General features: G+C 61.7%; 45 protein-coding genes and 2 pseudogenes (2 of these 47 cut by a window edge). 35 read left to right on the plus strand and 12 right to left on the minus strand.

Annotated elements, in window-relative coordinates; all coding sequences use genetic code 11:
• The 5 genes from aceE to msrA all read left to right on the plus strand — a co-directional run.
• Positions 1-2088, plus strand: partial view of a pyruvate dehydrogenase (acetyl-transferring), homodimeric type gene (gene aceE, locus CAF79_RS26620; protein ID WP_085701068.1) — the 3' portion only. 558 nt of this gene lie to the left of the window's left edge; 2088 of the gene's 2646 nt are visible here — the last part of the coding sequence; its start codon lies off the left edge, out of view; its stop codon occupies positions 2086-2088.
• 11 nt (positions 2089-2099) lie between these two features.
• Positions 2100-4064 (plus strand): dihydrolipoyllysine-residue acetyltransferase, encoded by a 1965-nt coding sequence (gene aceF / locus CAF79_RS26625; protein WP_085701069.1) that lies wholly within the window; start codon positions 2100-2102, stop codon positions 4062-4064.
• 278 nt (positions 4065-4342) lie between these two features.
• Entirely contained in the window at positions 4343-5740 is a 1398-nt protein-coding gene (locus CAF79_RS26630) for an alkaline phosphatase D family protein (RefSeq protein WP_085701070.1), read from the plus strand.
• A gap of 239 nt (positions 5741-5979) precedes the next feature.
• Positions 5980-8676 carry a bifunctional diguanylate cyclase/phosphodiesterase gene (locus CAF79_RS26635; RefSeq protein ID WP_085701071.1) on the plus strand — a complete coding sequence of 899 codons (2697 nt, stop codon included), beginning with the start codon at positions 5980-5982 and terminating at the stop codon, positions 8674-8676.
• 193 nt (positions 8677-8869) lie between these two features.
• Positions 8870-9535 carry a peptide-methionine (S)-S-oxide reductase MsrA gene (gene msrA / locus CAF79_RS26640; RefSeq protein ID WP_085701072.1) on the plus strand — a complete coding sequence of 222 codons (666 nt, stop codon included), beginning with the start codon at positions 8870-8872 and terminating at the stop codon, positions 9533-9535.
• 146 nt (positions 9536-9681) lie between these two features.
• Here the strand turns inward: msrA and CAF79_RS26645 are convergent, their stop codons facing one another.
• The 6 genes and pseudogenes from CAF79_RS26645 to putP form a co-directional block, all read right to left on the minus strand.
• On the minus strand, positions 9682-10521 hold the full coding sequence (locus tag CAF79_RS26645; RefSeq protein WP_085701073.1) for a 23S rRNA (adenine(2030)-N(6))-methyltransferase RlmJ: 840 nt from the start codon (positions 10519-10521) through the stop codon (positions 9682-9684).
• 240 nt (positions 10522-10761) lie between these two features.
• Positions 10762-11082 (minus strand): hypothetical protein, encoded by a 321-nt coding sequence (locus CAF79_RS26650; protein ID WP_085701074.1) that lies wholly within the window; start codon positions 11080-11082, stop codon positions 10762-10764.
• A gap of 333 nt (positions 11083-11415) precedes the next feature.
• On the minus strand, positions 11416-12138 hold the full coding sequence (locus tag CAF79_RS26655) for a DUF4123 domain-containing protein (protein ID WP_085701109.1): 723 nt from the start codon (positions 12136-12138) through the stop codon (positions 11416-11418).
• 27 nt (positions 12139-12165) lie between these two features.
• Entirely contained in the window at positions 12166-12555 is a 390-nt protein-coding gene (locus tag CAF79_RS26660) for a hypothetical protein (protein ID WP_085701075.1), read from the minus strand.
• Between the two features lie 1052 nt (positions 12556-13607).
• Positions 13608-15614, minus strand: a pseudogene (locus CAF79_RS26665) (type VI secretion system tip protein VgrG); the annotation flags it as partial.
• A gap of 351 nt (positions 15615-15965) precedes the next feature.
• Complete coding sequence (gene putP, locus CAF79_RS26670) at positions 15966-17450, minus strand: sodium/proline symporter PutP (RefSeq protein WP_085701076.1); 1485 nt, start codon at positions 17448-17450, stop codon at positions 15966-15968.
• 456 nt (positions 17451-17906) lie between these two features.
• Here putP and putA point away from each other — a divergent pair, with 456 nt between their 5' ends.
• Both putA and CAF79_RS26680 read left to right on the plus strand, forming a co-directional pair.
• Positions 17907-21860, plus strand: coding sequence for a trifunctional transcriptional regulator/proline dehydrogenase/L-glutamate gamma-semialdehyde dehydrogenase (gene putA, locus CAF79_RS26675; protein WP_085701077.1), 3954 nt, complete (start codon positions 17907-17909; stop codon positions 21858-21860).
• Positions 21861-22137: 277 nt separating this feature from the next.
• The gene (locus tag CAF79_RS26680; protein ID WP_085701078.1) at positions 22138-23940 is read left to right on the plus strand and encodes an acyl-CoA dehydrogenase; all 1803 of its coding nucleotides are present in this window, start codon (positions 22138-22140) and stop codon (positions 23938-23940) included.
• A gap of 161 nt (positions 23941-24101) precedes the next feature.
• On the opposite strand, the gene CAF79_RS26685 is transcribed toward CAF79_RS26680, so the two are convergent.
• The 3 genes from CAF79_RS26685 to CAF79_RS26695 form a co-directional block, all read right to left on the minus strand.
• Positions 24102-26039, minus strand: a complete 1938-nt coding sequence (locus tag CAF79_RS26685) for a methyl-accepting chemotaxis protein (RefSeq protein ID WP_085701079.1) — start codon at positions 26037-26039, stop codon at positions 24102-24104.
• A gap of 100 nt (positions 26040-26139) precedes the next feature.
• A complete protein-coding gene (locus CAF79_RS26690) occupies positions 26140-26442 on the minus strand; it encodes a cell division protein ZapA (RefSeq protein WP_007952314.1) in 303 nt (100 codons plus the stop codon).
• Positions 26439-26669: a hypothetical protein gene (locus CAF79_RS26695; protein WP_085685455.1), complete on the minus strand. Its 231-nt coding sequence runs from the start codon at positions 26667-26669 to the stop codon at positions 26439-26441. Before CAF79_RS26695 ends, CAF79_RS26690 begins: the two co-directional genes overlap by 4 nt.
• 295 nt (positions 26670-26964) lie before the next feature.
• Here CAF79_RS26695 and CAF79_RS29835 point away from each other — a divergent pair.
• The 6 genes and pseudogenes from CAF79_RS29835 to trxC form a co-directional block, all read left to right on the plus strand.
• Positions 26965-27720 (plus strand): annotated as a pseudogene (locus CAF79_RS29835) (MCP four helix bundle domain-containing protein); the annotation flags it as partial.
• Complete coding sequence (locus CAF79_RS29840; protein ID WP_371857704.1) at positions 27712-28575, plus strand: methyl-accepting chemotaxis protein; 864 nt, start codon at positions 27712-27714, stop codon at positions 28573-28575. The pseudogene CAF79_RS29835 and the gene CAF79_RS29840, both read left to right, overlap by 9 nt.
• A gap of 301 nt (positions 28576-28876) precedes the next feature.
• Entirely contained in the window at positions 28877-30619 is a 1743-nt protein-coding gene (locus CAF79_RS26705; RefSeq protein ID WP_085701081.1) for a potassium/proton antiporter, read from the plus strand.
• Between the two features lie 34 nt (positions 30620-30653).
• Positions 30654-34007 (plus strand): mechanosensitive channel MscK, encoded by a 3354-nt coding sequence (gene mscK / locus CAF79_RS26710; protein ID WP_085701082.1) that lies wholly within the window; start codon positions 30654-30656, stop codon positions 34005-34007.
• Between the two features lie 48 nt (positions 34008-34055).
• Entirely contained in the window at positions 34056-35519 is a 1464-nt protein-coding gene (selO, locus tag CAF79_RS26715) for a protein adenylyltransferase SelO (RefSeq protein WP_085701083.1), read from the plus strand.
• Positions 35520-35600: 81 nt separating this feature from the next.
• Positions 35601-36035 carry a thioredoxin TrxC gene (gene trxC, locus CAF79_RS26720; RefSeq protein ID WP_085701084.1) on the plus strand — a complete coding sequence of 145 codons (435 nt, stop codon included), beginning with the start codon at positions 35601-35603 and terminating at the stop codon, positions 36033-36035.
• 7 nt (positions 36036-36042) lie between these two features.
• Here trxC and CAF79_RS26725 read toward each other — a convergent pair whose 3' ends face one another.
• On the minus strand, positions 36043-36813 hold the full coding sequence (locus tag CAF79_RS26725) for a ParA family protein (protein ID WP_064382864.1): 771 nt from the start codon (positions 36811-36813) through the stop codon (positions 36043-36045).
• Positions 36814-37183: 370 nt separating this feature from the next.
• On the opposite strand from CAF79_RS26725, the gene CAF79_RS26730 reads away from it, so the two are divergent.
• The 21 genes from CAF79_RS26730 to CAF79_RS26830 are packed head-to-tail and all read left to right on the plus strand — an operon-like array spanning position 37184 to position 55748.
• The gene (locus CAF79_RS26730; protein WP_085701085.1) at positions 37184-37909 is read left to right on the plus strand and encodes a beta-ketoacyl synthase chain length factor; all 726 of its coding nucleotides are present in this window, start codon (positions 37184-37186) and stop codon (positions 37907-37909) included.
• Entirely contained in the window at positions 37885-38694 is an 810-nt protein-coding gene (locus CAF79_RS26735) for a 1-acyl-sn-glycerol-3-phosphate acyltransferase (RefSeq protein WP_085701086.1), read from the plus strand. The genes CAF79_RS26730 and CAF79_RS26735 overlap by 25 nt, the downstream gene beginning before the upstream one ends.
• Complete coding sequence (locus tag CAF79_RS26740) at positions 38675-38935, plus strand: phosphopantetheine-binding protein (protein ID WP_085701087.1); 261 nt, start codon at positions 38675-38677, stop codon at positions 38933-38935. Before CAF79_RS26735 ends, CAF79_RS26740 begins: the two co-directional genes overlap by 20 nt.
• A gap of 9 nt (positions 38936-38944) precedes the next feature.
• Positions 38945-39199: an acyl carrier protein gene (locus tag CAF79_RS26745; RefSeq protein ID WP_085701088.1), complete on the plus strand. Its 255-nt coding sequence runs from the start codon at positions 38945-38947 to the stop codon at positions 39197-39199.
• Positions 39196-39741 (plus strand): hypothetical protein, encoded by a 546-nt coding sequence (locus CAF79_RS26750; RefSeq protein WP_085701089.1) that lies wholly within the window; start codon positions 39196-39198, stop codon positions 39739-39741. Before CAF79_RS26745 ends, CAF79_RS26750 begins: the two co-directional genes overlap by 4 nt.
• On the plus strand, positions 39738-41417 hold the full coding sequence (locus tag CAF79_RS26755) for an acyl-CoA synthetase family protein (protein WP_085701090.1): 1680 nt from the start codon (positions 39738-39740) through the stop codon (positions 41415-41417). The genes CAF79_RS26750 and CAF79_RS26755 overlap by 4 nt, the downstream gene beginning before the upstream one ends.
• Positions 41410-42144 carry a glycosyltransferase family 2 protein gene (locus tag CAF79_RS26760; protein WP_011332103.1) on the plus strand — a complete coding sequence of 245 codons (735 nt, stop codon included), beginning with the start codon at positions 41410-41412 and terminating at the stop codon, positions 42142-42144. Before CAF79_RS26755 ends, CAF79_RS26760 begins: the two co-directional genes overlap by 8 nt.
• Positions 42141-43088, plus strand: a complete 948-nt coding sequence (locus CAF79_RS26765; protein WP_085701091.1) for a glycosyl transferase — start codon at positions 42141-42143, stop codon at positions 43086-43088. The genes CAF79_RS26760 and CAF79_RS26765 overlap by 4 nt, the downstream gene beginning before the upstream one ends.
• The gene (hutH, locus tag CAF79_RS26770) at positions 43069-44613 is read left to right on the plus strand and encodes a histidine ammonia-lyase (RefSeq protein ID WP_085701092.1); all 1545 of its coding nucleotides are present in this window, start codon (positions 43069-43071) and stop codon (positions 44611-44613) included. Before CAF79_RS26765 ends, hutH begins: the two co-directional genes overlap by 20 nt.
• The gene (locus tag CAF79_RS26775) at positions 44606-45031 is read left to right on the plus strand and encodes a thioesterase family protein (protein ID WP_085685400.1); all 426 of its coding nucleotides are present in this window, start codon (positions 44606-44608) and stop codon (positions 45029-45031) included. The genes hutH and CAF79_RS26775 overlap by 8 nt, the downstream gene beginning before the upstream one ends.
• Entirely contained in the window at positions 45028-45630 is a 603-nt protein-coding gene (locus CAF79_RS26780; protein ID WP_085701093.1) for an outer membrane lipoprotein carrier protein LolA, read from the plus strand. The genes CAF79_RS26775 and CAF79_RS26780 overlap by 4 nt, the downstream gene beginning before the upstream one ends.
• Positions 45614-47953, plus strand: a complete 2340-nt coding sequence (locus CAF79_RS26785; RefSeq protein ID WP_085701094.1) for an MMPL family transporter — start codon at positions 45614-45616, stop codon at positions 47951-47953. Before CAF79_RS26780 ends, CAF79_RS26785 begins: the two co-directional genes overlap by 17 nt.
• Complete coding sequence (locus CAF79_RS26790; RefSeq protein WP_085701095.1) at positions 47950-49110, plus strand: sodium:proton antiporter; 1161 nt, start codon at positions 47950-47952, stop codon at positions 49108-49110. The genes CAF79_RS26785 and CAF79_RS26790 overlap by 4 nt, the downstream gene beginning before the upstream one ends.
• Positions 49097-50344: an NAD(P)/FAD-dependent oxidoreductase gene (locus tag CAF79_RS26795; protein ID WP_085701096.1), complete on the plus strand. Its 1248-nt coding sequence runs from the start codon at positions 49097-49099 to the stop codon at positions 50342-50344. Before CAF79_RS26790 ends, CAF79_RS26795 begins: the two co-directional genes overlap by 14 nt.
• Positions 50341-51066, plus strand: coding sequence for a class I SAM-dependent methyltransferase (locus CAF79_RS26800; RefSeq protein WP_085701097.1), 726 nt, complete (start codon positions 50341-50343; stop codon positions 51064-51066). The genes CAF79_RS26795 and CAF79_RS26800 overlap by 4 nt, the downstream gene beginning before the upstream one ends.
• Positions 51066-51662: a hypothetical protein gene (locus CAF79_RS26805; protein ID WP_170929800.1), complete on the plus strand. Its 597-nt coding sequence runs from the start codon at positions 51066-51068 to the stop codon at positions 51660-51662. The genes CAF79_RS26800 and CAF79_RS26805 overlap by 1 nt, the downstream gene beginning before the upstream one ends.
• Entirely contained in the window at positions 51659-52855 is a 1197-nt protein-coding gene (locus CAF79_RS26810; protein ID WP_085701098.1) for a beta-ketoacyl-[acyl-carrier-protein] synthase family protein, read from the plus strand. Before CAF79_RS26805 ends, CAF79_RS26810 begins: the two co-directional genes overlap by 4 nt.
• Positions 52852-53331, plus strand: a complete 480-nt coding sequence (locus CAF79_RS26815; protein WP_085701099.1) for a hotdog family protein — start codon at positions 52852-52854, stop codon at positions 53329-53331. The genes CAF79_RS26810 and CAF79_RS26815 overlap by 4 nt, the downstream gene beginning before the upstream one ends.
• Positions 53324-54052 carry a 3-ketoacyl-ACP reductase FabG2 gene (locus CAF79_RS26820; RefSeq protein ID WP_085701100.1) on the plus strand — a complete coding sequence of 243 codons (729 nt, stop codon included), beginning with the start codon at positions 53324-53326 and terminating at the stop codon, positions 54050-54052. Before CAF79_RS26815 ends, CAF79_RS26820 begins: the two co-directional genes overlap by 8 nt.
• Positions 54052-55287, plus strand: a complete 1236-nt coding sequence (locus CAF79_RS26825) for a beta-ketoacyl-ACP synthase (protein WP_085701101.1) — start codon at positions 54052-54054, stop codon at positions 55285-55287. Before CAF79_RS26820 ends, CAF79_RS26825 begins: the two co-directional genes overlap by 1 nt.
• A 20-nt stretch (positions 55288-55307) precedes the next feature.
• Positions 55308-55748, plus strand: a complete 441-nt coding sequence (locus tag CAF79_RS26830; protein WP_007952363.1) for a hypothetical protein — start codon at positions 55308-55310, stop codon at positions 55746-55748.
• A 209-nt stretch (positions 55749-55957) separates the two neighbouring features.
• Here CAF79_RS26830 and CAF79_RS26835 read toward each other — a convergent pair whose 3' ends face one another.
• Positions 55958-56389 (minus strand): type II toxin-antitoxin system PemK/MazF family toxin, encoded by a 432-nt coding sequence (locus tag CAF79_RS26835; RefSeq protein ID WP_371917946.1) that lies wholly within the window; start codon positions 56387-56389, stop codon positions 55958-55960.
• A 165-nt stretch (positions 56390-56554) separates the two neighbouring features.
• Between CAF79_RS26835 and CAF79_RS26840 the strand changes: the two genes are divergently transcribed.
• Complete coding sequence (locus tag CAF79_RS26840) at positions 56555-56992, plus strand: excinuclease (protein ID WP_085701103.1); 438 nt, start codon at positions 56555-56557, stop codon at positions 56990-56992.
• On the opposite strand, the gene CAF79_RS26845 is transcribed toward CAF79_RS26840, so the two are convergent.
• On the minus strand, positions 56993-57671 hold the 3' portion of the coding sequence (locus CAF79_RS26845; protein WP_085701104.1) for a LysR family transcriptional regulator. 218 nt of this gene lie beyond the right edge of the window; the window shows 679 of its 897 coding nt (coding positions 219-897); the start codon falls outside the window, past its right edge; the stop codon is at positions 56993-56995. It abuts the gene before it with no gap.

Genomic DNA, 57671 nt, shown 5'->3' on the forward strand with positions numbered 1-57671 from the left:
GTTTCGATGGGTCTGGGCCCGATCCAGGCGATCTACCAGGCTCGCTTCATGAAGTACCTGGAACACCGCGGTTTCATCCAGCCGGGCAAACAGAAAGTCTGGTGCTTCCTGGGCGACGGCGAGTGCGACGAGCCGGAATCCCTGGGCGCCATCTCCCTGGCCGGCCGCGAGAAGCTGGACAACCTGATCTTCGTCATCAACTGCAACCTGCAGCGCCTCGACGGCCCGGTTCGCGGCAACGGCAAGATCATCCAGGAACTCGAAGGCGTGTTCCGCGGTGCTCAGTGGAACGTCAACAAAGTCATCTGGGGCCGTTTCTGGGACCCACTGCTGGCCAAGGACGTCGACGGCATCCTGCAACGTCGCATGGACGAAGTCATCGACGGCGAGTACCAGAACTACAAGGCCAAAGACGGCGCGTTCGTTCGCGAGCACTTCTTCAACACGCCTGAACTCAAGGCGATGGTTGCCGACCTGTCCGACGACGAGATCTGGAAACTCAACCGTGGCGGCCACGACCCGTACAAGGTCTACGCGGCGTACCACCAGGCGGTCAACCACAAGGACCAGCCTACCGTCATTCTGGCCAAGACCATCAAGGGTTATGGCACCGGTGCCGGCGAAGCGAAAAACACCGCGCACAACACCAAGAAAGTCGACGTCGAAAGCCTGAAACACTTCCGTGACCGTTTCGACATCCCGGTCAAGGATGCCGACCTGGAACACCTGCCGTTCTTCAAGCCGGAAGAAGGCAGCGCCGAAGCCCGTTATCTGGCCGAGCGTCGTGCCGCACTGGGCGGTTTCGTTCCGCAGCGTCGTGCGCAGAGCTTCAGCGTGCCGACTCCGGACCTGGACACCCTCAAGGCAATCCTCGACGGTTCCGGCGACCGCGAAATTTCCACCACCATGGCCTTCGTGCGGATCCTCGCGCAGCTGGTCAAGGACAAGGAAATCGGCCCGCGCATCGTTCCGATCATCCCGGACGAAGCCCGTACCTTCGGCATGGAAGGCATGTTCCGTCAGCTGGGCATCTACTCGTCCGTCGGCCAGCTCTACGAGCCAGTCGATAAAGACCAGGTGATGTTCTACAAGGAAGACCAGAAAGGTCAGATCCTTGAAGAAGGCATCAACGAAGCGGGCGCCATGAGCTCCTTCATCGCTGCCGGTACTTCGTACTCCAGCCACAACCAGCCAATGCTGCCGTTCTACATCTTCTACTCGATGTTCGGTTTCCAGCGTATCGGCGACCTGGCCTGGGCTGCCGGCGACAGCCGCACCCGTGGCTTCCTGATCGGCGGCACCGCCGGCCGCACCACCCTGAACGGTGAAGGCTTGCAGCACGAAGACGGTCACAGCCACCTGCTGGCTGCCACCATCCCGAACTGCCGCACCTACGATCCGACCTACGGCTACGAGCTGGCGGTGATCATTCAGGACGGCATGAAGAAGATGACCGAAGAGCAACAGGACATCTTCTATTACATCACCGTGATGAACGAGTCGTACCAGCAGCCAGCCATGCCGGCCGGTGCCGAAGAAGGCATCAAGAAAGGCATGTACCTGCTCGAAGAAGACACCCGCGACGCGGCGCACCACGTACAGCTGATGGGCTCCGGTACCATCCTGCGTGAAGTCCGTGAAGCGGCGAAGATCCTGCGTGAAGAGTTCAACATCGGTGCCGACGTGTGGAGCGTTACCAGCTTCAACGAACTGCGTCGCGACGGCCTGGCCGTAGAGCGCAGCAACCGTCTGAAACCAGGCCAGAAGCCTAAGCGCAGCTACGTCGAAGAGTGCCTGAGCGGCCGTAAAGGTCCGGTCATCGCCTCTACCGACTACATGAAACTGTTCGCCGAGCAGATCCGCCAGTGGGTACCGTCCAAGGAATTCAAAGTCCTGGGCACCGACGGTTTCGGCCGCAGCGACAGCCGCAAGAAACTGCGTCATTTCTTCGAAGTCGACCGTCATTTCGTGGTGTTGGCAGCCCTGGAAGCACTGGCTGACCGTGGTGATATCGAACCTAAAGTCGTGGCCGAGGCCATTACCAAGTTCGGTATCGACCCGGAAAAACGCAACCCACTGGACTGCTGAGGAGAAACTCTGTGAGCGAACTCATTCGCGTACCTGACATCGGCAGCGGTGAAGGTGAAGTAATCGAACTGTTTGTGAAGGTCGGCGACCGTATCGAAGCCGACCAGAGCATCCTGACTCTGGAATCGGACAAGGCCAGCATGGAAGTGCCGGCCCCGAAGGCCGGTGTCATCAAGAGCCTGAAAGTGAAGCTGGGGGATCGCCTGAAAGAAGGCGACGAACTGCTGGAACTGGAAGTCGAGGGCGCCGCGCAAGCGGCCCCTGCTCCGGCTGCCGCGCCTGCTGCCAAGGCTGAAGCTGCACCGGCTGCCGCGCCTGCTGCTGCCGCGCCAGCCGCTGCCCCCGCTGCCGCTTCGGTTCAACAAGTGCACGTGCCGGACATCGGCTCGTCGGGCAAGGCCCAGATCATCGAGATCCAGGTCAAGGTCGGCGACAAGGTCGAGGCTGATCAGTCGCTGATCACCCTGGAATCCGACAAGGCCAGCATGGAAATCCCGTCGCCTGCCGCTGGCGTGGTCAAGGCCATCAGCGTCAAGTTGAACGACGAAGTCGGCACTGGCGACCTGATTCTGGATCTGGAAGTGGCGGGTGCTGCGGCCCCTGCTGCCGCCGCTCCGGCCCAGGCTGCTGCTCCAGCCGCTGCCGCAGCGCCGGCGCCTGCCGCCGCGCCAGCCGCACCGGTTGCCGACAGCGTTCAGGACATCCACGTTCCGGACATCGGTTCGGCCGGCAAGGCCAAGATCATCGAAGTATTGGTCAAGGCTGGCGACAGCGTTGAAGCCGATCAGTCGCTGATCACCCTGGAATCCGACAAGGCGAGCATGGAAATCCCGTCGCCTGCCGCTGGCGTGGTGGAAAGCGTTTCCATCAAGCTGGACGACGAAGTCGGCACCGGCGATCTGATCCTCAAGCTGAAAGTCAAAGGCGCCGCTCCGGCTGCTGCCCCGGCTCCAGCTGCCGCCGCTGCTCCGAGCGCTCCGGCGCCAGCCGCTGCTGCTCCGGCTGCCGCTGCACCTGCTGCCGCCGCTCCGGTTGCTGCTCCAGCCAAGCCGGGTGCGAAAGTTCACGCCGGCCCTGCCGTGCGTCAACTGGCTCGCGAATTCGGCGTCGAGCTGAGCGCTGTCGGCGCCAGCGGTCCGCACGGTCGCATCCTGAAAGAAGACGTTCAGACATACGTCAAAGCCATGATGCAGAAGGCCAAGGAAGCACCGGCCGCTGCCGCTGGCGCAACCGGTGGCGCGGGCATCCCGCCGATTCCGGCCGTCGACTTCAGCCGTTTCGGCGAAATCGAAGAAGTGCCGATGACCCGCCTGATGCAGGTCGGCGCTGCCAACCTGCACCGCAGCTGGCTGAACGTGCCGCACGTGACGCAATTCGACTCGGCGGATATCACCGAGCTGGAAGCGTTCCGCACCGCACAGAAAGCTGTCGCAGAGAAGGCCGGCGTCAAGCTGACCATCCTGCCGCTGCTGCTCAAGTCCTGCGCCCACCTGCTCAAGGAACTGCCGGACTTCAACAGCTCGCTGGCCCCAAGCGGCAAGGCGATCATCCGCAAGAAATACGTGAACATCGGCTTCGCCGTCGACACCCCGGATGGCCTGCTGGTACCGGTCATCAAGAACGTCGACCAGAAGAGCCTGCTGCAACTGGCCGCCGAGGCCGCTTCCCTGGCTGAGAAAGCCCGGACCAAGAAGCTCTCCTCGGACGAGATGCAAGGCGCCTGCTTCACCATTTCCAGCCTCGGCCACATTGGCGGCACCGGCTTCACGCCGATCGTCAACGCGCCGGAAGTGGCGATCCTCGGTGTTTCCAAGGCAACCATCCAGCCAGTCTGGGACGGCAAAGCCTTCCAGCCGAAACTGATGCTGCCACTGTCGCTGTCCTACGATCACCGTGTGATCAACGGCGCCGCTGCTGCACGCTTCACCAAGCGTCTGAGCGACCTGCTGGCGGACATCCGCACCATCCTGCTGTAAAGCGCTCGGCCCTCCGGCAACGGAGGGCCGACCGTGTCCCACGTTTTCGAGCGCCACACGCTCGTACCTCAACCCCGTCAGTTTGGCGGGGCTTTTTTTGCCTGAAATAACTTCCGCCCGAACTTTTCCCACAACTCGTGCTGATATAAGCCACACCTCAAGTCCACTTCCTGTTGATATTTTTCAGCAACAGGCAACTAACCTTGGCGTATTAAAGTTGCACCAATAAAACGGGGCAACTTTGTTCATCACCAACTTCTATTCGAATGGATTCGAACATGCTGAAACCTACTGTCGGCCCGATCATTGGCCACACAACAACTCATCAGGCGCGAATCTTTATTCGCGGCGGACTGCAACATAACACGGCCGTATTTGCCGGCATTCGTTACCGGCCATTGGATTCCAAACAATGGCAAACGGGCCGGTTTGTAAAGCTTGATTCAACTCGCGACATGACTGAGGTGCTGGTACTCGATCATTTGCAAGCCGACACCGAATATGAATACCAGACCGGCTGGTTCAGCCCGATGAGCCCCGTCCACACCGTCCACAGTGTGGCGGAGCTGCCGCTGCAATGGCCACGGGAAACGTATCGCCTGCGCACCCGCAGCCATCAGCCGTTACAGCCGCGTGCCTACATCCTTGGTTCCTGTCGCTACCTGCGCATGACCTCCGGCATCCCTGTCCTCCCGCATCTGGGCGACCGGATCTTCGCGTCCATCAGCCAATTGATCGAGGGAGCACAACCGGCAGTCAGCGCAATCATGATGTGTGGCGATCAGATCTACGCCGATGATTTGAACCTGCTCGCTCCTGACCGCGACTATGACGAGATCATTGCAAAGTATCGTGCGGCGTTTTCCCTGCCCAATATTCGACGACTGATGTCGGAGACTTCGACTTACATGATTCTTGATGATCATGAAATAGAAGATAACTGGCCCATGAACGCCAACACGTCCGACGAAACTCTCTATCGCAATGCAATGGCGGCTTACGATATTTATCAAGCCAGCCATAGCCCGATCTGTTCAACAACAACTAACGGCACTATCGATCGAACTTCTCTGACGCACTACTGGTATCAATTCAGTGACGGCGATATCGAATGGTTTGTAACGGACAGCCGAACTCGCCGCAACTTGTCGAACGACAACCGCCGCATCCTCGATGAAGAACAGGAACAGGCCTTGTGCAAGTGGCTGGTCGACAGCCCGGCGCGGGTCAAGTTCGTGGTCACCAGCGTCATGTTCTACCCCGACCGCAAACTGAACGGCAAAGATGCCTGGGCGGGCTTCCCCGAACAGCGCCTGCGCCTGCTGGAGACCATCCGCAAGCATCGGCTCAAAAACGTTGTGTTCATTTCCGGCGATGTGCATGGTTCGCTGACCAGTCGCCTGAGCCACAGCGAAGACCCGGACTTTGAAGTACACACCGTCGTTTCCTCGCCGCTGAGCAACAGCAAACTGCTGCCCTACGCCACCGCCGCGACCTTCAGGCTCGACTCGCCACTGGCACAGACCGAGTCAGGCGAATACCGGCACGCGCTGACCAGTCAGGTCATCAGCCAGGACAACTTCGCGCACATGGTGGTCGAGGCCGGGCGGATCCAGGTCAACTACCACGACCGCGATGGCAGGCCTCTGCAATCGATCGATATTCCGTTGCGGTGAATCCAGCGGCAACGACCGTTCCGGATGCCAGAAGGCTCTGGAACGGGCATCACCACGCTTGAAAGCATTAGTTTCCGGCAAGCGCTGGAGAAATGTTCACTGCAGCCGACATATTCTTATAGCACTTGGCCTTCATGTCTCTTGTCAGTCAGTGCCGCAATGATGCAACCTTGCCGCAGGCAACAGTAAAGAGGGCGAGAGCCCGGCGCGTTCAGCAAATTTCCAAGCGAGTTCCCTTCATGAAGAGCCAACCCGATGCCGCCAGCCGTATGGTGGCCGAGGTAGTGACGCAGTTGCCTGTGCCCTCGCGGCTCGGCATGCTGCGTTTCGAGCGCTTGAATGAAGCCAGCTGGGCGATGCTGTTTCTCGATCCCAACTGCGAACGTCAGTTCGGCCAGCCCGCCGTCGAACTCTGCGCCCTGGTCGGCTCGCCCTACGCCAGCCTGATGGAGCCCGAAGCGCGCTATCAGCTGCATGACACGATCCAGCAGCAACTCGGCCAAAGTCCGCATTATCTGGTGCGCTACACCCTGCACACCGCCGCCGGCGCCCTGAGCATTCTTGAACTCGGTGAGGCCTACAAACAGCACAACCGTCACTTGCTGCGCGGTTACCTGCTGGCGGTCGACAACGTGTTCGACGAAGCACCAGCGCTGCCGTCCGTCGACCTGGAAACCCAGAACTCGCGCCTGCAAATCGCCCTTGAGCTCAACCAGCGTGCCCAGCAGGAGCAACTGCAGCATCTGGAGCGGGTGCGCGCCCAGCAGGATCTGATCCTGTTGCTGGCCCGCCAGCGCTACAGCAGCCAGAATTCCCTGCAAGAAGCCGCCGAACTGATCACACGCTGCGCCTGCGACATCTATGAAATCGACTGCGCCAGCCTGTGGAATCTGGAAGGCCAGAAACTGGTGCCGATCTCGGCCTACCACCGCGCCACTCAGGAATACATTCTGCCGGAGGCCATCGACGTCAGCGGCTTCCCCGATTACATGGAAGCGCTGCACAGCAGTCGCGCCATCGACGCGAACAACGCGATGCGCGACCCGCGCACCCGGGAGATGGCCGAGGCCCTGCGCCCCCGTGACGTCAACGCCATGCTCGACGCCAGCATCCGCGTCGACGGCCAGGTGGTCGGCGTGCTGTGCCTGGAGCAGACCGGCGTCACCCGCGCCTGGCAGTCCGACGAAATCGCCTTCGCCGGTGAACTGGCCGACCAGTTCGCCCAGGTCATCAACAATCACAACCGCCGCACCGCCACCAGCGCCCTGCACTTGTTCCAGCGCGCGGTCGAGCAAAGCGCCAACGCCTTTTTGCTGGTCAATTGCGACGGCGTGGTCGAGTACGTCAACCCGAGCTTCACCGCGATCACCCAGTACACCACCGAGGAAGTCCACGGCCAGCGCCTGGCGGAGCTGCCGGCCCTGGAAAACCTCAGCGAACTGTTGTTCGACGCGCCCTCGGCGCTGGCCAAGAGCAACAGCTGGCAGGGCGAATTCAAGAGCCGCCGGAAAAACCTCGAACCCTACTGGGGCCAGTTATCGATCTCCAAGGTGTACGGCGACAACCGTGAGCTGACGCATTACATCGGCATCTACGAAGACATCACCCAGTCTAAACTGGCGCAACAGCGCATCGAACGTCTGGCGTATACCGATAACCTGACCAACCTCGGTAACCGGCCTGCATTTATCCGCAACCTGGATGAACGCTTCGCCCGGGACAGCGATACCCCGATCAGCCTGCTGCTGGTGGACATCGACAACTTCAAGCGGATCAACGATAGCCTCGGTCACCAGACCGGCGACAAACTGTTGATCAGCCTGGCCCGGCGCCTGCGCAACAGCCTGAGTTCCAGCGGCAGCCTGGCGCGGTTCGCCAGTAATGAATTCGCGGTGTTGCTCGACGACACGGACCTGGAGACCGGCCAACAGATCGCCAGCCAGCTGCTGATGACCCTCGACAAACCGATGTTCGTCGACAACCAGCTCATCAGCGTCACCGGCTCCGTTGGCCTGGCCTGCGCGCCGCTGCACGGCCGCGACCCGCAGACCCTGATGCGCAACGCCGGCCTCGCCCTGCACAAGGCCAAGGCCAACGGCAAACATCAGGTGCAGGTGTTCACCGAAGCGCTGAACGCCGAAGCCAGTTACAAACTGTTCGTCGAGAACAACCTGCGCCGCGCCCTGACCCAGAACGAGCTGGACGTGTTCTATCAACCCAAGCTGTGCCTGCGCAGCGGTCGGTTGCTGGGCATGGAAGCGCTGCTGCGCTGGAATCACCCGGAACGCGGCATGATCCGCCCGGACCAGTTCATCAGCGTCGCCGAGGAAACCGGCCTGATCATTCCGATCGGCAAATGGATCGCCCGCCAGGCCTGCCGCATGAGCAAAGCGCTGACCGCCGCCGGCATGGGCAAACTGCAAGTGGCGATCAACCTGTCGCCCAAGCAGTTCTCCGACCCGGATCTGGTGGCCTCGATCGCCAACATCCTCAAGGAAGAAGCCCTGCCGGCCAATCTGCTGGAGCTGGAACTGACCGAAGGCCTGCTGCTGGAGGCCACCGAAGACACTCACCTGCAGCTCGATCAGCTCAAGCGCCTGGGCCTGACCCTGGCGATGGATGACTTCGGCACCGGCTACTCGTCGCTCAGCTACCTGAAAAAATTCCCGATCGACATCATCAAGATCGATCGCAGCTTCATCCATGAAATCCCGGACAACCAGGACGACATGGAAATCACCTCCGCCGTGATCGCCATGGCCCACAACCTGAAGCTCAAGGTCGTGGCCGAAGGCATCGAGACCGCCGAACAACTGGCGTTCCTGCGTCGCCACCGCTGCGACGTCGGCCAGGGCTACCTGTTCGACCGGCCGATTCCGGGCGGCGAGCTGATCCAGGCGCTCAAGCGCTATCCGCGCGGCCCGCTCTGCCTCTAAATCCCATAATCCCCCCAACCCTGTGGGAGCGAGCTTGCTCGCGAAAGCGGTGGGTCAGTCACTGCAAATGTTGAATGGATCGCCGCCTTCGCGAGCAAGCTCGCTCCCACATTTGAATAGTGCGAAATCGGGCATCATTGGGCACACTGGTGGTCTGCTTATTTACATCCCATCCTGACTGAGAGGAACGATCATGGTTCTGCGCTCGGAAATTCTGGTGAACAAAAACGTGCTACCGACTAAAGAACAAGCTCTGCCTGGCCGCGAAACCCCGATGGCCCTGCCTGAAAAACACTTTGTGTTCGAAGACACGCCGCTGCTGGGCCCGTTTTTCGAAGACGTCGACTTCGCGATTTTCGGTCTGGGTTGCTTCTGGGGTGCCGAGCGTCGCTTCTGGCAGCGCGAAGGTGTGGTCAGCACCGTGGTCGGCTACGCCGGCGGCTACACGCCGAACCCGACCTACGAAGAAGTCTGCTCGGGCCTGACCGGTCACGCTGAAGTCGTTCTGGTGGTGTTTGACAAGGCCAAGGTCAGCTACGAAGAGCTGCTGGCGATGTTCTGGGAATTGCACAACCCGACGCAGGGCATGCGCCAGGGCAATGACATCGGCACTCAGTACCGCTCGGTGATCTATGCCACCACGCCGGAGCAACTGGAAACAGCGCTGAAGAGCAAGGCCGTGTATCAGGCCGAGCTGTCGAAGGCGGGTCTGGGTGAAATCAGCACCGAGATTGAACAGGCCCCGACCGTTTACTTCGCCGAGGCCTATCACCAGCAGTATCTGGCGAAAAATCCGGAAGGCTATTGCGGGATTGGCGGCACCGGCGTTTGCATGCCACCGAGCCTGGCGGGTAACTAAGCCCGCCCTGATCGCTCCCGCGCTACGCCTGATCGTTCCCACGCTCCGCGTGGGAATGCCTCAATGGACGCTCTGCGTCCGCTGTTGGGACGCGGAGCGTCCCGGGCTGCATTCCCACGCAGAGCGTGGGAACAATCGGTCAGCGATCAGCTCTCGGCGATCAACCAATCCATCTGCCACCCACCCTGGGTTTGTCCAAGTTTCTTGGACAGCCACGGCAGCAGCTCACGCAATTCTTCCTCCAGCCCCCACGGCGGATTGGCAATCGCCAGCCCGGAGCCGTTCAGGCTGTTCGGCGTATCCAGCGGATGCACCAGCAACTCGACCCGCAGCAACTTCGGCGCACCGGTGCCGGCCAGATCCTGATAGAAACGACGTAATGCGCGCTGGTCCTTCACCGGATACCAGATGGCCGCCACGGTCTGGCGCATGCGCGAGATCGCTTCTTTCAAGGAGGCCGCGCAACGCTGCATCTCGTCGAGTTTCTCGAACGGCGGATCGATCAGCATCACCGCGCGTTTCTCGGCCACCGGCAACAACGCCCGCGCCACATGCCAGCCCTCACCCAGATGCACGGCCACACGACGGTCGCCCTTCATGTTGTCCTTGAGCAGCACGCCGTCTTCCGGGTGCTTCTCATTGAGCAACACCCGATCCTGAGAACGGGTCAGACGTCGCGCCAGCTCCGGCGAACCCGGGTAGTAGCGCAACTGGCCATCCGGGTTCATCTCGCGCAGCACATTCATGTAGTCGGCGGTCAGCGCCGGCAGATCCGGTTGATCCCACAACCGCGCGATGCCTTCCAGGTACTCGCCGGTACGGTTGGCCTGATCGCCCTGCAGGTCATACAGACCGATGCCGGCGTGGCTGTCGAGATAGGCAAACGGCTGCTCCTTGCGCGACATCAAGGCGATGAGACGGGTCAAGGTCAGGTGTTTGAACACATCGGCGTGATTGCCGGCATGGAAGGCGTGACGATAATTCATGGCTGCTCCTGCGAGGGCCGTGAAGTTTACCTTTTACCAGGCGGCAAGTCAGGGGCTCACAGCTGAGTGGCGTCCCGCTGTGCTGATGATCGTTCCCACGCTCTGCGTGGTAATGCAGCCCGTGACGCTCCGCGTCGCATGGGGTATCAGCCCCAACTGCGGTGGACGCCTGGAACGCGGAGCGTCCCTGGAAGCATTCCCACGCGGACCGTTCGACGCCTCGACGTGGGAACGATCGAGTCAGGACGGCATGGCGCGTAGTCGCTTGCCAATCACATCCAAGACATCGCAGCCGTCACGCAGCGGAATCACACAGAGTTGGGCGAAGTCGCTGAGGATGACCGAGTCGCATTCGACCGAGCCGCGCATGCACATGTTTTCGAGGACCTGGATGACCGCGCGGATCCGGTAGTTGGCGGCGTCCATCAGGACATCGAGCGGGGCGTGGGTGTCGATGAACAGGGTGGGCATGTCGTTGCAGTTGCTGGTCAGCGCCATGAGGCGGTTGTTGGGGTGGGGGATGAAGGGCTCGTACGGTGGATCGGGTTTTAACGTCGACATTTATTGCACCTCGGCAGGTTAAGTGAAGCTGCCAACGACCTTCCTACAGGTTTGGGTGGCAGCTGTACGCGAGAGTAGGAAACTGAGGAACCCACCAAACTCAGCTACGCCGAAGCGTTCCCGCGCACAGCCGCCGCGAACAATGTCATGGGCACGTTCAAGTGCCGCAATCAAAGAGCAGAGCGAATGCACGGCGAGTTTTCCAAGGGTTCCTACACCCTGTCACCACTCTCGCAGTGACAGCCAAAAGACTATCCCCGCACCACCGCGCCCACCAGTTCACGCAAACCGCCGCAACTCGCAGGAAACGTCCGAAGCCTTTGCCCGGAAATTTCACTCTGACTCGTCCCGCAAGTAGTCCAGCAATGCCGAAGCCGACGATTCGTCCGACGCCGTAACCGCAAAAAATCTGACAACCTTGCAGCGTAAGACATCGGCGGGGAAAGCCTCGAACAACGCCGGCTGCTCCTCGCTCAACCACTGCAAGGCGTTGTTGATCCGGGCTTCATCGCCGAATTGCGCCAGCAGCTTTTCCGGCACCGACCACCAAGGAAACTCCCGCCCCGAGACCCGCGCCCTGCCCCCGATCTCGACAGCCTGACCGTTGATCAAGCCTCGCGTGAGAACCGGCAGCAATTGGCCGGCCTCCACTTCGGACGACTCAAGGATCGGCAACAAAAACCGCCCATCCCAAAACCGGAAGAACACCGCTTTGCCGTCCGGCATCAGCACTTGGGTCAAACTGCGAAAGTGCTCGACCACCGCCTCAAGCCCCGCCGAAGAGACCGCCAGCCAGCCCCAGTCGCGAGACTCCGTGGTCGCCACCCAATCCAGAAACTCACTGCCCGCGTCGACGATTCCCACATAGGGCATCACCGCATCCCACTCGGCATAGTTCGTTTCCGCCCAAACAGGGCTGGGTGCCGACGCAAACTTCGAGCGTTGCCAAACTTTGAACGGCTCGGCACTGCTCGCATTGCAGAAGATGGCGAAGAGTTGTTCAGCACTGTCAACGGGGTGGGCTTGAAGCCAATTTCTAACGGAATCGTCTCTCATAAACCTATAACTGCCTGCCATTCAATTTCATTCAAGCCACCCCATAAAGTTCGCAACCAATAAAAAAACAACCATCACTACGAAGCTTCCAATTGCTGATAAATACACATAGCGAATCAAACGCAACAAACCCTTCGGAAAACTCAGAAAGTCACTCTCATCCAACGCCCCCCCCTTGATTGCCCGAGATGGCATGAGCAGGTACGAGCCGATGCACGCCAACATGAAATAAGCACCTGTAACCCCACCACTCAAAGGCTTACGAACTAACACGCCTTGCGAATTACTGAGAAAACGAAAAATCGCCTCCATTCTGAATAGAACGAGATAGATCTGACCGACAACAGATATGAAAGCAAGACCAAAGAACACTCCGCCAAAAGTCAAAACGAACCAGATTTCATCAGCCCTAGTCATGTGCCGACTCCTTCATAAATGACCTCACCAACCTTTTCACCCAAAATCTCGCCGCCCACTCCCCCTCCAAAAGTTCCAGCCCCGACCAGAACCAATGAGCAAAGCACCCCACCTGTTCCTGCCGTACCCAAGCCAATGCCAACGCATACAAGAGAGCCCGCGATACCACCACCGAGACTTCCCCCAAATGCACCGGCAAATTTCGCCGTCTCGGTGAACTTCACTTTCCTGCAAGCTTCCTCCGTACCTAACCGGCAAGTCTCCCTGACCTTTAACCCCGAAGCCGTCGCCCCCAGACCAACTCCAACCCAACCACCTAACTTGATCACCTTGCTGGCCTTACTTACGCCTTGAATATGCGTTGCGTATCCAGGAATCTCACCCGCAATACCAGCCTTGCTCCAATGGTGAACGAGACTCCGGCTGGAAATACCCAACGTTTTTTTTAAGTTTGGATGATCGGGTAAACCAGCCGCTTTACGCACTAGCGGGCTAAGACTGCCATCGAGTTGCGCCATCAACTGTTTGCGCCTGGAAAAGAAATCAGCGCCCTGAAGTTTTCCGTGTTTTTCGAAGGTTTGCTTATGCAGTATCTCCAGCTCTTTCAGCGTCTTGCCAAGATTGTCCAGATGATTACTGAACATCGCCGAGCCGATCCCCACGGCCGTCGAACCCTGAGATAAAAACGACTGAATCTCACCGTGATGCCGCGCCATAAACTCAGCCTCCGCATCACTCATTGGCGCCAGCGCCGCATCAACCTTCTGCGCCGCCTCCATCAATAAGGCTTCTTCGCGCGTGCACTGCGTATTACGTGGATCACTCAGGACAATAAGTTGACCGGGTTTTGCGTATTGAGTGAGTTGTGGATTAAGACTGCGGAATTTATCCAGCACGGCAGAATCCGGCTGCGGGAACAACATTGATTCAAGCGCTGCCCGAGACATTCCCTGTTCAACAATATGAAAGCCCGGCTCAACGCTGGAAGGCGTTGGCCGGGCCGAAGGCTTTGGGGAGTGAGTCAAGCTGTTCGAGGGCAGAGTCGGAGTTGGGCACACACCCTCCTTACAGCGCTCGCATTCTTCGCAGAACGGCGCGTCTCCCTTAAGGCTCATGATTTGCGCGGCAGTCAGAATCGCAGCCGGCGCTGCCACCAGTTTTTCCGGCAACCCCGGCACGGTCGGCGCGGCGCTCATAGCCGCCATCGGCGCACCACCCACCACAATCGGCACGCTACTGAAAATCCCGCCGGGGCCAATGTTGATCCACTGCCCGCCCGCCTGAATCGTCGCGCTCGCCCCACCGTCGATCACCACTTGCTGGCCGGCGCTGACGTGGAATTGAGCGCTGGCGTGGATCGCCTGATTACTCACGCGGATGTGCCGATCGCCGGCCACCGTGAGGTGGTCGTCCTGCTTCACTTCGGTCTGGCGCTGACCGTGGGTGATGCGTTGCTCATCGGCTTTATGTTCATGCTTGGCGAGACCGGTGACGACGACACTGCGCTGGTTATCCACCTGCACCTGCTGATCGTTCAGCACATGCTGGGTCCAGTTTCGCTGGGCGCGCAGGTAGATTTCCTCGGCGCCTTTGCGATCTTCGATGCGCAATTCGTTGTAACCGCCACCACCCGGACTGCTCTGACTGCGGAAAATGCTGCGGGTCTTGTCGGCCGGCAGGTCCAGCGGCACGGGTGTTTCGGCGTTCGGCAGGCAACCCATGACCAACGGTTTGTCGGCATCGGAATCAATAAACCCCACCAGTACTTCCATGCCGACCCGCGGAATCAGCACGCTGCCATAACGGTCATGCGCCCAACCGCTGGCGACCCGCAGCCAGCAACTGGAATGCTCGTTCAGTTCGCCGTCGCGATCCCAGGCCAGTTGCACCTTGACCCGACCGTACTCGTCGCAATGGATTTCACTGTCTTTCGGGCCGGTTACCACGGCCGGTTGATAGCCGAGCATCCGAGGCTTTTCCGGGCCCATCGGCGGGCGAAAGAACACGTCCCATGGCGTGGCGAGAAAGGTATTACGGTAACCCTGGAATTCGTCGCCATCGCTGGTGACCGATTCCTCCAGCACTTGCGGCTGTCGTCCATGGTGTTCGATAGCGGTCAGCAGCCAGAGGTCATTCAAATCCTGGCGCGGATGCTCGGTCAGTTGCAGGAAATGTCCGCTGACCAAGGAGGATTGATCGCTGCGACCCTCGGCCTGACGGTAGTCGGCGATATGTCGCTCAAGCGTGCGCTGGGCCTGCTGCCTGCCGGTTTCGCGCTCGGTGAACTGGCCAGGAAAGTGGTAATCCTCGAGTACCGGGCGCTGTTCGCTCTCGGCGCGACTTTGCAGCGCCAGCCGGGGCTTGGTGAAGTCGTAATCACGTCGGGTGACCACGCTGGTGCGGGTTTCCACGCGGACGGTGAAGCGTTTGATCGCCGGTGCCGCCGCAGCCATGCCGCTGCCCGGCAGGTACAGGGTCGGCTCGGCCAGACGCGGAAACACCGTTTGATCGTCGCCGAACACCATCAGCTGCCCGTCCGGGCTGTGCTGAAAATGGAAATGAATGCCCACTTCGGCACACAGGCGCTGAATGAAGGCGAGATCACTCTCGGCGTACTGCACGCAATATTCACGGGGCGGATAATCGCTGCCGAGGCGAAATTCGAAGGCATCGCGCAGGATCGCGTGATCCTTGAGGATCTGCGTCACGATCTGCGGCACGCTTTGGTGCTGGAAAATCCGCTGATTGATCCGGTGCCCCAGATAGGCCAGACGTGGAACGAGGCTGACGTGGTAGCGGGTCAGACGCTTGCCGGAATCCCCCTGCCCGACCCGATAGATCTGACCGTGGATACCGGAACCGCCTTCATCAAAACTCAGAAACGCCTGACAGTGCAGCAGGCTTTCCAGATCCAGATCCGGCCGTTCACTGACCAGTTCCAGGTCAAAGCGAAAGGGTTGGCTGATGGCTTCCTTGCCCGTGAACTCAAGGACTTTGAGGTCAAATTGGGCGCCTTCGACGGTCAACGTGAAACGCGGTTGATTGGCAGGCGCGAACATCCGATGTCTCTCTGCAGATTGAGGGCGGGCGATTCTGCATGAGGGGCAAGGAGTGCAGGTTGGGTGACCGGAAAATCAGATTTTCCCTACTTGAAACTTCACTTTCCCCTTCAAAAATTGGCGCTTTCAACTACAGACATTTCCCTCAACAACATCACCAATCCCTGTGGGAGCGAGCTTGCTCGCGAATGCGGTGTGTCAGAAAAACAGATTTGAATGACAGGACGCCTTCGCGAGCAAGCTCGCTCCCACAGGGTTCTCGGTGTTTTCAAAGAACTTGCAGACAATAAAAAACGGCCCGTTTCCTGGCAGGAAACGGGCCGTTCTTTTGTGAGCTTCAGCTCATTCCCATCACTTGTTCAGATGGAAATCCTTCTCGGCCGCTTCAAAGCGCTGAACCATGCCAACACTCGGCTGGCCCATCAGGCTGACCAGGTAGATTGCCAGGCTGGCGAAGATGAAGCCCGGGATGATTTCGTACAGACCCAACAGTTCGAAATGCTTCCACACGATTACGGTGATCGCGCCGACCAGAATGCCGGCCAGTGCGCCGTTTCGGGTCATTTTTTTCCAGATCACCGAGATCAGCACTACCGGGCCGAAGGCTGCACCGAAACCGGCCCAGGCGTAGGACACCAGACCCAGCACGCGGTTTTCCGGATTGGCGGCCAGAGCGATGGCGACCAGGGCGACCAGCAGCACCATTGCACGACCGACCCACACCAGTTCAACCTGGGAAGCGCTCTTGCGCAGGAAAGCCTTGTAGAAGTCTTCGGTCAAGGCGCTGGAACACACCAGCAACTGGCAGCTCAGGGTGCTCATCACTGCCGCGAGAATCGCCGACAACAGCACGCCCGCAACCCACGGGTTGAACAGGATTTTCGCCAGTTCGATGAATACGCGCTCGTGGTTTTCGGTCACTGGACCCGCCACTTCCGGGTGCGCCGAGAAGTAAGCGATACCGAAGAAGCCCACGGCCACGGTGCCGCCCAGGCACAGGATCATCCAGGTCATGGAGATGCGACGGGCGTTGGCGATGGATTTCACCGAATCAGCGGCCATGAAGCGCGCCAGGATGTGCGGCTGGCCGAAGTAGCCCAGACCCCAACCCATCAGCGAGATGATGCCGATGAAAGTGGTGCCCTTGAGCATGTCGAAGTTGCTCGGGTCCTGCGCCTCGATGGCCAGGAACGTGGTATCCACGCCACCGGTAGCCAGCAGCACGATGATCGGGGTCAGCAGCAGCGCGAAGATCATCAGGGTGGCTTGCACGGTGTCGGTCCAGCTGACCGCGAGGAAACCGCCGACGAAGGTGTAGGCAATTGTCGCCGCAGCACCGGCCCACAGCGCCGTCTCGTAGGACATGCCGAAGGTGCTTTCGAACAGGCGGGCGCCGGCCACGATGCCGGAAGCGCAGTAGATGGTGAAGAACACCAGAATCACGACTGCGGAAATGATCCGCAGCAGACCGCTCTTGTCTTCGAAACGGCTGGAGAAATAGTCCGGCAGGGTCAGCGCATCGCCGTTGTGTTCGGTTTGAACACGCAGACGACCGGCGACGAACAGCCAGTTCAGGTAGGCACCGACGATCAGGCCGATGGCGATCCAGCTTTCGGACAGGCCGGACATGTAGATGGCGCCCGGCAGGCCCATCAGCAACCAGCCGCTCATGTCGGAAGCGCCGGCGGACAATGCCGTCACCACGCTGCCCAGGCTGCGGCCGCCCAGAATGTAATCGGAAAGGTTGTTGGTGGAGCGATAGGCCATGAAGCCGATCAGCACCATTGCTGCGATGTAGATCACGAACGTGATCAGGGTTGGGTTGCTTGCGCTCATTACGTACGTGCCCTGGCTTTGTTTTTATGTAGCGGCGGCGGTTGCACCGTTTGCAGACTGACGTCTGACAGACGATTCGCACGGCCACGCATTTATGACCAATGTTTCCCCAGGAAAGCCATTGGCCGGTGCGCAGGGTTTCCCCGGTTGCACCTTGGGCGCGAATCCTATGCAACAAAGTAAAATAGGTGCAACCAGTTTCTGGAGAATAAGTTGCACCCAGTCGGATTTATCCTGCGAAAGTCGCTTTTTGCTCCCTTTTAACGCAGTCACAGCGCTTTTCTAGAAGCAAAAGCACCAAGCAGGAGCAGCACTTTCGTACCAGAAATTATTTCCTGACGAGTTGCAGAATATTCCGACAAAAAAGGGTTGCACCCGGTTGCACCTCTTTCGGCTCGCGGCTAATCTTGCCGCCAGCTGTTGTCGCGCAACTGCGGCACCTATGAGGATAAAAATATGGCTACCACCACCCTTGGGGTCAAACTTGACGACCCGACCCGCGAGCGCCTGAAGGCTGCCGCAACCTCGATTGATCGCACACCGCACTGGCTGATCAAGCAGGCAATTTTCAATTACCTGGAAAAACTCGAGGGTGGTGCAACCCTGACCGAGCTGAACGGTTTGACCGCCAAGGACGCCGACGACGCGGGCGAAGTCCACACCGATCACGCTCACCAATGCTTCCTCGAATTCGCCGAAAGCATCCTGCCGCAATCGGTGCTGCGCGCCTCGATCACCGCCGCTTACCGTCGCCCCGAGCCGGAAGTGGTGCCGATGCTGATCGAGCAGGCTCGCCTGCCGGCACCGATGGCCGAAGCCACCAACAAACTCGCTGCAACCATTGCGGAAAAACTGCGTAACCAGAAGAGTGCCGGTGGTCGTGCAGGCATTGTTCAGGGCCTGCTGCAGGAATTTTCCCTGTCGTCCCAGGAAGGCGTGGCGCTGATGTGCCTGGCCGAAGCGCTGCTGCGTATTCCGGACAAGGGCACTCGCGATGCGCTGATCCGCGACAAGATCAGCACCGGCAACTGGCAGCCGCACCTGGGCAACAGCCCGTCGCTGTTCGTCAACGCGGCGACCTGGGGCCTGCTGCTGACCGGCAAACTGGTCTCCACCCACAACGAAGCCGGCCTGACTTCGTCCCTGAGCCGCATCATCGGCAAGAGCGGCGAGCCGATGATCCGCAAGGGCGTCGACATGGCAATGCGCCTGATGGGCGAGCAGTTCGTCACTGGCGAAACCATCGCCGAAGCCCTGGCCAACGCGAGCAAGTTCGAAGCCAAGGGTTTCCGTTATTCCTACGACATGCTCGGTGAAGCGGCGCTGACCGAACACGACGCCCAGAAGTACCTGGCCTCGTACGAACAAGCCATTCACTCGATCGGCAAAGCGTCCCACGGCCGTGGGATTTATGAAGGTCCGGGCATCTCGATCAAACTGTCGGCCCTGCACCCGCGTTACAGCCGCGCCCAGTACGAGCGCGTGATGGACGAGTTGTACCCGCGCCTGCTGTCGCTGACCCTGCTGGCCAAGCAATACGACATCGGCCTGAACATCGACGCCGAAGAAGCCGACCGCCTGGAGCTGTCGCTGGATCTGCTTGAGCGCCTGTGCTTCGAGCCGCAACTGACTGGCTGGAACGGCATCGGTTTCGTGATCCAGGCCTATCAGAAACGCTGCCCGTATGTGATCGACTACGTGATCGACCTGGCTCGCCGCAGCCGTCATCGTCTGATGATCCGTCTGGTGAAAGGCGCGTACTGGGACAGCGAAATCAAGCGCGCCCAGGTCGAAGGCCTGGAAGGCTATCCGGTCTACACCCGCAAGGTGTACACCGACGTTTCCTACATCGCCTGCGCCCGCAAACTGCTGTCGGTACCGGAAGTCATCTACCCGCAGTTCGCCACGCACAACGCCCACACGCTGTCGGCGATTTATCACATTGCCGGTCAGAACTATTACCCGGGCCAGTACGAATTCCAGTGCCTGCACGGCATGGGCGAACCTTTGTACGAGCAGGTTGTAGGCAAAGTTGCCGAAGGCAAGCTGAACCGTCCGTGCCGTGTGTACGCTCCGGTCGGTACCCACGAAACCCTGCTGGCGTACCTCGTACGTCGTCTGCTGGAAAACGGCGCCAACACCTCGTTCGTCAACCGCATCGCCGACCAGTCGATTTCGATTCAGGAACTGGTGGCCGACCCGGTTGCGCAGATCGAGCAGATGGCAACCGTGGAAGGTGGTTTCGGCCTGCCGCATCCGCGCATTCCGCTGCCGCGTGACCTGTATGGTTCCGAGCGCGCCAATTCCAGCGGCATCGACATGGCCAACGAACATCGTCTGGCATCGCTGTCCTGCGCCCTGCTGGCGACCGCGCACAACGACTGGAAAGCCGCGCCGATGCTCGGTTGCGCCTCCAGCAACGAAGCGCCGGTTCCCGTCCTGAACCCGTCCGATCTGCGTGACGTGGTCGGCCATGTGCAGGAAGCCACGGTCGAAGACGTCGACAACGCCATTCAATGCGCCCTGAACGCCGCACCGATCTGGCAGGCGACCCCGCCGGCCGAACGCGCCGCGATTCTGGAACGTGCCGCTGACCTGATGGAAGGCGAGATCCAGCCGCTGATGGGCCTGCTGGCCCGCGAAGCCGGCAAGACCTTCGCCAACGCCATCGCCGAGGTCCGCGAAGCCGTCGACTTCCTGCGTTATTACGCGGTGCAGGCACGCAACGATTTCAGCAACGACGCCCACCGCCCACTGGGCCCGGTGGTCTGCATCAGCCCGTGGAACTTCCCGCTGGCGATCTTCAGCGGTCAGGTTGCTGCCGCACTGGCTGCCGGTAACCCGGTGCTGGCCAAACCGGCCGAACAGACTCCACTGGTCGCCGCACAAGCCGTGCGCCTGCTGCTCGAAGCCGGGATTCCGGAAGGCGTGCTGCAACTGCTGCCGGGTCGCGGTGAAACCGTCGGCGCCGGTCTGGTGGGTGACGAGCGCGTCAAGGGCGTGATGTTCACCGGTTCCACCGAAGTCGCGCGCCTGCTGCAACGCAACATTGCCGGCCGCCTCGACAACCAGGGCCGTCCGATCCCGCTGATCGCCGAAACCGGCGGCCAGAACGCGATGATCGTCGACTCTTCGGCTCTTACCGAACAAGTAGTGATCGATGTGGTGTCGTCGGCCTTCGACAGCGCCGGTCAGCGTTGCTCGGCCCTGCGTGTCCTGTGCTTGCAGGAAGATTCCGCTGATCGCGTCATCGAAATGCTTAAAGGTGCGATGGCTGAAAGCCGTCTCGGCAACCCGGAGCGTCTGTCGGTGGACATCGGCCCGGTGATCGACGCCGAAGCCAAGGCTGGCATCGAGAAGCACATCCAGAGCATGCGCGACAAAGGTCGCAACGTGTACCAGGTGGCCATCGCCGATGCCGAGGAAGTCAAACGCGGCACCTTCGTCATGCCGACCCTGATCGAGCTGGAAAGCTTCGACGAGCTGCAGCGCGAGATCTTCGGCCCGGTGCTGCACGTGGTGCGCTACAAGCGTAAAGAGATCGACCAGTTGATCGCCCAGATCAACGCCTCCGGCTACGGCCTGACCCTCGGCGTGCATACCCGCATCGACGAGACCATCGCCAAGGTGATCGACAACGTCAACGCCGGTAACGTCTACGTCAACCGCAACATTGTGGGCGCCGTGGTCGGCGTCCAGCCGTTCGGTGGCGAAGGCTTGTCGGGTACCGGCCCGAAAGCCGGTGGCCCGCTGTACCTGTACCGTCTGCTGTCGACGCGTCCTACCGACGCCATCGAACAATCCTTCGCTCGCGGTGATGCTGCCGTGGCGCCGGACGTTCGTCTGCGTGACGCCATGAGCAAACCGCTGACTGCCCTGAAAGCCTGGGCCGACAGCAACAAGTTCGCCGACCTGAGCACCCTGTGCGTGCAGTACGCAGCGCAGTCGCAAAGCGGTATCACCCGCGTGCTGGCCGGCCCGACCGGCGAAAAGAACAGCTACGCGATCCTGCCGCGCGAACACGTGCTGTGCCTGGCGGACATCGAAGGTGATCTGCTGACTCAACTCGCGGCGGTACTGGCGGTGGGTGGTTCGGCTGTCTGGCCGGAATCCGACACCAGCAAGGCATTGTTCGCACGCCTGCCGAAGGAGATTCAGGCGCGGATCAAACTGGTTTCCGACTGGAACAAGGACGATGTGGTGTTCGATGCGGTTCTGCATCACGGCCACTCCGACCAGTTGCGGGCGGTCTGCCAGCAGATCGCCAAGCGTGCCGGCGCCATCGTCGGGGTTCAGGGCCTGTCCCAGGGCGAGACCAACATTGCGCTGGAGCGTCTGGTGATCGAGCGTGCGCTGAGCGTCAACACCGCGGCAGCGGGTGGTAACGCCAGCCTGATGACCATCGGCTAATCCTCGCGCGATCGTTCCCACGCTCCGCGTGGGAATGCCTCAAGGGACGCTCCGCGTTCCAGCCGCGCTGCCAATTTCAAGTCTGGCACCGATGGGACGCGGAGCGTCCCGGGCTGCATTCCCACGCAGAGCGTGGGAACGATCGCACACCAATATAGAAATGGGCGCCCTCACCGGCGCCCATTTTTTTGGCCTCTCCATCACCGTCATCAATCTTCCTGTTCAGTCTTTATTCGCACGCCTAGACTCGGCCCATTCCAAAAAAAGGTAGGCCGCCATGTCCGAGACGCTGCTCAGTTCCCGCAATCTGGCTTTCGAGCTGTACGAAGTCCTCGATGCCGAGGGCCTGACCCGGCGTGAGCGGTTTGCCGAGCACAACCGCGAAACCTTCGATGCCGCCATCGGCACGGCGCGCAACATCGCCGAGAAGTACTTCGCACCGCACAACCGCAAGGGCGATGAGAACGAGCCGCGCTACGAGAACGGTCAGGCGATTCTGATTCCCGAGGTGAAACCGGCGGTGGATGCCTTCCTCGAAGCCGGATTCCTCAACGCCGCGCGCAGTTTCGACGCCGGCGGCATGCAACTGCCTACATTGCTGTCCCAGGCCTGCTTCGCTCACTTTCAGTCGGCCAACGCCGCTTCGACCTCCTATCCGTTCCTGACCATGGGCGCGGCCAACCTGATCGAAAGTTTCGGCACCGAAGAGCAGAAGCAGCGCTTCCTGCAACCGATGATCGACGGCCGCTTCTTCGGCACCATGGCCCTGACCGAACCCCATGCAGGCTCGTCGCTGTCGGATATTCGTACCCGTGCCGAGCCGGCGTCCGACGGCACTTATCGACTCAAGGGCAACAAGATCTTCATTTCCGGCGGCGATCACCCGCTCTCGGAAAACATCGTGCACATGGTGCTGGCCAAGCTGCCGGATGCGCCGGCCGGGGTGAAGGGCATTTCGCTGTTCATCGTGCCCAAGTTTCTGGTCAACGATGACGGCAGCCTCGGCAAGCGCAACGACGTGTTGCTGGCCGGGTTGTTCCACAAGATGGGCTGGCGCGGAACGACGTCCACGGCGCTGAACTTCGGCGATAACGGCGAGTGCGTCGGCTATCTGGTAGGCAAGCCGCATCACGGTTTGAGCTACATGTTCCAGATGATGAACGAGGCGCGGATCGGTGTCGGCATGGGCGCGGTGATGCTCGGTTACGCCGGTTATCTGTACTCGCTGGAATACGCCCGCGAACGTCCGCAAGGCCGGGTGCCGGACAGCAAGGACCCGACGACGGCGCCGGTGGCGATCATTCAGCACGCGGACGTCAGACGCATGCTGCTGACGCAAAAATCCTACGTCGAAGGTGCGTTCGATCTCGGCCTGTATGCGGCGCGACTGTTCGATGACACCACCACGCTGGAAACCGAAGCCGAGCGCAAACAGGCTCACGAGCTGTTGGATTTGCTGACGCCGATCGTCAAATCCTGGCCATCGGAGTTCTGCCTGAAAGCCAACGAACTGGCGATCCAGATTCTCGGCGGCCACGGTTACACCCGCGAATACCCGGTGGAGCAGTACTACCGCGACAACCGTCTGAACCCGATCCACGAAGGCACCCACGGCATTCAGTCGCTGGACTTGCTGGGACGCAAACTGGCGCAGAACGGTGGCGCCGGGCTCAAGCACCTGATGCGCCTGATCGCCGACACCGCCGAACGCGCGGTGGCGTATGGATCGTTGACCGCACTGCGTGAGCCTTTGGAGAAACTGGTGGCGCGCCTACAGAGCGTGACCATTGGTCTGCTTACCGACCTGGCTCAGGGCAAGGTCAACAGCAGCCTGGCGAACTCGGCGTTGTACCTGAAGGTGTTCGGGCATGCGGTGATTGGCTGGCGCTGGCTGGAGCAGGCGCTTCGCGCCGAGGAAGGGTTGGCCAAGGGCAATGCGGCGGATGCCGACTTCTATAACGGCAAGTTGCAGGCGGCGCGGTATTTCCTGACGTGGGAAGTGCCGGGGTGTCAGCATGAGCTGACGTTGCTGGAGACCCGGGATGACACGTGCCTGGCAATGCAGGATGCGTGGTTCTAACCCCTCACCATGATCATTCCCACGTCGAGGCGTCGAACCGTCTGCGTGGGAATGCCTACTCTGACGCTCTGCGTCACGATCTTGAGGGGACGCGGAGCGTCCCGGGCTGCATTCCCACGCGGAGCGTGGGAACGATCAGTGCCTCGACAGGGAACGATCAGTCAGCTCAGCTTGAACCCACCCATCTGCCGCGCCAGATCATCCGCCAGCCGCTGCAACATCTGACAATCCTCACGACAAGCGCGAACCTCCCCCGCCGTGGCCCGCGCCAGATCGGAAATCCCCTGCACATTGCGGTTGATCTCTTCGGTCACCGCCGACTGCTCCTCTGTCGCCGTCGCGACTTGATGGTTCATGTCGCTGATACGCTCGACCTGCCCGGTAATCGCGGTCAGTGAAGCCCCGGTACGCTGACTCGACTCAACACCGGTGCCCGTCGCGGCCTGGCCGGTGCGCATCGATGACACTGCATTCTCCGCCCCCTGCTTGAGGCTGCCGATCATCTGCTGAATCTCGTCGGTAGACGCCTGAGTGCGGCGCGCCAGCGTCCGCACTTCATCAGCCACCACCGCAAAACCACGCCCCATATCGCCGGCCCGCGCCGCCTCGATCGCCGCGTTCAACGCCAACAGATTGGTCTGCTCGGACACCCCGCGAATCACCGCCAGCACCTGATCGATCGACGCCACCTGATGCGCCAGTTCACCCACCGCGCCGGCAGCAACGCCGATTTCATCGGACATGCTTTCTATATGGCGAATCGACCCGCCGACCACTTCCCGCGCCTGCATCGCTTCATCGCGGGCGGTTTGCGAGGCGAGCGCCGCGTTACCGGCATTCTGGGCGATCTCCTGCACGGTCAGGCCCATTTCGTGGACGGCGGTGGCGACCATATCGGTCATTTCCTGCTGGCGACCCGAGCGTTCGGCGGTGTTATCCACAACCCTGGCCACCTGGCCGACGGCAACGCGCAGACGCTCGCTGGTGGTCAGCACTTCGCCGATCATCCCGCGCTGGCTGTCGAGGAAACGGTTGAAGCCCCGAGCGAGGTCGCCCAGTTCATCGGCGCGGCTGGAATCTAACCGGTGAGTCAAATCTCCACCACCGCTACCGATTGCTACCAGTGCCGCTGTTACCTGACGAATCGGTCGCACCAATCCCTGGGCCAGCCAGATCACCAGCGCCAGACAAACAACCGCCACGGCCAGACCGATACCGCTGCTCATCCACATCGCCCGGCGGGCTTCGGCGTAGATCTGCGACTGTGGCACTTCGGCCACCAGGGTCCAGCCGAGGTCGCGCAAAGGCAGGCTGAAGGCGAGGAAGTCTTCGCCATCGCGCTGGAAGCTGCTGTTGGTCGCTACTTTGTGGCCCATGACCGCTTGCGCCGCATTGGCGCCGATCTGCTCCGTGAGGGTGCGTTTGCCGCTGAACTGTGCCTCGGGATGAACCTGAATCAAACCGTCGGAACGCACGAGATAGACCTTGCCGCGTTCGCCGAAACTGAAGTTGTGGATCAGCTCGGACAGCTCTTTCATGCTCAGCCCGAGCCCCGCAACGCCGACCACTTTGCCGGCCTGCTCCACCTTCAAGTCGATGAACAGCGCCAGCTCTCCGGTAGCTCCGTCGTTGTCGATGTTGAGAGTTCGAGGCTGGTTGCTGTCGAGAAACGAGTAGAACCACGCATCGGCCGGTTTGTCGCGACTGAGGGTGCGATCCAGGCCTTTTTCGGTGATGTAGTGATTGGATTCGGTGCCGATGATCAGCGCCGTGAAAGCCTTGTGTTCGGCGCGGATACCTTCCAGATACTGCGCGAAGCCGGCCGTTTTGCCGGAGTCTTCACCATTGGCCAGCCAGTCGCGGACCATGGTGTTGCTGGCGATGTCTTTGGCGGCGGTGAGGGGTTGAACGAGGATACGTTCGATGTCGTTGCGCGTCGCTTCGATGCTCGACGGCAACGCCTGTTCGACCAGATAGCTCTGGGCGAGGCGGTTGACCACCAGGGTATAAATGCCAACCACGATCAAGATGCTGACCAGCAGAGCGGTGCCCATGCCGAGGATCAGCTGCCATTGAATACTGCGACGCCAGAACTGCATGGAGCACCCCCAAAGAATAAGAGGCTGAAACACTGCAACAGCCGTGCCGATTGTATACAGCTCAATCGACAATCTTATTCTTTGGTTGTGCGCAACCCCATCAACCCTGGTTGATGGTCTTGGCGATGGTCTCGACCGTGGCGCTGACTTGCTCTTGGTAACGCTCGAGTTCTTCCTGATGCTGCTTCTTCATTTCAATCTGCTGCGAGCACAGATTCATCGCCGCCAGCACCAGCAGGCGGTCGCCGATCAGGGTCGGGTATTTGCGCTTGGTGTCGGCCAGTGCGGCCTTGAGCATCAAGGCGGCGTCCAGCAGGGTCTGTTCTTCCCCGGCCGGTGCCTTGATCGAATAGTCCTCCCCCATGATGGAGATGACCTTTACCCCTGCTGTGCCGTGGTTCATGCGCTGACAGGACCGGCGTTGACGCGATCAACCAGGGCCTGGATGCGTGCGGCGGTGGCGCCGTGCTTTTCTTCCTGTTCCATCAGGCTCAGTTGCAGGCTTTCGTTTTCATCCTTGGCCCGGGCCAGTTCCGTGGACAGGGTCTGGTTGGTTTCCGACAGGGTCTGGTTCTGTTGCACCAGATCGCTGACGAGCTGTTCCAATTGGCTGAGGGATGCTTCCAACATTTTGATATTCCAAGCGTTTTTCAAAGGGCGCGTACGATAAAGAAAAGTCGTCGTGGATGCCAGGATTAAACCGGCGCAAGGCCTTGATTTTCCTGGCGGCTCGACCGTTCTCGCGAGTCTTAGAGACTGTGATCTGCCGATCTGGTTCCTGCACTTCGTCGCTTGCGTGCGGATGCGACAAATACGCACACCGACTCAAGACTTTAGTCGTATGACCGATAAGTCACCCAACAGCAGTCTCAGCCCGCACGGATGCGGCCCTTCTTTGGTATCCGCCTCCATGTCCCTTCGCAATATGAACATCGCCCCCCGGGCGTTCACCGGTTTTGCCCTGATCGGCGGCCTGATGCTGATTCTCGGCATATTCGCCCTGAACCAGATGAGCAAGATCCGCGCAGCAGGCGAAGACATCGCCACCGCCAGCGTGCCTTCGATCAAGGCCCTCGACGAATTCACCCAGTTGACCCTGCGCCTGCGCGTGCTGTCGTATCGTTTGCTGATCAACCGTGAGCCGGACGTCCAGCAAAAAACCATCGAGCTGTTCGATTTGCGCAACCGGCAGATCGCCGACGCGCAACGCGCCTACGAGCCGCTGATCGAAGGCCCGCAAGAACGCGCGGCTTACGATCAGTACGTGCAATTGCTGGCGCAGTACCGTCAACTCGAAGACCGTATGAAGACTCTGTCGCGCAACAATCAGGTCGACGAATTGCGTCAGATGCTCAACAGCGATTTGCTCGCCAACTCCGAAGCGGTGAATACCGCCCTCGCGCGTTTGCTGGAGATCAACACCCAACAGATCGCCGAGACCAATCAGGGCGCCACTGATCAGTATTCGATGTCGTTCAATCTGGTGGTGACGCTGCTGATGATTGCCACCGGCCTGACCCTGCTGTTCGCCTGGCTGCTGACCGTCAGCATCACCAAGCCGATCACCAAGGCACTGGATGCCGCGGAAACCATCGCCGAAGGCAACCTGACCCAGCCGATCCATGTGGATGGCAGCGACGAAGCCGGACGCCTGCTGGCGGCCATGGCCAAGATGCAGTCGAAACTGCGCGACACCCTGCAGCGGATTTCCGGCTCGGCTACGCAACTGGCGTCCGCCGCCGAAGAGCTGAACAGCGTCACCGACGAAAGCGCCCGTGGCCTGACCCAGCAGAACAACGAAATCGAGCAGGCCGCCACTGCGGTCAACGAAATGACCAGCGCTGTTGAAGAAGTCGCGCGCAACGCCGTCAGCACGTCCGAAGCTTCGAAGAATGCCACCACCTCCGCCGGCGACGGCCGCGATCTGGTGCAGGAAACCGTCAGCGCCATCGAACGCATGAGCGCCGACGTGCAGAGCACTGCGACCCTGATCGGCGATCTGGCCAACGAATCCCGCGATATCGGCAAGGTGCTGGACGTGATTCGCGGCCTGGCCGACCAGACCAACCTGCTGGCACTCAACGCTGCGATTGAAGCGGCCCGTGCCGGTGAGGCCGGTCGTGGTTTTGCCGTGGTGGCTGACGAAGTGCGGGCCCTGGCGCATCGCACCCAGCAATCGACCAGTGAAATCGAGCGCATGATCGGCAGCATCCAGAGCGGCACCGAACACGCGGTGGATTCGATGCGCAACAGCACCGAGCGCGCCGAGTCGACCCTGAACATCGCCCGTGGCGCCGGCCTGTCGCTGGACACCATCAACACCGCCATCGTGGAAATCAACGAGCGCAATCTGGTGATCGCCAGCGCCGCCGAAGAACAGGCGCAAGTGGCGCGGGAAGTGGATCGCAACCTGGTGAACATCCGCGATCTGTCGGTGCAATCGGCGACCGGCGCGAATCAGACCAGTGCGGCGAGTAACGAACTGTCGCGTCTGGCGCTGGATCTGAACAATATGGTTGGGCGGTTTAGCCTCTAACCCTCTGCATCGATCGTTCCCACGTCGAACCGTCTGCGTGGGAATACAGTCGCCCTCCGCGTTGATCGTTCCCACGCTCTGCGTGGGAATGCAGCCCGGGACGCTCTGCGTCCCAGAAGCGGACGCAGAGCTGTCCATTGAAGCATTCCCACGCGGACGGTTCGACGCCTCGACGTGGGAACGATCGCCTCCTCTGGTACAAAACCTTTTTGACAGCATCACATTTCAACAGGTTAGAATCGCTGGCACGCAGACTGCATGGTCAGTTTGTGCCCGTCTTTCCGCTTCTGGAGTACTGCCTTTGAATGCGACGACCATCAACAGCCTGTTCTTGATCGGCGCGTTGCTGGTAGGCGCAAGCATTCTTGTCAGCTCCCTTTCCTCCCGTCTCGGCATCCCGATTCTGGTGATCATCCTTGCAGTCGGCATGACTGCCGGGGTCGATGGCGGCGGCATCATTTTCGATAACTACCCGACGGCCTATCTGGTCGGCAACCTCGCACTGGCAGTGATCCTGCTCGACGGCGGCTTGCGCACCCGGGTGTCGAGTTTCCGCGTGGCCCTGTGGCCGGCCTTGTCGCTGGCCACGGTCGGCGTCCTTATCACCACCGGCCTCACCGGCATGGCCGCCGCGTGGCTGTTCGACCTTAATCTGATCCAAGGCCTGCTGATCGGCGCCATCGTCGGTTCCACAGACGCCGCGGCGGTGTTCTCGCTGCTCGGCGGCAAGGGCCTGAACGAGCGGGTGACCGCCAGTCTGGAAATCGAGTCCGGCAGCAACGACCCGATGGCAGTGTTCCTCACCGTGACCCTGATCGACATGCTCGCCAGCGGCCAGACCGGCCTGCACTGGAGCCTGCTGACTCACCTGATCCGCGAGTTCGGTATCGGTGGCGTGATCGGCCTCGGTGGCGGCTGGCTGATGCTGCAACTGGTCAACCGGATCAATCTGGCTGCCGGCCTGTATCCGATTCTGGTGATCGCCGGCGGTCTGGTGGTGTTCGCCCTGACCAACGCCCTGCACGGCAGCGGCTTCCTCGCCGTGTACCTGTGCGGCCTGGTGATCGGCAACCGCCCGGTGCGCAGCCGTCACGGCATCCTGCACATGCTCGACGGCATGGCGTGGCTGGCGCAGATCGGCATGTTTCTGGTGCTGGGTTTGCTGGTCACTCCGCACGATCTGCTGCCGATCGCCTTGCCTGCCCTAGGCCTGGCGCTGTGGATGATCCTGTTCGCACGGCCGCTGTCGGTGGTAGTCGGGCTGCTGCCGTTCAAGGCCTTCCATGGCCGCGAAAAAGCCTTCATTTCCTGGGTCGGCCTGCGTGGCGCGGTGCCGATCATTCTGGCGGTGTTCCCGCTGATGGCCGGGCTGCCGAATGCGCAGCTGTACTTCAACCTCGCCTTCTTCATCGTGCTGGTGTCGCTGCTGGTGCAAGGCACGAGCCTACCGTGGGTGGCCAAGCTGCTCAAGGTGACAGTACCGCCGGAGCCGGCACCAATCTCCCGCGCCGCCCTCGAAGTACACGTCACCAGCGAGTGGGAACTGTTCGTCTACAAGCTCGGCGCGGAAAAATGGTGCATCGGTTCGCCCCTGCGCGAACTGAAAATGCCCGAAGGTACCCGTATCGCAGCCCTGTTTCGCGGCCAGCAACTGCTCCATCCGTCGGGTAGTACGGTGCTGGAAGTCGATGATTTGCTGTGTGTTATCGGCCATGAACACAACCTTCCGGCCCTCGGAAAACTGTTCAGCCAGGCGCCGCAACGCGGCCTCGATCTGCGCTTCTTCGGCGACTTCGTACTTGAAGGAGACGCGCAGCTCAAAGCGGTTGCCGCCCTGTACGGCCTGCCCGCCGAAGGCATCGACCCGGACATGACTCTGGGCCACTTCATTGCTCAGAAAGTCGGCGGTGCACCGATCGTTGGCGACCAGGTGGAATGGAACAACACCCACTGGACGGTTGCGGTCATGGACGGGAACAAGATCGGCAAAGTGGGCGTCAGATTCCCCGAAGGAAGTCGCCCAGGCCCCGGGCTCTTCCTCTAAACTGCGTCCACTCCAACTTGCTTGACCGGTCTCTATGCCTACCCTGCGCTCCTTTTTCGTCGCGGCCCTGCTGGGCCTGAGTCTTACTGTCGGCCCGCTGCAAGCCGCCGAACCGCCGTCCAGCGAAGCCGTGCAGGCCAGTCTGGACAAGATCGCCGACAGCAAACTGCCCGACGCCGATAAAAAGACCCTGCAAACGGTCCTGCAAAACACGCTGAACCAGCTCAATAACCGGCGTGACTACGAGCAGAAGCTGATCGATCTCAAGCAGCAACTGGCCTCGGCACCGAAGCAAACCATCGAGAACACCCGCGAACTGACCCGCCTCAAGGCCAGCGCCGTGGTGCCGGTGGCGCAGCGCTTCCCCAAAGAAAACATCCAGCAGCTGGAGCAGATGCTCACCGAGCGCTCGACCCAGCAAAGCGATCTGCAAAAGGCCCTGGCCGAAGCCAACAGCCTGATCATCACCGCCCAGACCCGCCCCGAGCGCGCCCAGGCCGAGATCTCCAGCAGCCAGACGCGCATCCAGCAGATCAACAACATCCTCAAGACCGGCAAGGACGGCGGCAAGCCCCTGAGCGCCGAGCAACGCGACCAGCTCAACGCCGAGCTGGCCGCCCTGAACGCGCTGATCCCGCTGCGTCGTCAGGAACTGGCCGGCAACAACCAGTTGCAGGATCTGGGCAACAGTCAGCATGACCTGCTCTCGGAGAAATCCGACCGCCTGGACCGCGAGATCCAGGAACTGCAAACCCTGATCAACCAGAAGCGTCTGGCCCTGTCTCAAGAGACCGTGACCCAGCAATCGATCGAGGCGCAGAAGTCCGGCAGCAGCACCCTGCTCGCCACCGAAAGCGCGGCCAACCTCAAGCTCTCCGACTACCTGCTCAAGAGCACCGACCGCCTCAACGAAGTCACCCAGCAGAACCTGCAGACCAAACAGCAACTGGACAGCGTGACCCAGAGCGATTCGGCCCTCGACGAGCAGATCAACGTGCTCAAGGGCAGCCTGCTGCTGTCGAAGATTCTCTATAAACAGAAACAGGCCCTGCCACGCCTCAAGGTCGATCGCGACCTGGCGGACCAGATCGCCGATATTCGTCTGTATCAGTTCGAAGTCAGCCAGCAGCGAGAACTGCTGAGCAACCCGACGGCTTACGTCGACAACCTGCTGTCCACCCAGCCGCCGGAGCAAGTCACGCCGCAACTGCGCAAAAGCCTGCTGGAACTGGCCAACACCCGCGCCGACCTGCTGGAGCGTCTGAACCGCGAACTGAGCGCGATGCTCAACGAGTCGATCACCCTGCAACTGAACCAGAAACAACTGCTGAGCACCGCGCAGAGCCTGCGCGCGACGCTCGACGAGCAGATGTTCTGGATTCCGAGCAACAAGCCACTGGACGCCGAATGGATGCGCGGCGTGCCGGAACGCCTCAAGCGTCAGATCGACACCTTGCCGCTGGCCTCAAGCTTCAGTGAACTGACCGACGGCCTGACCCAGCGACCGCTGTTGTTCCTGCCGCTGGCGCTGCTGATCGGCGCGTTGCTGTGGCGCCGCAAGCAGTTGTATTCGCGCCTGAACAAGGTTCACCAGGACATCGGTCACTTCAAACGTGACAGCCAGTGGCACACGCCGCAGGCGATTCTGATCAATATTTTGCTGGCGATGCCGGTGGCGCTGGGCCTGGCCCTGTGCGGGCTGGCGTTGCAGATCGACGCCCGCGGGCAGAACGCCAACATGGGCGCGGCGCTGCTGCAAATGGCCCAGGCATGGCTGGTGTTCTACACCGCTTACCGGATCCTCGCGCCGGGCGGCGTGGCCGAATTGCACTTCCGCTGGGAAAAGCCGCAGGTCGAATTCCTGCAAGGCTGGGTCCGTCGCCTCGGACTGGTGGTCATGGCACTGGTGGCGGTGGTGGCGGTTGCCGAGTTGCAACCGGCGGCGCTGGCCGACGATGTCATCGGCATGCCGGTGGTGCTGACCTGCTACGCCCTGATGGCATGGCTGCTCAGCCGCCTGCTGATCAGCAGCCCGACCCACGAAAACGCCTCGCTGTTCCGCAAGGCCGTAGGCGTGATGTTCACCCTGCTGCCTATCGCGCTGTTCGTCGCTGTGTGCTTCGGCTACTACTACACCGCGCTGAAGCTCAGCGACCGTTTGATCAACACGCTGTATCTGCTGATGTTCTGGCTGGTGATCGAGGCCACTTTCGTCCGTGGTCTGGCGGTCGCGGCCCGCCGCCTGGCTTACCAGCGCGCCCTGGCCAAACGTCAGGCTGCGAAGGAAGCCGGCGATGGCGAAGCGGTGATCGAAGAGCCAACCCTGGACATCGAGAAGGTCAACGAACAGTCCCTGCGCCTGATCCGTCTGGCCCTGCTCGGCGGTTTCATCGCCGCGCTGTACTGGGTCTGGGCCGACCTGATCACCGTGTTCTCGTACCTCGACAACATCACCCTCTACGAATACACCAGCGGCACCGGCGCCAACATGAGCATGGTGCCGATCAGCATCGGCGACATGCTCGGCGCGCTGATCATCATCGGCATTACCTTTGCGCTCGCCCGCAACTTGCCGGGCCTGCTGGAAGTGTTCGTACTGTCGAAACTCAATCTGGCCCAGGGCAGTGCCTACGCGACCACGACGCTGCTGTCGTACGTGATCGCCGGGGTCGGTTTCGTCTCGACCCTGTCGACCCTCGGCGTGAGCTGGGACAAGTTGCAGTGGCTGGTGGCGGCGCTCTCTGTGGGCCTCGGTTTCGGCATGCAGGAGATCTTCGCGAACTTCATCTCCGGCATCATGATCCTGTTCGAGCGCCCGGTGCGGATCGGCGACACCATCACTATCGGCAACCTGTCGGGCACGGTGAGCAAGATCCGCATCCGCGCCACGACCATCACCGACTTCGACCGCAAGGACATCATTGTCCCGAACAAGACGTTCATCACCGGGCAACTGATCAACTGGTCGCTGACCGACACCATCACCCGGGTGACCCTGAAACTCGGCGTGGATTACGGTTCGGATCTGGATCTGGTCAAGGAACTGCTGCTCAAGGCCGCCCGGGAAAACCCGCGCGTGCTCAAGGAACCCGAGCCGCACGTGTACTTCCTCAACTTCGGCGAAAGCACTCTCGATCATGAACTGCGCATGCATGTGCGCGACCTCGGTGACCGCAACCCGGTGCTCGACGAGGTCAACCGCTTCATCAACCGTGAGTTCAAGAAGCAGCACATCAACATCTCGTTCCGGCAGATGGAGGTGTACCTGAAGAACCTGCACGGCCAGGAATACAAGATGGTGCCGATCGAGCCGGAAACCAAAACCATCGTCCCGGTCAGCGACGAGCAAAAACCGCTGCAAGAGCCGCCGCCCGCCAAACTCGACTAACCGGACTAATCCCAGCAGAATGCTCGGACATTCTGCTGGAGCCGGCCCTTGAAAGCCCTCGACGAACTGACCTTCGACAACCGCTTCGCCCGCCTGGGCGACGCGTTCTCGGCCCATGTGCTGCCCGAACCGATCGACAATCCGCGACTGGTGGTCGCCAGCCCGGCGGCCCTCGCGCTGCTGGATCTGCAACCGGCGGCGGCTGACACCCGAGAATTCGCTGAATTGTTCGGCGGCCACAAGTTGTGGGCCGATGCCGAGCCACGAGCGATGGTTTATTCCGGGCATCAATTCGGCGGGTACACGCCGCAACTGGGCGATGGTCGCGGGCTGTTGCTGGGCGAGGTTTACAATGCGGCCGGCGAACACTGGGACTTGCATCTGAAGGGCGCCGGGCAGACACCGTTTTCGCGCATGGGCGACGGTCGCGCGGTGCTGCGTTCGTCGATCCGCGAGTTTCTCGCTTCCGAAGCGCTGCATGCGCTGAATATCCCCTCGTCACGCGCCGCCTGCGTGATCGGCTCCGACACTCCGGTCTGGCGTGAGAAACAGGAGCGCGCCGCGATGGTGCTGCGCCTGGCGCCGAGCCACATTCGCTTCGGCCATTTCGAATATTTCTATTACACCAAGCGTCCCGAACAGCAGAAGCAGCTCGGCGAGCACGTGCTGGCGATGCACTACCCCGAATGCCTGGAACAGCCGGAACCGTATCTGGCGATGTTCCGCGAGATCGTCGAGCGCAACGCCGAACTGATCGCCAAATGGCAGGCCTACGGTTTTTGCCACGGGGTGATGAACACCGACAACATGTCGATCCTCGGCATTACCTTCGACTTCGGCCCGTTCGCCTTCCTCGACGATTTCGACGCGAACTTCATCTGCAACCACTCCGATGATCAGGGCCGCTACTCCTTCAGCAATCAGGTGCCGGTCGGCCAGTGGAACCTCAGCGCCCTGGCCCAGGCCCTGACGCCGTTCATCAGCGTCGAAGCCCTGCGCGAAACGCTCGGCCTGTACCTGCCGCTGTTCCAGGCGCACTACCTCGACCTGATGCGCCGCCGTTTCGGCTTCACCACTGCCGAGGACGACGACCAGCAGTTGCTGGAGCAACTGCTGCAACTGATGCAGAACAGCGGCGTCGACTACACGCTGTTCTTCCGCCGCCTGGGCGAAGAGTCAGCCGAACAGGCCGTCGCTCGCCTGCGCGATGACTTCGTCGATATCAAAGGTTTCGATGCCTGGGGCGAGCGTTATGTCGCCCGTGTCGCACGCGACGGCGCAACCGATCAGGAACAGCGCCGTGCGCGGATGCATGCGGTGAACCCGCTGTACATCCTGCGCAATTATCTGGCGCAGAAGGCGATTGATGCGGCCGAGCAGGGTGACTACTCCGAGGTACGGCGGCTGCATGCGGTGTTGAGCAATCCATTCGAGGAACAGCCTGGAATGGAAAGCTATGCGGAACGGCCGCCGGAGTGGGGCAAGCATCTGGAGATCAGTTGTTCGTCGTAAGCGGGAACGACTGAACCTTGATAATCGATCCGTACGGCTCCAGATCAGTCGTACGATCCCGTTTTATTCATTGAGCTGATCATGACCGACCCACTCCTCATCCCCTGCCCCTCCTGCAACGGCCTCAACCGCATCCCCGCCGAGCGCCTCAACGATCATCCGAAGTGCGGCCGCTGCAAGTCCGAAGTGCTGTTGAACAGACCGTTTGAACTCAAACAAGGCGATTACGCCAGTCAGATCAAGGGCGATCTGCCGTTGCTGGTGGACGTGTGGGCGGACTGGTGCGGGCCGTGCAAGTCGTTTGCGCCGGTGTTCGAGCAGGCGGCTGCGCAGCTGGCAGGCAAGTGCCGGCTGGCCAAGCTGGACAGCGAGGCCAATCAGCAGTTGTCGGCGCAGTTGGGGATTCGTTCGATTCCGAGCCTGATTCTGTTGCGCAACGGCCGGGAAGTGGCCCGTCAGAGCGGGGCCTTCCCGTTGCCGCAGTTGATGGCCTGGCTGCGCAGCCAGGGCATCTGACAAGGCTTCAGGCGTCTTCGAGCAGGTTGTGCAGTTCCACGAACTGCTGCGTCAGCTTGTGCCGCGGGTCGAGATGGATCAGCGGCATACTGGCCTGATGCGACTCGCGCATGCGCACTGAGCTGGCGAGGTAGACCGGCAATACCGGCAGGCCCTCGGCGATCAGTTCGTCGAGGATCTGCTGCGGCAGGCTGGCCCGGGCCTGGAACTGGTTGACCACAATGCCTTCGACTTCCAGGCCTTCGTTGTGGTCTTCCTTCAACTCGTCGATCTCGGCGATCAGACCGTAGAGGGCCTGACGCGAGAAGCTGTCGCAGTCAAAGGGAATCAGTACCCGATCGGCGGCAATCAGTGCCGAGACCGCATAGAAATTCAGCGCCGGCGGCGTATCCAGATAGATCCGGTCGTAATCTTCCGACAATTCGTCGAGCAGCTTTCGCAGCTTGTTGATCTTGTGTTTGGCCTCGAGCTTGGGTTGCAAGTCGGCCAGTTCGGCGGTGGCGGTGATGATGTGCAGGTTGTCGAACGGCGTTTCGTAGATATCCGCCTGATTCTTTTTCGAGAACGGCCCGGAAGACAGGGTCTGCTTGAAGAAGTCGGCAATGCCCATCGGAATGTCATCACCCGTGAGCCCGGTCAGATACTGAGTTGAGTTGGCTTGGGCATCGAGGTCCACCAACAGCGTGCGATAACCCTCGCTGGCGCTCACCGCCGCCAGATTGCAGGCAATGCTGGATTTGCCCACGCCACCTTTCTGATTGAACACCACGCGCCGCATGACAAAACCTCCGTGTATCAAAGAATGACCGAGTGTAGTGGTGCCCGGTGCCGGTTCGCTACCTCGATGGATACGGACTACAGAGTCAGGCGCCAATATCCCAATGAATACGGGGCAAAGACACCCGTTGATCGCCGATTCGCCCGACAGACAGACACCCGACAATCTGGATAATGGCCAAGTGACAGTTTTCTGCTGCGTACCATTCGGTCCATTTCACTGCGCAAAATGTAACCAGCATTTGCTACACACTCGTCGCACCGGGATAATGCGCGCCACCCGGCGCCACGCGCCATGCCATTTCAGGCTAAATCAGCTCAGCGGCGACGTTGGCGAAACCGCGTCAAATCGGCCCGCAGGGGCGGGATAAATGTCCGTGATCAACTTCAACATCGCCCAATGGCGCGCCTGGGCTCCCGGGCTCGACAGCGTGGAAGCCTGGCAGGCCTGGAGCCGACAACCGGTCGTGCTCGAAAGCAGCGATGCCGCACCCGATGTGTCGTTTCTGCCGGCCATGCAGCGCCGTCGTCTCAGCCGTCTGGCGCGGATGGCGTTCAGCGTCGGCTGGCCGCTGGCCGACGGTCGGGAAAATCTGCCGCTGGTCTTTGTCTCCCGGCATGGCGAAACCCCGCGCACCTTTGAAATCCTCAGCGATCTGGCTAACGAACAGCCGCTGTCGCCGACCCAGTTCAGCCTGTCGGTGCACAACGCGATCATCGGCCTGTGGTCGATCATGCGCGGCGAAACCAGCGAAATGACCGCCCTCGCCGCGGCCGGCGACGGCCTCGAACACGGCATGCTCGAAGCCGCCACATTGCTCAACGAAGGCGCCCCGGCAGTATTGCTGGTGATCACCGAGGAACAACCGCCCGAAGCCTATTCGACGTGGGTCGACGACGTTCCGTTTCCCTATGCGGTCGGGCTGTTGCTCACCGCCGGTACCGACTGGCGGCTGACCCTGAACAGCGCCCCGCAAGCAGTGTCAAAACCGCAGTGGCCCCATGCACTGAATCTGCTGCGAACCCTGCTCGGTCAGCAACCCCATTGCCAACATGCCTGGAAGACTCGTCTATGGACCTGGCAACGCAACCTGTAATCGGAAAAAACCGCGATGCCTATTACTGGCGTCTGCTGGCCACCGCCACCAGCTTCGCCCTGTTCGGGCTCGGTGGCCTGTGCCTGCGCCTGCTGGTATTCCCATTGCTCGGTTGCCTGCCGGGCGACGCCATTGCGCATCGCGAGCGGGCGCGCCAGACCGTCAGCCGGCTGTTCTGGTTTTTCGTCCGGTTCATGGCCCGTACCGGCGTGCTGACCTACGACATCCAGGGCGCCGAACGTCTGGGCCGTCCGGGGCAGATGATCATCGCCAATCACCCGTCGCTGATCGATGTGGTGTTCCTGATCGGCCTGGTGCGCCGGGCCAACTGCGTGGTGAAGAAAAGCCTGTGGGAAAACCCCTTCACCCGTGGCCCGCTGCGCAGCACCGAATACATCAGCAACGACGGCAGCATGGACATGCTCGATGCCGCCGCCAACGCGCTGCAAAGCGGCCAGACCCTGATCATTTTTCCCGAAGGCACCCGCACCCAACCGGGCCAGGCGCCAGCCTTTCATCGGGGCGCAGCGGCCATTGCACTGCGCGGTGCGAAAATCGTCACCCCGGTGGTCATCCAGGTCAGTCCGACCACCCTGACCAAGGCCGAACCCTGGTATCGCATCCCCAATCGCCGCGTGCACTTCAGTTTTCGCGTCGGGGCCGATATAGACCCACAGACTTTTGCCGCGCAGGGACCTGCCCCGCAGGCTTCGCGCAAGCTCAACGACTATTTGCACCAATTCTTTATCAAGGAGCTCGCCGAAGATGAGCGATCTAAACCGTGACATCAAAGAGCTGATCATCGACGCCCTGGGCCTCGAAGACATCAGCGCAGAGGACATCGGCGACGACCAGACACTGTTCGGCGAAGGCCTGGGCCTGGACTCCGTCGACGCTCTGGAGCTCGGCCTGGCGATTCAGAAAAAGTACGGCATCAAGATCGACGCCGACGCCAAGGACACCCGCAACCATTTCACCAACGTGGCGAGCCTTGCGGCGTTCGTCACTGCAAAACAGGCAGCTTGAGACCGGACCATGCAAACTCGTGACGACATTTTCAACACCCTGCGCGATGCCCTGGTCGAGCTGTTCGAACTGGACCCGGCTCGCGTGAGCCTGGATTCCAACCTGTATCAGGATCTGGAAATCGACAGCATCGACGCCGTCGACCTGATCGATCACATCAAACGCCAGACCGGCAAGAAAATCGCCGCCGAGGAATTCAAGTCGGTGCGTACCGTCAGCGACGTGGTCGAGGCGGTCTACCGTCTGGTTCAACCGGCCGCATGAGCCGACTGATCGGCCTCGGCCTGCTGCTGGCGGGCCTGCTGTATCCCTTTGCGGTGTATTTCGGCATGGAGCATTTCGCGCCATGGCAGTTCGGCCTGCTGCTGGGCGGCCTGTGGCTGGCCCGGGCGCTGACCGGCGAACGCAAGCCCGGCAGTCTGTGGATGGCCTGCGTGGCGATCGTGTTCTGCCTGCTGCTGGCGGTGTTCGACAGCCCTTTGCTGTTGCGCTGGTACCCGGTGCTGATCAGCGGCTTCATGCTGGCGCTGTTCAGCCTGAGCCTGAAATACGGGCCGCCGATGGTTGAGCGTCTGGCGCGCCTGCGTGAGCCGCAACTGCCGCCCAAGGCGATTCGTTACACCCGCCAGGTCACCGTGGCCTGGAGCGTGTTTTTCTTTTGCAACGGTTTGTGCGCCGCCCTGCTGACACTCTGGGCGCCGCTGAACTGGTGGATGTTGTACACCGGCCTGATCTCCTACGGATTGATCGGCCTGATGTTTGCCATTGAATGGCTGATACGACAAAGGGTAAGAGGTCGCCCATGAACTGGATAAAACTTGAGCAGCTGTTGCTCAAGGATCTGCCGCAGCGCGCAATCACCGTCGCGCCGGCACTCGATCACGCACACCTGCGCGAGCAAGCCCTGAGTCTGGCCGCCGGTCTGCAGGCCCGCGGCGTGAAGCGTCTGGCAGTGCATCTGGAAGATGCCGCCGAGCTTGCCATCGCCCTGCTCGGTGCCTGGCTCGCCGGCGTCAGCGTGTTGCTGCCTTCGGATCTGCAAGCGCAGACCCGCCAGCGCTGGTCGAACGAAGTCGATCTGTGGCTCACCGATCAGGCCGATGACGCTCGCCTGAGCGATCTGCTGCAACCTCCTCTGCCCGCTGCCGAACTGGATCTCGACCAGTGCCGTCTGAGCCTGTGCACCTCCGGCTCCAGCGGCGAGCCCAAGCGCATCGACAAATCCCTGCGGCAACTGGCCAACGAAGTCGAAGCCCTTGAGCAACTGTGGGGCGCCGATCTGGGTGAGGCCTGCATCCTCGGCAGCGTCGCCACCCAACACATCTACGGCTTGCTGTTCCGCGTGCTGTGGCCGTTGTGCGCCGGGCGTCCGTTCCTGCGCAAGCAACTGGCCTTCCCGGAAGACCTGCAACGCGCCAGCCGCGAGTACCCGGCCTTTGCCTGGGTCGCCAGCCCGGCGCTCCTCAAGCGCATGGGCGACAACCTCGACTGGCCGGCCCTGAGCGTCGTGCGCCGGGTGTTTTCATCCGGTGGCGCACTGCCGGCAGACGCCGCGCAAAGCCTGCATCAACGTCTGGGACAATGGCCGACGGAAATCCTCGGCAGCTCGGAAACCGGCGGCATCGCCTGGCGTCAGGGCGAATCGTCGTGGCAGCCGTTTGCCGGCGTCGAGTTGAGTCAGGACAGCGACGGCGCCTTGCTGATCGCTTCGCCGTATCTGCCCGCCGGGCATGTCGAACACACCGCCGATGCGGCGCGCATTCAGGGCGATGGCCGCTTTGAATTGCTCGGACGGCTCGACCGGATCGTCAAACTCGAAGAAAAACGTATTTCCCTGCCAATGCTTGAACAGGCGCTGGTGGCTCACGACTGGGTCGCCGAAGCACGTCTGGGCGTGGTGCAGGAAAACCGTGCGTCCCTCGGCGCGCTGCTGGTGCTCAGCGAATCCGGCCTGTTTGCCCTGCGCGAACACGGTCGGCGCAGCCTGACCGAAACCCTGCGCCGTTATCTCGGCGACCATTGCGAAGCCCTGGCCCTGCCCCGCCGCTGGCGCCTGCTGCGACAACTGCCGCTGAACACTCAGGGCAAGTTGCCTCAGGCCGACGTCGAAGCCTTGCTGCTGGCGCCACGGCCAAAGGCGCCGGAGATTCTGGAACAGGCCGAAACCGAGGGCGAATGGAACCTGCAATTAAGCGTTCCGCCGGACCTGGCCTACTTCAGCGGCCACTTCCCCAAGGCCCCGGTGCTGCCCGGCGTGGTGCAGGTCGAATGGGCGCTGAACTTGGGTCGGCAACTGCTGAACCTGCCCGGCACGTTCGCCGGCATGGAAGTGCTGAAATTCCAGCAACTGGTGCGCCCCGGCGATGAAATCCAGCTGCACCTGCGTTTCGACCCGGAGCGCGGCAAGTTGTATTTCGCCTACCGCAACGACACCGCCACCTGTTCCAGCGGGCGGATTCTGCTGGGGACTGGCGATGCATAACCCTTGCGCAGTGATCCCGGTCTACAACCACGAAACCGCCATCGGCACGGTGGTCGACGCCCTGCTCGCCGAAGATCTGCCATGCATTCTGGTGGACGATGCCAGCAGCAAATCCTGCGCGGCGGTGCTGGACGCGCTGGCCGAGCGCGAGCGGGTTTATCTGGTGCGCCTCACCGCCAACCAGGGCAAGGGCGGCGCGGTCATGACCGGCCTGCGTGAAGCCGCGCGTCTGGGCTTCAGCCATGCCTTGCAGGTCGACGCCGATGGTCAGCACGACTTGCAGGATGTCGCGCGTTTCATCGAAGAGTCCCGCGCTCACCCCGAGTCGCTGGTCTGCGGCTATCCGCTGTATGACGCCAGCGTGCCCAAGGGCCGTTTGTATGCGCGTTACCTGACCCATGTGATGGTGTGGATCAACACCTTGTCGCTGCAGATTCGCGATTCGATGTGCGGCTTCCGGGTGTATCCGCTGGAACCGACGCTGGGCGTGATCGATTCGGCGCGGATCGGCAAGCGCATGGATTTCGACTCGGACATTCTGGTGCGCCTGGCGTGGCGCAATCAGCCGATGCGCTGGTTGCAGACCAGCGTGCATTACCCGCTGGACGGCGTGTCGCACTTTCGCCTGTTCCATGACAACGTGCTGATCTCGAGCATGCACACGCGCCTGTTCTTCGGCATGTTGCTGCGCCTGCCCGTGATCCTCTGGCGACGGTGGCGCCCATGACCGTCGAGACCGACAAGAAGCATTGGGCCGACCGCGAAGAGCGCGGCAGTTTCCTGCTGATGAAACTCACCGCGTTCGCCGCCAAAGTCCTTGGCCGACGCCTGCTGAGCCCGTTGCTGTACGGCATCGTTCTGTACTTTTTCCTGTTCGGCCGCACGGCGCGGCGCAGTGCCTGGCAGTATCAACAGCGCCTCGCTGACTGGAGCGGTCGCCGCGAACTGCGTCCGACCCGTTGGCGAGTGTTCCGCCAGTTCATGGCATTCGCCGATTCGCTGCTCGACAAGCTCGACGTGTGGAACGGCAAGCTGAAGATCGAGCAGATCGAAATCATCGACCCGGCGCTGCTGCGCAATCAGTTGCGCGGCAGTCGCGGGCAAATGCTGGTGGGCGCGCATCTGGGCAACCTCGAAGTGTGCCGGGCGCTGGCGGAGCTGGGCGAAAAGGTCACGATGAACGTGCTGGTGCACACCAAGCACGCCGAGCAATTCAATCGCCTGCTGGGCGAAGCCGGAGCGACCAATTTGCGGCTGATCCAGGTCAGCGAGCTGGATCCGGTGATCATGCTGCAACTGCACGAACGCCTGGAGCGCGGCGAGTGGCTGGCGATTGCCGGCGACCGCGTGCCGCTGCATGGCGGGCGCAGTGTGACCGTGGACTTTCTCGGCCATCGCGCGCCATTCCCGCAAGGGCCGTGGCTGCTGGCCGGCCTGCTGAAATGCCCGGTCAACCTGCTGATGTGCCTGAAACAGCCCGACGGCCACTATCGCCTGACCCTGGAGCCGTTCGCCGATGCCGTGGTGTGGTCACGCCGCGAGCGCGAACAGGTCATTCATCAGTGGGCCACCCGCTACGCCGAACGCCTGAGTCACTATTGCCTCGAAGCACCGTGCCAATGGTTCAACTTTTACCCATTCTGGAAAACCGATGACAACGCCAACTCCTGAGCCGGTCACCTTCGGCGAACGCCCTTTGCGCATCGAAGACGTGCTGGCCCTGGCCAACCGTCAGGCGCCCGTGCAGTTGCAGAGCGACGCGCCTTATCGCGAACGCATCGCCAAGGGCGCGCGGTTCCTCGATTCGCTGCTGGACAAGGAAGGCGTGATCTACGGCGTGACCACCGGTTACGGCGATTCCTGCGTGGTCGCGGTGCCGCTGCATCACGTCGAGGCGCTGCCGCGTCATCTCTACACGTTCCACGGTTGCGGGCTGGGTAAACTGCTCGACGCCCCGGCCACGCGCGCGGTACTGGCGGCGCGTTTGCAGTCGCTGTGCCACGGCGTGTCCGGGGTGCGCATCGAGTTGCTGGAACGCCTGCATGCGTTTCTTGAACACGACATTCTGCCGCTGATCCCCGAAGAAGGTTCGGTGGGCGCCAGCGGCGATCTGACGCCGCTGTCCTACGTTGCCGCGACCCTGTCCGGCGAGCGTGAAGTGATGTTTCGTGGCGAGCGCCGCCAGGCTGCCGACGTACACCGTGAACTGGGCTGGACGCCGCTGGTGCTGCGTCCGAAAGAAGCGCTGGCACTGATGAACGGCACCGCCGTGATGACCGGACTGGCCTGCCTCGCCTACGCTCGCGCCGATTACCTGCTGCAACTGGCCACCCGCATCACCGCACTGAACGTGGTGGCGCTGCAAGGCAATCCGGAACACTTCGACGAGCGCCTGTTCGCCGCCAAGCCGCATCCGGGACAGATGCAGGTCGCCGCGTGGCTGCGCAAGGATCTGGCGATCGACGCGCCGACCGCGCCGCTGCACCGCTTGCAGGATCGCTACTCGCTGCGCTGCGCACCGCATGTACTAGGCGTATTGGCCGACAGCCTGAACTGGCTGCGCTCGTTCATCGAAACCGAACTCAACAGCGCCAACGACAACCCGATCATCGACGCCGAAGCCGAGCGCGTGCTGCACGGCGGGCACTTCTACGGCGGGCATATCGCGTTCGCCATGGACAGCCTGAAAAACCTCGTGGCCAACGTCGCCGACCTGCTCGACCGACAACTCGCGCTGCTGGTGGACGAGCGTTACAACCACGGTTTGCCGAGCAATCTGTCCGGCGCCAGCGCCGACCGCGCGATGCTCAACCACGGCTTCAAGGCTGTGCAGATCGGCGCCAGCGCCTGGACTGCCGAAGCGTTGAAAAACACCATGCCGGCCAGCGTGTTCTCGCGCTCCACCGAATGCCACAACCAGGACAAGGTGAGCATGGGCACCATCGCCGCCCGCGACGCCATTCGTGTGCTGGAGCTGACCGAACAGGTCGCCGCCGCCACGTTGCTCGCCGCCAATCAGGGCGTGTGGCTGCGCGGTCGTGATGAAGACGCTCGCCCACTGCCACCGTCGCTGGCCGCCATGCATGAACAACTGGCCCAGGACTTCCCGCCAGTCATCGAAGACCGCGCCCTGGAAGGCGAACTGCGCCTGTGTCTGCAACGCATCGCCGAGCAACACTGGAGGCTGCATGCGTAGTGCCGGAGTGCTTCACGCCGATACAGAAATCCTCGTGCCGTTCTTTGACGTCGACACCATGCACGTCGTCTGGCACGGCCATTACGTGAAATACCTGGAAGTGGCGCGGTGCGCATTGCTCGACAAGATCGGCCACAACTACAACCAGATGGTCGACTCGGGCTACGCCTGGCCGGTGATCGACCTGCAATTGCGCTACGTGCGCGGCGCGGTGTTCGGTCAACGGCTGAACGTGCGCGCCAGCCTGGTGGAATGGGAAAACCGCCTGAAGATTCACTACCTGATCACCGACGCCGAGACCGGCGAACGCCTGACTCGCGCCAGCTCGGTGCAGGTTGCCGTCGAAGTCAGCAGCCGCGAGATGCAATTGGCGTCGCCGAAAGTCTTCACCGATGCCGTGGAAAGGATGCTGCGATGAATGTGTTGGTGAAATCCCTCGGAGCCCTGGCGCTGCTGACGCTGTCGTCGCTGGCCAACGCCTTCGACCTGCAACAGTTGAGCGAGCAACTGGCGAAACCGGACGTGATCCACGGCCAGTTCACCCAGGAAAAGCACCTGCGCGCCCTGCCACAGCCGCTGATCAGCAAGGGCAGTTTCGTCCTCGCGAAAAACCATGGCCTGCTGTGGCTGTTGAAAACGCCGCTGCAGCAGGACTACCGCATCAGTGCCAAGGGCATCGCCCGACGTGATGCCAGCGGCTGGCAACAGCTGCCGAACAAGAGCGCCGGCGCCGAGCAGAACCGTTTGTTCCTCGCCGTGCTGCAAGGCGACAGCAGCGGCCTGCAACGGGATTTCGAACTGGCCCTGAGCGGCGACGCGCAGCAATGGCAACTGACCCTGAGCCCGCGTTCGGTGCTGCTCAAGCAGGTCTTCAATCAGATCAACATCAGCGGCGGCGCGTTGGTAAACACCATCGAACTGCTGGAAACCCAGGGCGACAGCACCGTGCTGCGCATGCAGGACAGCACCGCCGGCCAACCTCTGAGCGACGCGGAGCAACATGACTTTGCCGAGTGAACGCAGGCTGCCCTGGCTGTTCCTGATCCTGCTGCTGGCCGTCGTCGCACTGGGCGCCTGGCAATGGCGCGACGGCGCGCCGCTGTCGGCGAACCTGATGGAGCTGGTGCCCGGCACCCACCCGGACGCCCTCGAAGTGCGCGCCGAACAACGCATGCAGGAGCCGCTCAACCGCGACATGCTGGTGCTGGTCGGTCACGCCGATCGTCAGCAAGCCGTTGCGATGGCCCAGACCCTGGGCGAGCAATGGCAGGCCAGCGGCCTGTTCGAAAGGGTCCAGTGGAACCTGCAAGCCGACCTGCCGGCCCTGCGCACGCAACTGCTGCAAGGGCGGCTGGCGATGCTTTCGGCGGATGACCGGCAACTTTTGACCGAACATCCCGACGCCTTCATCCAGCAACGGGTGCAGGCGCTGTTCGACCCGTTCACCGGATTCAGTCTGGTGCCGAGCCAGGACGACTGGCTGGGCCTGACCGGGCGCATCCAGAACAGTCAGCCGCAACATGGCGCGGTGCAACTGGACATCGGCAGCGGCGCGTTGATCGCCGATGCCGACGGCAAGAGCTGGGTGCTGCTGCGCGCACGCACCACCGGCAGCGCCTTCGACATGAATCAGCCGCTGCAAGTCGCCGCTCTGCTGCAACACAGCCGTGAGCTGGCAGCGAGCGCCAACGTGCAATTGTTGGCCGCCAGCGGCCTGCTTTACGCCGCCAACGGTCAGCAACAGGCGACCCGGGAAATGACCTGGGTCGGCGGTGGCGCCACCGTCGGCATCCTGTTGCTGTTGCTGCTCGCCTTCCGCCGCTGGCGGGTGCTGCTGGCGTTCATTCCGGTGCTGGTCGGCATGCTGTTCGGGGCTGTGGCCTGTGTTGCGCTGTTCGGGCACATGCATGTGATGACCCTGGTGCTTGGTTCCAGCCTGATCGGTGTGGCGGTGGATTACCCGCTGCACTATCTGTCCAAGAGCTGGAGCCTCAAGCCGTGGCGCAGTTGGCCGGCGCTGCGCCTGACCCTGTCCGGGCTGACGTTGAGCCTGATCACCAGCGCCATCGGTTATCTGGCGCTGGCCTGGACGCCTTTCCCGGCACTGACCCAGATCGCGGTGTTCTCCGCCGCCGGTTTGCTCGGCGCCTACCTGTCGGCGGTGTGCCTGTTGCCGGCGCTGCTGAAAAACGTCGAACTGCGCCCGGCGCAATGGCCGCTGCGACTTGCCGAGCGTCTGGTGCGACTGCGGGAAAATCTGCTCGAACACGTCAGGACTCCGGTGTTGCTGGCCCTGCTGATCGCCTTCTGCGTCGGTGGTCTGCTGCAACTGGAGAGCAAGAACGACATTCGCCAGTGGGTCGGTGCGCCGCAACGCCTGACCGATGAGGCGCAGACCATTGCGCGGATTACCGGTTATCAGCCGACCAGCCAGTTCTTCCTGGTGCGCGCCGCCGACCAGCAGCAATTGCTGGAGCGGCAAGCGGCTTTGAGCGAGCGGCTGGATCAATTGGTCAACCTCGACAAGTTGCAAGGTTATCTGGCGCTCAATCAACTGGTCAGCCCGCCGGCTCAGCAACAACAAGTTCGTGAAGCTCTGAGCAAGTTGCCGCTGTTCTGGCAGCCGTTGCTGGAGGTCGGCGTGCCGCTGGCGGCGCTGCAGAACGAACTGCAACAGTTGCAGGCCCTGCCCGCCGAAGACATCGATGCCGCGCTGGCCGGCCCGCTCGGCGAGCCCTACCGCACGTTGTGGCTGGGGCCGACCGAGGAGGGCGTGGCGGCAATGGTCAGCCTGCAAGGCCTGAACAATCCGTCGCTGCTGCGGGTGCAGGCGCTCGACCTGCCGGGTGTGATGCTGGTGGACCGGCTCGGTGATCTGAACAAGGTATTCGCCCAGACCCAGATCAGCGCCGCTGAACTGAAACTCGCCTCCTGCGTGTTGATCGTGCTGGTGCTGATGCTGCCGTTCGGTCTCGGTGGCGCCCTGCGGATCGTCGCCCTGCCGCTGCTTGCTGCGCTGTGCAGCCTCGCCAGCCTGGGCTGGCTCGGCCAGCCGCTGACCCTGTTCAGCCTGTTCGGCCTGCTGCTGGTGACGGCGATCAGCGTCGACTACGCAATCCTCATGCGCGAGCAGGTCGGCGGCGCGGCCGTCAGCCTGCTCGGCACCTTGCTTGCGGCCGCCACCACCTGGCTGTCGTTCGGCCTGCTGGCGGTGTCGAGTACGCCAGCGGTGAGCAACTTCGGTCTGTCGGTGAGCCTCGGTCTGGCCTTCAGCTTCATGCTCGCGCCGTGGGCCGGGCGTCAGGCCCATGCGGTTGCCGTCACGGAGCGTTCAGCGTGATGGTGGGGATTTTCTGGCTGATGGCCCTGGCGCTGTTCTTCGTCGCCACCCGGGTCGGCCGGCATTTCGGGCTGATCCCGATCGTCAGTCAATTGCTGCTGGCCAGCTTCGGCCTGCCGCTGCTGATGTACTTCTGGATTGAACCGGGCTGGCAACTCAACGGCGCCGAACTGATTGCGCCGGGCTGGCTGAAAAACCTCTACAGCCTGAGCTTCGCCCTGTTGCTGGGGCACATCCTCAGCGACGTGATCGACCTGCGCCTGGACCGTCAGAGCGTGAAGATCGCCCTGCCGAGTTTCGCCGTGCCGTTCACCTGCGGCCTGGCAACGGCGTACTGGCTGTTGCCGACGCAGCCGTGGATCAACTCGCTGGCCATCGGCCTGGTGTTCGCCATCACCGCGATCCCGGTGCTGTATCTGTACCTGCGCCATATCGACTATCCGCCTGCCGCCACCCGGCGCCTGGTGCAGACCGCGATCCTGATCGACCTGACCTGCTGGACCCTGTTCGGCCTCGCTCAGGGCAGCCTGCACCTGAGCACTCTGTTGTTGCCGCTGGGGCTGGCCTGCGTGCCAGTGCTGCTGCGGGTATGCGGCATACGCCGGCCATTGACCTACAGCCTCGGTTTCTTTGCGCTGCTGGTGCTGGCCGAACACTACAAACTCAACGCGCTGATTTTCGGCATCGGCTATCTGTTGTGCATGGCCGCGCTCAAGGTGCCGCTGGTGTTGCCGCTGCCGGCGCACTGGATGAACCGCTTGCAGACGTGGGTCGCGATTCCGCTGATCCTTACGTTCGGCATCGTGCAGATCGATGTGCACAGCGCCCTCGCCAGCCTTGGCGCTGTGCAATGGGCAGCGCTCCTGCTGCTGCCGGTCGTCAGCAAAATCGTGGGCAACTGGCTCGGCCTCGGCTGGGCCGGCGCGTCGTTCGCGGGCGCCAGCCGCTGGCGCGAAAGCGTGCTGTTGAACATTCGCGGCTTGAGCGAAATCGTCTTTCTCAATCTGCTGTTGCAACAACAGCTCATCAGCCCGGCGCTGTACTTTGCGCTGATGCTGATGGGTCTGATCGCGACGCTGTTGCCGGCTTTCATCGGCCTGCACCGGGCGTCACTGAATCCTATTGCCGTACCCAGGAGCTCGCGTGCCAATCGTTGAAATGGAATCCCGTCAGGTCGTGATCATCGGCGCCGGCCCCTCCGGCGCCATTGCCGCCGCATTGCTCAAGCGCAAGGGACACGACGTACTGGTGATCGAGCGCCAGCACTTCCCGAGGTTTTCCATCGGTGAAAGCCTGCTCTGCCATTGCCTGGATTTCGTCGAAGAAGCCGGCATGCTCGAGGCGGTGAATGCCGCCGGATTCCAGCGCAAGAACGGCGCGGCATTCGCTTGGGGCGAGCGTTACAGCGCCTTCGATTTTGGTGACACCTTCACCGCCGGCAAACCGACGACCCTGCAGGTGCAACGCGCCGACTTCGACAAGTTGCTGGCCGATCAGGCGGCGTTGCAGGGTGCGGAAATCCGCTACGGCGACGCGATTGTCAGCGTCGATTTCGAACGCCCGCGCCCGCAGCTGAATGTGCGTCGCGAGGACGGCAGCGAATACCGCATCGAAGCCGATTTTGTCCTCGATGCCAGCGGCTACGGCCGCGTGCTGTCACGCCTGCTCGACCTGGAAGCGCCGTCGAATTTCCCGGTTCGCCAAGCCGTGTTCACCCACGTTGAAGACCACATCGATCATCCCGGCTTCGACCGCGAGAAGATTCTCATCACCACCCACCCGCAGCACCGCGATATCTGGTTCTGGTCGATCCCGTTCAGCAACGGTCGCTGCTCCGTCGGCGTGGTGGCGGCTGCCGAACATTTCGCAGGTCGCGATGCCGACCTCGACGCCTGCCTGCGCGGGTTCATCGCCGAAACCCCGAGCCTGGCCAAGGTGCTGAACAACGCCGTGTGGGATACACCGGCACGCACCCTCGGCGGCTATGCAGCCAACGTCAAAACCCTGCACGGGCCGGGTTTTGCGCTGCTGGGCAACGCGGCGGAATTTCTCGACCCGGTGTTCTCCTCCGGCGTGACCATTGCCATGCGTTCGGCAAGCATGGCCGCCGCTGTGCTGCATCGGCAGTTGCAGGGCGAAGCGGTGGACTGGCAACGGGAGTTCGCCGAGCCGCTGAAACGCGGGGTCGACACCTTCCGCTGTTACGTCGAAGGCTGGTACGCCGGCACTTTCCAGGACGTGATTTTCCACGAGCACGGCTCACCGGAAATCCGCCGCATGATCTGCTCGATCCTCGCCGGTTACGCCTGGGACGAACGCAACCCGTTCGTCAGTGAAGCGCGCCGTCGGTTGAAGACGATCTCCGAACTCTGTGCAAGGGACGACACATGAATTACTTGAGCGACAACTACGTCGAGGAAACCCGTTTCGGCTTCTGGTTCCTGCGCAGCCACACCTGGCAACACCATGTGCTGCGCGTGGCGATCAACGATCTGCGCGGGCTGTTCAGCGAATCGTTGCCAGCCAACCCGGTGCTGCTGGATGCCGGTTGCGGCCAGGGCAAGTCGTTCGGCCACCTGCGCCAGACCTTCGCGCCACAGCGCCTGATCGGCGTCGATGCCGATCCGCACAGCCTTGAACTGAGCGCTGCCGAGGCCGCACGTCAGGGCTTCGACGTCGAGCTGATCGGCAGCGACTGCGCGACGCTCAATGTGCCGGACGCCAGCGTCGACCTGCTGTTCTGTCACCAGACCTTCCATCATCTGGTCGAGCAGGAAAAAGCCCTCGCCGAGTTCTATCGAGTGCTCAAGCCGGGCGGTTATCTGCTGTTCGCCGAGTCCACCGAGGCTTACATTGATACGTGGGTGATTCGCTGGCTGTTCCGCCATCCGATGCACGTACAAAAGAGCGCGGCGCAGTACCTGGAGATGATTCGCCGGCAGGGTTTCGAGTTCGGCGAACAGAACGTTTCGTATCCGTATCTGTGGTGGAGCCGGTCGAAGGATTTCGGTCTGCTCGAACGTTTTGGCCTGCGCCAGCCCAAGCCCTTTGGCCAACGGGAAGAAACCCTGGTCAACGTGGTGGCCCGCAAACCGCTGCAAGGTGATAACTGATGCCACACATCGCATGTGGGAGCGAGCTTGCTCGCGAAAACGGTATTTCAGACACCAGAAAGGTTGAATGTGAGATCGCATTCGCGAGCAAGCTCGCTCCCACAGTGTCCGATGTATGCCGTTTTTTTGTGCTCGTCGTTGTACTGTTCTTGAGTGCCTGCGCCAGCCAGGCGCCGCTGCCGGTTGGCAACCCGAGCCTGGCGCTGCCGATGCAATTGCATATCGAGCGGCATCTGGCCGGGCAACAGCAAGACTGGTTGCTGGTGATCCAGCGCGAAGGCCCCGGCATCCGCTGGTCGATGATGGATCCGCTGGGCATTCCCCAGGCGCGTCAGCAGTTGATCGACGGGCACTGGCAGGCTGACGGCCTGCTGCCGCCCAACCCGGAAGCCCGGGAACTGTTCGCCGCGCTGCTGTTCGCCCTGACTCCATCGGGCGAGCTGTCGCGCAACTACCCCGACGCGCAGCAACAGGGCGGCCAACGTTCCCTGCTGGCGCGCTGGGACATCCGTTACACCCAACCCTTGAGCTTCGAATTGAATCTGCCCCAAGGCCCGCACTATCGCGTAACGCCACTCGGTGAACCGACGTCATGACCGCCTACCTCAATGCCCTCGGCGTGATCTGCGCCCTGGGGCGCGACAAGCAAGCCGTGGCACGCAACCTGTTTGCCGGCGACTGCTCGGGCATGCGCCGCGAGTCCGGCTGGGTGCCGGAGCGCGAGCTGCCGGTGGCCGCTGTGCACGGCGATCTGGCGCCGATTCCAGATGCCTTGGCCGACCAGCGCAGCCGCAACAACCAACTGTTGCTGGAAGCCGCGTTGCAGATTCGCGATGACATCGAGCAGGCGATCCAGACTTACGGTCGTGATCGCATCGGCGTGGTGCTTGGCACCAGCACTTCGGGTATCGACGAGGCCAGTCGCGGCTTGGCGCACTACATTCGCGACCACCAGTTCCCGGCCGATTACGACTACCGGCAACAGGAACTCGGCGCTCCGGCGAATTTCCTCGCCGACTGGCTGCAACTGAGCGGCCCGACCTATGTGATTTCAACTGCCTGCACCTCCAGCGCACGCGCACTGATGAGCGCCCGACGCCTGCTTGATCTGGGCCTGTGCGACGCAGTGCTGTGCGGCGGTGTCGACAGCCTGTGCAAGCTGACCCTCAATGGTTTCAGTGCGCTGGAAGCCGTGTCGGACGAGCGCTGCAATCCGTTTTCCGCCAACCGAAACGGTATCAACATCGGCGAAGCGGCGGTGCTGTTCGTGATGAGCAAAGAACGCGGCGCAGGGCCGGGCATCGCCCTGCTCGGCGCTGGCGCCAGCTCCGACGCGCACCACATTTCCGCGCCGGAGCCGACCGGCCGTGGCGCGCGGCAATCGATGCAGAAAGCCCTCGATCAGGCCCAACTGCAAGCCGGCGATATCAGCTACCTGAACCTGCACGGCACCGCGACCCAACACAACGACGCCATGGAAAGCCTGGCCGTCGCCGCGCTGTTTGCCGACGGCGTGCCGTGCTCCTCGACCAAACCGATGACCGGCCACACTCTCGGCGCCGCCGGCGCACTGGAAGCGGCGTTCTGCTGGTTGAGCCTGAGTGCCGACAATCCCGACCACGCCTTGCCGCCGCACATCTGGGACGGCCAGGCCGACCCGGCACTGCCGGCGCTGAAGTGGGTGACCGCAAGCGAACGCCTGGCGTCCACTGCACCCCGCTACCTGATGAGCAATTCGTTTGCCTTCGGTGGCAATAACGTCAGCCTGATTATCGGAGACGCCCCATGACCCACTGGCCGCTCGCCGAACTGCTGCCCCACGCTGGCGACATGATCCTGATCGACCGGATCCTGAGCTTTGACGACGAACAGATCCACACCACCCTCACCGTCCGGCCCGGCGGCCTGTTCAGCCTGCCCGACGGCAGCCTGCCGGCCTGGGTCGGCGTCGAGCTGATGGCGCAAAGCGTCGCCGCGTTCGCCGGCTGCCATGCACGACAGAAAGGCAATCAGGTGGAGCTGGGTTTTCTGCTCGGCACACGCAAGTTCGAATGCAATGTCGCGGCCTTTCCGGTCGGCAGCGAACTGATCATCCATGGCCTGCGCTCGCTGGAAGACGACAACGGCATGGGAGTATTCGAATGCCATATCAACGCGCCCGGCATCGAGGCCAGCGCCCGGCTGAACGTGTTCCGCCCGCCGCAGGCGGCGGACTATCTGGAACAAACCCGCAACGAAACCAATAAGGAGTCGAACGATGACTGAATCAATACTGGTCACCGGCTCCAGCCGTGGCATCGGTCGCGCCATCGCCCTGCGTCTGGCCAGCGCCGGCCACGATATCGTCCTGCATTGCCGCAGCGGCGTGAGCGAAGCACAAGCGGTGAAAGCCGAAGTCGAAGCGCTCGGCCGCAACGCGCGCATCCTGCAATTCGACGTGGCTGACCGCGAAAGCTGCAAAACCATCCTCGAAGCCGATGTTGAAGCCCACGGCGCCTATTACGGCGTGGTGCTCAACGCCGGCCTGACCCGCGACGGCGCCTTTCCGGCCCTGAGCGACGACGACTGGGACGTGGTGCTGCGTACCAACCTCGACGGTTTCTACAACGTCCTGCACCCGGTGATGATGCCGATGATCCGCCGCCGCGCCGCTGGTCGCATCGTTTGCATCACCTCGGTTTCGGGACTGATCGGCAATCGCGGCCAGGTCAATTACAGCGCCTCGAAGGCCGGCGTGATCGGGGCCGCGAAAGCCTTGGCGATCGAACTGGCCAAGCGCAAGATCACGGTCAACTGCGTTGCGCCGGGCCTGATCGATACGGCGATGCTCGATGAAAACGTGCCGGTGGAAGAGCTGATGAAAATGATCCCCGCACAACGCATGGGCACGCCTGAAGAGGTGGCCGGTGCGGTGAATTTCCTGATGTCGGCGGAAGCGTCGTACATCACCCGCCAGGTGCTGGCGGTCAACGGAGGCTTGTGCTGATGAAGCGCGTTGTCGTCACCGGCATGGCCGGCATTACCTCGCTGGGCAGCGACTGGGACACCATCGCCGGCAATTTCGCCGCCAACCGCAGCGGCATCCGCCGGATGGACGAGTGGGATCGTTTCAGCGAGCTCAACACGCGCCTGGCCGGGCCCATCGATGATTTCCAGGTCCCGGCGCACTGGACCCGCAAGCAACTGCGCAGCATGGGCCGGGTTTCACGCCTGGCCGTCTGCGCCGCGGAAAAAGCGCTGGCCGATGCCGGCCTGCTTGGCGACGAGTCAATCAAGGACGGGCGCATGGGCGTGGCCTGTGGTTCGTCCACCGGCAGCACCGACGAAATCAAGGCGTTCGGCAACATGCTGCTCAACTCGGTGGCCGAAGGCCTTAATGCCAACTCCTATGTGCGGATGATGCCGCACACCACGGCGGCGAACATCAGCATCTTCTTCGGCCTCACCGGCCGTTTGATCCCGACCTCCAGCGCCTGCACCAGTGGCAGCCAGGGTATCGGCTACGCCTACGAGGCGATCAAGTTCGGACGTCTGCCGCTGATGCTCGCCGGTGGCGCCGAAGAGCTGTGCCCGACCGAAGCCATGGTGTTCGACGCGCTGTACGCCACCAGCCTGAAAAACGATGCACCGCACACCTCGCCACGCCCGTACGACAAGGGCCGCGACGGTCTGGTGATCGGTGAAGGCGGCGGCATGCTGGTGCTTGAAGAGCTGGAGCACGCCCTTGCACGCGGAGCACGCATTCACGCCGAAATCGTCGGCTTCGGCAGCAACGCCGACGGCCAGCACACCACCCGCCCCGAACAAGTCACCATGCGCCGGGCGATGGAACTGGCGCTGGAAGACGCAGGCCTTGCGCCGGACGTCATCGGCTACGTCAACGGCCACGGCACCGCCACCGAACAGGGCGATGTCGCTGAAACCCTGGCCACCAGTGCCCTGTTCGGCGAACACATGCCGATCAGTTCGCAAAAGAGCTTCCTGGGCCATACCCTCGGCGCCTGCGGGGCACTGGAGTCGTGGTTCAGCATCGAGATGCTCAACCGTGACCTGTACGTGCACACGCTCAACCTCGATGAGGTCGATCCGCACTGCGGCAAGCTCGACTACCTGCGCGGCGAGTTCCGGCAGATGAGCCACGAATACGTGATGAACAACAACTTTGCTTTCGGCGGGGTCAACACCTCGCTGATTTTCCGTCGCTGGCCCCAACCGAATTAATCCAGGTCAAGGAGACCTTCATGCACTTCAAGAAACTCGCTGCCACCCTGCTCATCTGCGCCTTGCCGGCCGTCAGCCAGGCCCGTGACACGGCGGTCTACCTGCCGTTCGACAAGGCCGTCGCCGAAGCGACCCGCACCGGCAAAATCGACGGCAGCGTGAAGTTCTATCTGGCGGGCAACGCCCCGGCCGGCAAAGTCACCGTCGTCAGCCCCGGCGCCGTGACCAACAAGAAGACCAATGCCTTCAACAAGACCGACCAGGAAGCCTGCGAGTGGGTCGTGCAATCGGCGATCATCAGCCTGCACCAGGCCGCGAAAAGCGCCGGCGCCAACGCCGTGACCAACATCGTCAGCTTCTACAAGAGCAACGAGCGCAAGGATGCGAAAACCTATGAGTGCCACGCGGGCGCAATCATGGCCGGCGTAGCGTTGAAGGGCGATCTGGCGACGGTTCAGTAACGGCCGGAAACGACAAAGGGCGCCTTTCGGCGCCCTTTCACAAACAGGTTGGCTTGTCATCGCCTGTCACCTGTCTGGCTCTGCGATGGCTGGTTGCCCAGGATCCTCAGAGTCTCACAAGCCCCTTTCGGGAACGCCGTCAGTATTGCCTGAAACCGCATGCCGGGCAACGGCTGGCATTTGGCTTCGATGCGCCACTTCCGCTGCCATCACAGTCCCAACGCCCGTCTGACTGCGGTTTTGATCGCGTGAAATTCGTCTGTTGCAAGATGTGAGATCAGGTAGGTGCGCTTGCCTTGCCGATCCCGGCTTTTGATCCGATCAAGCCGCGAAAGGCTGACCGTGGCAATCATGTCGCACTTTGCCCAACAAGTCGGACTGGCCCCCTGAAGGTGACTTGCAAGTTCAAGATGGTGCCCAAGCAAACAATCAGGGGCGGTGGTACTCAACGGCACTACTGTTACCAACAGGCTGTTGGTTCGATGTTTACGTATCACAACAACAGGTCTGACTTTGACCATCTCGGGGACTTCATAACCCCTGAAATCGCAAATCAAAACGCTGCCCTCCTTAGGCTGATATCGAAGTGGCATCCGTGACACTCGTTTGAAAAAGAACTGATTTTGCGCAACAACGGCCATATTCCCTAAGACAGTTCCGTTTCTCGAAATGTACGGAGTCGAGCCAACCAAACCTGTTCACCACAACTACACTCGCTCAAACAGGTCGACACACTACGCCTGCCGGAACGGCGAGCCCTGCCGGTCAAGTACTCGCGGTTCTCTTTCACCGTCAAGGAGACAACCATGCAAGCGAAAGCCCTGATCGCCGCCGCCCTCTTCAGCCTGCTTCCCAGCGCCAGCCACGCCACCAATCTGATGTACATGCCGTTCGAAACAGTCGTGTCGGATGCGATGCGTGCCGGGCGGCTGGATGGCAGTGTGAAGTTTTATCTGGTCGGCAACGGGCCTCAGGGCACTCAGCGGTTGTTGCAGCGCGGAGTGGTCAGTGACTTGAAGACCAACGGCTTCAACAAGAGCGATCACGACTCGTGCGAGTGGGTGCTGCAGTCGAATCTGATTGCGTTGCAGGCCGAAGCCAAGCGTGTCGGGGCGAATGCGGTGACCAATATCGTCAGCTACTACGACCAGCACGTACGCAAGGATCTGAACACTTACGAATGTCGCGCCGGGGTGTTTGTGACGCGCGTGGCATTGAAGGGGGATCTGGTGCAACTGCCCTGATCAACCGGCTTCAACCTTGCGCGTGAGCAACTCGACGAATGCCTTGGCCATCGGTGATTTCTGGTCCTTGCGCTGCACCAGCCACACGGCCGAAATCGCTTCAGGATCGAGCAAGGGTCGATAAACCACGCCATCGATGCGCATCCGCTGATAGGACGCCGGCAGCACCGACACGCCCAAACCCGCCGCTACCAGACCGATGATGGTCATGGCTTCGCCCGCCTCCTGTGCAAAATGCGGACTGAATCCGGCATCGCGGGCCAGGTTGATGAGTTGCGAGTACAAACCACTGCCGTAGCTGCGCGGAAAAAACACAAACGGTTCGAGGGCCAGTGCCGAGAGGAACAGCCCCTCTTCAGAGCCCTGCGCCAGCGGATGTTTGGAGCTGAGCACGGCCACCAGCGGCTCGCGCATCAGTTCGACCACGCTGAGCGAATCCGGCAAACCCAGCGGCCGCATGATGCCGACCTCGATCGATTCGTCCACCAGCGCATCTGCCACCTGAGTGCTGCTCATCTCCCGCAGGTTCAGATGCACGGCCGGGAAGCGCTGGCGAAACGAGAAGATCGCCTGGGGAATGGTCGAGTTGAATGGCGCCGACGAGGTGAAGCCGATCTTCAGTTCACCCAGCTCGCCAAGTTGCGCGCGGCGGGCCACGTCGGCTGCTTTATCGACTTGC

Origin of the sequence: Pseudomonas sp. B26(2017), from assembly GCF_002113045.1 — a bacterium.
In the GTDB taxonomy this organism is placed as follows: domain Bacteria; phylum Pseudomonadota; class Gammaproteobacteria; order Pseudomonadales; family Pseudomonadaceae; genus Aquipseudomonas.

Coding starts and splice junctions, on each gene's coding strand:
- CAF79_RS26630 (WP_085701070.1), top strand. CDS start 4,343: ATGCTGAAACCTACTGTCGGCCCGATCATTGGCCACACAACAACTCAT.
- CAF79_RS26635 (WP_085701071.1), top strand. CDS start 5,980: ATGAAGAGCCAACCCGATGCCGCCAGCCGTATGGTGGCCGAGGTAGTG.
- msrA (WP_085701072.1), top strand. CDS start 8,870: ATGGTTCTGCGCTCGGAAATTCTGGTGAACAAAAACGTGCTACCGACT.
- CAF79_RS26645 (WP_085701073.1), bottom strand. CDS start 10,521: ATGAATTATCGTCACGCCTTCCATGCCGGCAATCACGCCGATGTGTTC.
- CAF79_RS26650 (WP_085701074.1), bottom strand. CDS start 11,082: ATGTCGACGTTAAAACCCGATCCACCGTACGAGCCCTTCATCCCCCAC.
- CAF79_RS26655 (WP_085701109.1), bottom strand. CDS start 12,138: ATGAGAGACGATTCCGTTAGAAATTGGCTTCAAGCCCACCCCGTTGAC.
- CAF79_RS26660 (WP_085701075.1), bottom strand. CDS start 12,555: ATGACTAGGGCTGATGAAATCTGGTTCGTTTTGACTTTTGGCGGAGTG.
- putP (WP_085701076.1), bottom strand. CDS start 17,450: ATGAGCGCAAGCAACCCAACCCTGATCACGTTCGTGATCTACATCGCA.
- putA (WP_085701077.1), top strand. CDS start 17,907: ATGGCTACCACCACCCTTGGGGTCAAACTTGACGACCCGACCCGCGAG.
- CAF79_RS26680 (WP_085701078.1), top strand. CDS start 22,138: ATGTCCGAGACGCTGCTCAGTTCCCGCAATCTGGCTTTCGAGCTGTAC.
- CAF79_RS26685 (WP_085701079.1), bottom strand. CDS start 26,039: ATGCAGTTCTGGCGTCGCAGTATTCAATGGCAGCTGATCCTCGGCATG.
- CAF79_RS26690 (WP_007952314.1), bottom strand. CDS start 26,442: ATGAACCACGGCACAGCAGGGGTAAAGGTCATCTCCATCATGGGGGAG.
- CAF79_RS26695 (WP_085685455.1), bottom strand. CDS start 26,669: ATGTTGGAAGCATCCCTCAGCCAATTGGAACAGCTCGTCAGCGATCTG.
- CAF79_RS29840 (WP_371857704.1), top strand. CDS start 27,712: ATGCAGTCGAAACTGCGCGACACCCTGCAGCGGATTTCCGGCTCGGCT.
- mscK (WP_085701082.1), top strand. CDS start 30,654: ATGCCTACCCTGCGCTCCTTTTTCGTCGCGGCCCTGCTGGGCCTGAGT.
- trxC (WP_085701084.1), top strand. CDS start 35,601: ATGACCGACCCACTCCTCATCCCCTGCCCCTCCTGCAACGGCCTCAAC.
- CAF79_RS26725 (WP_064382864.1), bottom strand. CDS start 36,813: ATGCGGCGCGTGGTGTTCAATCAGAAAGGTGGCGTGGGCAAATCCAGC.
- CAF79_RS26730 (WP_085701085.1), top strand. CDS start 37,184: ATGTCCGTGATCAACTTCAACATCGCCCAATGGCGCGCCTGGGCTCCC.
- CAF79_RS26735 (WP_085701086.1), top strand. CDS start 37,885: ATGGACCTGGCAACGCAACCTGTAATCGGAAAAAACCGCGATGCCTAT.
- CAF79_RS26740 (WP_085701087.1), top strand. CDS start 38,675: ATGAGCGATCTAAACCGTGACATCAAAGAGCTGATCATCGACGCCCTG.
- CAF79_RS26745 (WP_085701088.1), top strand. CDS start 38,945: ATGCAAACTCGTGACGACATTTTCAACACCCTGCGCGATGCCCTGGTC.
- CAF79_RS26750 (WP_085701089.1), top strand. CDS start 39,196: ATGAGCCGACTGATCGGCCTCGGCCTGCTGCTGGCGGGCCTGCTGTAT.
- CAF79_RS26755 (WP_085701090.1), top strand. CDS start 39,738: ATGAACTGGATAAAACTTGAGCAGCTGTTGCTCAAGGATCTGCCGCAG.
- CAF79_RS26760 (WP_011332103.1), top strand. CDS start 41,410: ATGCATAACCCTTGCGCAGTGATCCCGGTCTACAACCACGAAACCGCC.
- CAF79_RS26765 (WP_085701091.1), top strand. CDS start 42,141: ATGACCGTCGAGACCGACAAGAAGCATTGGGCCGACCGCGAAGAGCGC.
- hutH (WP_085701092.1), top strand. CDS start 43,069: ATGACAACGCCAACTCCTGAGCCGGTCACCTTCGGCGAACGCCCTTTG.
- CAF79_RS26775 (WP_085685400.1), top strand. CDS start 44,606: ATGCGTAGTGCCGGAGTGCTTCACGCCGATACAGAAATCCTCGTGCCG.
- CAF79_RS26780 (WP_085701093.1), top strand. CDS start 45,028: ATGAATGTGTTGGTGAAATCCCTCGGAGCCCTGGCGCTGCTGACGCTG.
- CAF79_RS26785 (WP_085701094.1), top strand. CDS start 45,614: ATGACTTTGCCGAGTGAACGCAGGCTGCCCTGGCTGTTCCTGATCCTG.
- CAF79_RS26800 (WP_085701097.1), top strand. CDS start 50,341: ATGAATTACTTGAGCGACAACTACGTCGAGGAAACCCGTTTCGGCTTC.
- CAF79_RS26805 (WP_170929800.1), top strand. CDS start 51,066: ATGCCACACATCGCATGTGGGAGCGAGCTTGCTCGCGAAAACGGTATT.
- CAF79_RS26810 (WP_085701098.1), top strand. CDS start 51,659: ATGACCGCCTACCTCAATGCCCTCGGCGTGATCTGCGCCCTGGGGCGC.
- CAF79_RS26815 (WP_085701099.1), top strand. CDS start 52,852: ATGACCCACTGGCCGCTCGCCGAACTGCTGCCCCACGCTGGCGACATG.
- CAF79_RS26820 (WP_085701100.1), top strand. CDS start 53,324: ATGACTGAATCAATACTGGTCACCGGCTCCAGCCGTGGCATCGGTCGC.
- CAF79_RS26825 (WP_085701101.1), top strand. CDS start 54,052: ATGAAGCGCGTTGTCGTCACCGGCATGGCCGGCATTACCTCGCTGGGC.
- CAF79_RS26830 (WP_007952363.1), top strand. CDS start 55,308: ATGCACTTCAAGAAACTCGCTGCCACCCTGCTCATCTGCGCCTTGCCG.
- CAF79_RS26835 (WP_371917946.1), bottom strand. CDS start 56,389: ATGGCCGTTGTTGCGCAAAATCAGTTCTTTTTCAAACGAGTGTCACGG.
- CAF79_RS26840 (WP_085701103.1), top strand. CDS start 56,555: ATGCAAGCGAAAGCCCTGATCGCCGCCGCCCTCTTCAGCCTGCTTCCC.